We start from the raw sequence: 56,167 nt of genomic DNA on the forward strand, positions 1-56,167 counted from the left end.
CCCCCGCACCGACCGCCCCCGCCGGTCCCTCCTCCGCACCGCCCTGATCGGGACGACGACCGCTCTGCTGGCCGTCCTGGTCGCGGCGGCGCTCCTGTTCCACGCGTCCGGCGGACGCTGGTTCATCGTGCAGACGCCCTCCATGGGTACGGCCGCCCCGGTCGGCACCCTCGTCCTCACCGAGCCGACGGCCCTCGAGGACGTCCGGGTCGGCGACGCGGTCAGCTTCCACCCCACCACCACGCCCGACGAGACCTACACCCACCGGGTCGTCGAGATCGCCGACGACGGCACGCTCCGCACCCAGGGCGACATCAACGGCGCCGTCGATCCGTGGGCCACCGGCCAGGACCAGCTCATCGGAGTCGTCACCACGGCGCTGCCGGTGCTCGGCTGGCTCGTGCGCGGCCTGCCGCTGCTGATCATCGGCGCCGTCCTCGTGCAGCTGCTCACCCGCTTCATCGCCTCGCCCACCCAGCGGGCGTCGATGCGGATCCTCGGCCTCTCGCTCGTCGCGTCCGTCACCGTCTTCGTGCTCCGCCCGCTGGTCGGCATCGTCGTCCTCGAGGCCACCGTGGACAGCGGCACGACGAACGCCACGCTCGTCTCGACAGGCGTCCTCCCCATCCGCGTGAGCGCCGAGGGTGCCGACCCCGTGGACCTGGTCTCCGGACAGGTCGGCCGCCTGCAGATCCCGGCGCACGACGGAGACGCCTACGCCCTCTCCTCCGCTCTGCACCTGCCGTTCTGGGGCTGGGTCCTCTTCGTCCTGCTCTGCGCGATCCCGGTGCTCTACACGGTCTTCGTCGGCCTCCCCGGCGAGCCGGAGCGGACCGCCGAGCGAGGCCGCCGCGCCGCCCGCGAGGAGGAGACGGCATGAGCCGGCACCGCCTCTCCGCCGCCTCGCCGGCCGCGCGGCTGCGCACCCTCCTCGCCCGCCCGAGGTCTGTCGTCGCCGCCCTCGCCGCCGCCGCCCTGGCCGCCGTGCTGCTCACCGCCCCTGCCACCTCCGGCGCGTACACCGCCTCGATCCTGAACTCGACCAACACGGTCGGCAGCGCCGCCGCGTTCTTCACCTGCGACGGCGCCCTCGCCGCCGACCGCGGGGCCGCGCTCTTCGCCTACACGCTCGCGCAGCCGAGCGGATCGACGACCGCGCCCGACACGGACTCCGGCCAGTACCCGGGCACCTACCGCTCCACCAGCCTCTTCCCGACCGCGATGGTCAGCTCCGCCGCGACGCCCAAGGCCTGCCCGCGCGACGCGGGCGGCTCGTGGACGCCGAACGGCACCAACCAGTACCTGAGCACGCCGCTGGAGATCAGGAACCCCGGCACCTTCAGCACCGAGATCTGGTTCAAGACCACGAACGCCGGCGGCAAGCTCTTCAGCTTCAGCGCGGGCGCCACCGCTCCCGGCGGCCAGTACGACCGCCACACCTACATCGGTGCCGACGGCAAGCTCGTCTTCGGCGTCTACAACGGCGCCGCGCAGACCATCACGAGCACCCGAGCCGTCAACGACGGGCTCTGGCACCACGTCGTCTCCACGCTCTCGCCGACGGCGGGCATCGCGCTCTGGGTCGACGGCGTGAAGGTCGCCTCGAACAGCACGTACCGCACGGCCGAGAACACGACGGGCACCTGGAAGATCGGATACGACAGCCTGGGCGGCCAGTGGCCGAACGTCGGCTCCTCGTACTTCGGCGGGAGCCTGCGCTACGCCGCGGTGTACTCGACGGTCCTCACGCCGGAGCAGATCCAGACGCACTACGCGGCAGGACGCTGAGCGAACGGCCCGGTCGGCGGCGCCTCCGCAGCCCTAGGGTGAGCGGATGACCGCCCCCGCCCTCTCGCGCCGCGCCCGCTTCCACCAGCGGTTCCTCGTGGAGGAGCGCGTGATGGCCCCGGAGGCGCGCCGCGGCCTCGACCGGGCCGGCTTCGGCCTCATCGGCGTCGGCGTCGTCCTCTTCGCGGCCTTCACCGCGCAGGTCGCGAGCGGCACCGGCCTCACCGTCCTCGATCCGGTCGTCGCCGAGTGGTTCCGCGAGAAGCGCTCCGCCGAGGGCACGGTCGTGATGGACGCGCTCGCCACCGTCTTCGGGCCGGTCTACCTGCCGGTCATCATCCTGGCGGTGCTCGTGCTCTGGTTCGTCCTCGCGCGGCACCTCTGGCGGCCGATCCTCCTGGCCGGCGGCATGCTCGTCGGGATGCTCAGCGTGCAGCTGGCCGCGCACCTCGTGATGCGGATGCGCCCGCCTGTCGAGTACATGCTGCTCGGGCCCGACGGGACCTTCTCGTTCCCCTCCGGCCACGTCACCGGCGTGAGCGACTTCTTCCTGATCACCACGTTCCTCCTCGCCTCCCGCCGCTCCTCCCGGAGCTGGATGATCGGGGGCTTCGCGCTCTCGCTCGGGATGATCGCCGGCCAGATCGTCGCCCGGCTCTACCTCGGCTACCACTGGCTGACCGACACGCTCGCCTCGGTGTCGCTCGCCCTGATCGTGCTCGGCTCGGTGATCGTGATCGACACCCGCCGGACCGCGGTCGTGCGGGGCCACGCGGACTGACCGGCGCGCCCACCCCTGCGGCGAGGAGCCGGCCGCGGGAGCAGGCCCTGTCGTCAGCCCCGGTCGGCCGGATCCTCCTCGGTGACGATCGGCACCGGCTCCGTCACGCCGATCGTGCTGACGATCGGGACGATCCCGGTGCGGGTGAACGGCTCCTCGGCGGCCGGCGCCGGCTCGTCGGGCAGCGGTGCGGGGTCGACCGCGGCCGGCGCCGACGGGTCGGACGCCGTGAGGCCGGATCCGCTGCCCGACGCTGTGGCGTCCTGTGCGGTGTCCGCCTGCCCGGCCTCGGCGCCGTCGGGGTAGAGGACGTCGGCGGCGAGGGCCTGCTCGATCCCGCGGTCCCGGCGGGTCCGGGCGCGGACCGGCGCCACCGCCCGCACGATCGGGGTGCGCAGGCGGCGGTAGGCGATCCGGCCGAGCGTGACTCCGCCGGCGAGGCCCAGCGCGATCATGCCCGCCTGGAGCAGGAGCTCGATCCCGGCGCTCGGGCCGGCGTTCGAGGTGAGGCCGAGGACGCCGCGGTAGAGGGTGAGGCCGGGCAGGAGGGGGACGATCGCGCACGCGGTCGTCACCACGGCGGGCACCCGCATCCGCTCGGCCAGCATCTCGCCGAGCAGGCCGATCGCCAGCGCCGGGAGGGCGTTGGCCATGAGCGGCGCGAAGCCCGAGGTGGTCAGCGAGTCGGAGACGAGGAACGCGCCGGCTCCGGTGAGGGCGGCGATGAGCGCGGGCCGCGGCGGGGTGTGCGACGAGAGCGCCCAGGCGCCGGCCGCGACCCCGGCGCCGAGCACCTGCACGGCCGCCGGCCAGGGGCGGGCGTAGGAGTCGACCAGCACCAGCTCGACCCCGAGCGAGCGCGCGCCGTCGAGCACCACGGCGATGCCGACGACGATGCCCAGCGTCAGCAGCCCGACCTCGAGCAGCCGGCCGCCCGCGGTGATCGGGAACCCGTTGATCGCGTCGTCCGCCGCTCCCACGAACGAGAGCCCGGCGAGGAGCACGACCACCCCCGACGCGACGACGAGCGCGGGCGGCAGAACCGCCAGCTCCACGGGCAGCCGCGGCACGACCGCGAGCAGCACCACCGCCACTCCGGTCGCCAGCGCGGCGCCGGCGATCTGCTGGAAGAAGGCGGGCAGGCCCCAGCGGGCGAGCAGCTGGTTGACCAGGTCGATCGCGGCGGCCGTCGCGGCGGCGAGGAGCACGACGAGCGGGCCGCCCCCGAGCAGGAGCGCGACGCCCGCGGCCATCAGTGCGAGCGTGAGGGTGACGACTCCGCGGCGGTAGCGGTGCGGCTGGACGAGGATCGCGTCGAGCCGGTCGTGCGCGGCCTCGAACTGGTGCCGCGCCTCCTCGCGGGCCTCGGCGGAGTCGACGGCGTCGGCGACCCGCACCTCCGGCGAGCCCTCGGTGATGGCGGTGACGAGCGCCGTCACGCGGGCGAGCCGCTCGTAGTCGGCGCTGCGGGAGGGGACGACGCGCAGCACGCTCACGCTGGGGGAGTCGTCGCCTCCGTCGTGCACGACCAGGATCGATGTGAAGGTGAGGTCGACCTGGCACTCGATGCCGTAGGCGCGGCACACCCGCTGGATCGTCTCGGTCACCTCGGCGGCCGCGGACCCCAGCGAGAGCAGCGTCTCGCCCAGCCGCACGGCCAGCTCGAGCACCCCGCGGACCGTCTGCTCGGCGAGGAGCGCCCGCTGCGCTCGACGGCTCACCGGGGCCGCGGGCCGCTGCCCGCCGAGCTTGCCGACGACCTGCTGCAGAAGACGAGGAGAGCGCACCGTCCAGGGTAGGCACGCGGGGGCCGGTCCGGGGACGGGTTGCGCCGGCGGCTTCTGCGCGGATGCCCGGGCAGCAGCCCTCAGCAGCAGGCGAGCACCCGGGTCGTCAGCCAGAGGGCGGCCTCGAGCTCGGTGTGCAGCTCCCGGCCGAGGGCGAGCCAGCGCTCCTCCGCCTCGGCGCTCCTCCAGCCCTCGAACACGTCGCATCCGGCGGCCCAGAGCTCCTGCCAGCGGAGCAGCGGTCCGTGCAGGGCCTCCGGGACGCCGATCGCGCCCGGGTCGTCGACCGGGCCGTCGAGCGCCCAGAGAGGATACTCCGCGCCGTGGTCCGGGTACAGGCGGAGGTCGGCGAGCCGCCCCTCCCGATCGGCCCGCGCGCGGGCGAGGGTGTCCTCCTCCGTCGCGAACGGCGGGACGATCCACTCGATCTGCGTGACGGGATCGACGACTCGGTGTTCCACGGCTCCTGCTCCGCTCCTCGATGCGCGCACGACGGTAGCAGGGCCGTTCCGCGCAGCATCGGAGGGGGCCTGCCTACACTGGCGAGCGACTGCGTCCGCGAACGGGCGGGCGGGGCGAGGGGTGGGAGCGCATGAGGGTTCACGAGCGCGCGGTGCGGCACGGGCGGCTCCGGCGGCGGTCCGGGGTGCGGACAGTGGTGGTCGGGATCGCGGCGGTGGTCGGCGTCCTCGCCGTCAGCGCCACCTCGCTCGTGGCGATCGCGACGGTGAGCATCAGCCGGAACGTCGCCGACAACGCGGTCGACCTGGGCGTCGCTCCTCCCACCGCCGGGAACGTGCAGATGGGCGCGGTCGAGGGCGGCTTCGACGTCCTGGTGGTCGGCACCGACAACGACGCCACGCAGGGCGACTCCTTCGGCGTCCGCGACGACACGCTCAACGACGTCAACATCCTGCTCCACGTCTCGGCCGACCACCGCAGCGCGACGGTGATCAGCTTCCCGCGCGACCTGATCCTGGACCGTCCCGCGTGCACCGACCCCGAGACGGGCGTCGTCACCGAGGCCGCCGCCGGCGTCCCGCTCAACTCCGCGTTCCAGTACGGCGGGCTCGCCTGCGTCAACGACACCCTGCAGCAGTTCACCGGCCTGACGGTGCCCTACGCCGGCTGGGTGTCCTTCAACGGCGTCATCGAGATGAGCAACGCCGTCGGCGGCGTCCCGATCTGCCTCACGGGTCCGATCCTCGACACCGACTCGGGACTCGACCTGCCCGCCGGCACCTCCACCGTCTCCGGGTCGATGGCCCTCTCGTTCCTCCGCAGCCGCCACGGCGTCGGCGACCAGAGCGACCTCAGCCGCATCTCGTCGCAGCAGCAGTACCTGGCCTCGCTGATGCGCACCGTCCGCTCGGCCGACACCCTCTCGAACATCCCCGCCCTCTACGGACTCGCGCAGGCGACCTCGTCGAACGTGCACCTGTCGACGTCGCTCACGAGCCCGGCGACGATGATCTCGCTCGCCCTCGCGCTGAAGGACGTCGACCTCTCGAAGATGGTGTTCGTGCAGTACCCGGCGCTCGACGACCCGGACTACCCGGGCAAGGTCGTGCCCAACGCCGAGGTCGGGGCCGAGCTCATGAACCGCGTCCTCAACGACCAGCCGGTGACCCTCGCATCCGACGCTCCGGCGGAGGAGGCGCCCGCGGCGGAGGCGCCCGCGGACGGCGGCGCGGCTCCGACGGATCCCGCTCCCGTCGCCGTCGACGCTCCGGGCCAGACCGCGGCGGAGGAGACCTGCGCGGTGCCGTCCGACTGACCCGACGGGTCTCGCGACGGCGAAGGCGCCCGGGCGGTGTGCCCGGGCGCCTTCGTCGTCCGCGGTGCGTGGCCGTCTACGCGCGGCGGCGGCGCACCGTCAGGGCGAGACCGCCGAGGATGCCGAAGGCGGCCAGGGCGAGCGGCGCGGTCGTCGAGACGCCGGTCGAGGCGAGGACGGGGCGGTGGCCGCCCGTCTGCGCCGCGGGTCCGGAGCCGGCCGGGTGCCCTGCGGGCCCGGCGCCGACAGGGTGCGCCGTGACCGCGGCGACCGCGGCGGAGCAGTCGGCCTCTCCGGCGATCGGGTCCTCCTCCGTCAGCGTGTAGTCGTAGGAGGTGCTCGCCACGAGACCGCTCGACGTGCCGCGGGCGATGACGCAGTAGATCTCGCTCGCCGGGTCCTGCAGCGGGTACTCGCCGAGGGAGATCAGGCTCCAGCCCAGCGCGTCGACGCCGACCTCGCGGCTCGAGCCGCCGCCCGTGAGCGTCTGGCGCGCACCCGAGGTCGAGAAGACGCCGATCGAGACGGTCTCGTCCGCGCCGAAGCCGAGGAGAGCGCCACCGCTGGTGGGCTGTCCGTCCGCCGGGGCGGGCTCGGGCGAAGCCCCCTGGGGCCAGATCCGGATCGCGGTGCGTGAGGGGACCTGCTCCAGCGACGACGTCACGGAGCGTCCGCTGGTCTCTCCCGTGGCGGTGACGGTGAAGGTGCCCAGCTGGTCCGCCATGGTGTCGGCGTCGAGCAGGACGAAGGCCTCGCCCGAGAGCGGGGTCGGCGCGGGGGGCACGAGGGCGGAGGTGCTGCCGTCGGGCGCGGTGAGCGTGACGGACACGTCCTCGCCGCGGTCGAATCCGCGGAACGAGGCGACGACGCCGTAGATCCGGAACTCTCCGACCTGGATGTCCGCACCGGCCGGGAGCACCCCGCCGTCCTCCCGGTTCTGGAAGACGACGCTCGTGTCGGGCTGCGTCACGGTCAACTCGACGGCATCGGAGGCGACACGGGCGCCCGAGGCGTCGAGTCCCTCCGCGATGACGGAGATCGTCTCGCCGGGGAGCGGGAGATGGGGGTCCACCGCGACGCCGTCCGCGTCGGTGGGGAGCCAGTCCTGGAGGCGGAGCTCGCCGGAGGCGGTGATCACGCTGGTGGTGACGGCCTCCTCCGAGTCGCCGTCGCGGAGCACGACGACGGCGACGGTGCCGGGCTGGAAACCGGTGCCGGACACGTCCAGGCCGCCGGCCCAGCCCTCCGCCGAGGGGATCGCGGAGAACGCCGAGCCCGCTTCGTAGGTGGTGCGGTCGAGGGCGATCGCCAGGGGCGACTGCGCGCTCTCGACGGGCGCGATGGTCGGAGCCGGAGTGGGCGCCGGAGTCGAGGCCGGCTGCGGCGTCGCCGTGGGCTCCGGAGTCGCGGTCGGCTCCGCGGTGGGAACCGGCTCGGCCGGTGCAGGACTCGAGGCGGCGTCCGGGACGACCTCGGTGGCCAGAGCGACGGACGGGAACGCGAGCGCCCCCAGCAGTGCCGCAGTGGTGATGACGGTGACGCCGTGGCGTCGTCGCGCAGAGCGCACGATTCCTGCTTCCTCCGAGCCGCTGATCGCGGTCGGCTTCCCCATGAGCGGGGGACGCTCGCCCCCTGTCGCTGAGTGTGTCCTATGCGGAACCTCAGCCGGTGCCGGATCCTGCAACGATCCGATCACGCCGCGCGGCGCGAGGTGACGGTTCGGTCGCGGGCGCGCACGGCGACCCGGACAAGCCGGTGGGCGACGCTCCCCGGGGGGTCCTCAGACCGGCGGCACGACCAGCAGCACCACGCCGATCGCGGCGCTCATCGCGGCGACCACGCACCAGCGCTCCGCTCGGGTTCCCGCGGGTCCGCGCGTCCGCGCCACGGCGCCGAGACCGATCGCGAGCACGGCGATGCCGACCTGCAGCGCCACGGTGGTGCGGATCAGCGTCCAGGCCTCGAAGGCGCTCGCTCCGGTCGATCCCGTGGCGAGCAGCGGCACTCCGCCGACGCCCGCCGGCACCAGCAGCAGGCCGGATCCGATCGCGAGCGCCGCGACGAGGTGGGCGAGCACGTCGTCCAGCGCGGTCCGTGGGGGCGCGCCGACCGGCCCGAGCGCGGCGGCGCCGGGCCTCATCGCGACAGTGCGGAGATGCATGGGGCGAGCGTAGGACCGGACCGCACCGGAGCGGACCCCCTGTGGAGGCCCCTGTCCGGTGGGCATTCCGGAGGAGGATCGGCGCTGGGCGAGTAGTCGAGGGCCCCGCCCTCCGGTCGCTCGTCGACGCCGTCCGGGCGGCTCGCTTCACGCCCGTCAGTCGCTGCTCCCGGTCCAGGTCCCTTCGATCACCTGGATCAGGTCGTGCCGCTCATCGCGGCCCAGATCCGGTTCGAACTCGACGACGAGCCGGTCCGACCGGTAGACATCCCTCGTGTTGTACACCGTCGCCTGGCGCGCGAGATCGAGGGAGTGGTAGCGGTGGATCGACGCCCCGGGCCCGTCGACGCCCTCCACGCACCCACGACGATCTCCGCAGGCCTCCCTGCTCGGAGCGGCAGCGCGCTCGAGTCCGTCCAGCTCCGCGCGGGTGACGTCCCGGATCGTGATCCTCGATCTCGAGTCGTCGAGGAGGAGCCCCGCTCCGAAGACGGCGGCTCCGCCGACGACGGCCCCGACGACGAGACCCGCAGCCCCGAAGACGACGGCGGTCCGGCCGACCGTTCCCGTGGCTCTGCTCGTCGCTGTCATGGAGGTCCTCTCTTCGGCCGGCTGCTCGGGCGGACGGCGGAGTGCCATCGCATCCGGAGAACCTCCCAGCGCTCATCGGCGGAGTCAAGAGCGCACACCTCGATGGCAGGAGATGTGGCGCGATCGTCGACGCAGAGGGTGCAGCAGCAGGCTCCGCATCCGCCCGGCGCCTCCGCCTCAGGCGCCGTCTCCGGCAGGATCAGGGGATGCGCCTGCAGACCCTCACCACCGGATCCGGACCGCGACACGTCGGGCTGGTGCACGGGCTCGGTGCGTCGGCGGCGACCTGGGGGCCGTTCGTCGAGCGGCTCGTCGCGACCGGCCGCTACACGGTCACGGCCGTCGATCTGCGCGGGCACGGCGCGAGCGCCCGGGCGGAGTCCTACCGGATCGACGACATGGCCGCCGATCTGGTCGAGTCGCTGCCGGCGGGACTCGACAGCGTGGTCGGCCACTCGCTCGGCGGCGCGGTGCTGCAGCGTGCCGTCGCCGGACTCGCGCCCGGCCGGGCCGTCTACCTCGATCCCGGGTTCGCCCTGTCGCTCCCCACGAGCGGCCTGCGCGGACGGCTGTTCTGGGCGGCACCGCTGCTGTCGGTCGGCGTCGCCCAGCTCGGGCAGGCGCGGGCGAGCGCCGCGGTCCGCGCCGCCTACAGCCCGGAGATCCGCGCGCTGCTCGATGACGCGAAGAAGAGGTTCGACGCGCGGATGGCCGTCGGCGTGTTCCGGGACGTCGCCTTCCACCCGGTCCCGGTCGAGGCGCCGGCGGTCCCGTCGACGGTCGTGCTCTCCGACCAGTCGCCGGCGGTGCTGCCGGACGCCCTGGCCGCGCGGCTCGAGCAGCGGGGCTGGCAGGTGCGCCGGCTCCCGGGCGTGCACCACGACATGCAGTTCGAGGACCCGGACAGGACGTTCGCCGCGATCGCGGACGTGCTCTAGCCGCCCCCTCCGCGGGTCGGGCGCCGGTGAACGGGGATTCCGGGTGCATCCGTACCTCGCGGATCGAGACGGCGGGCTATCCCGGAGGCCCGCCCGCCGTCCTCCTGCGCCCGCCGTCAGCGGACGGTCGTCGCGGCGGTGTCGGCGTTGCTGCGCATCGACGGGTCCGGTGTCCTGACCGAGAACGCGGCGGCGAAGGCGGTCGCGGTGCCGGTGCGCGTGGCCGTGACGGTGATCCTCTCGGTGACGGTCCGCCCGTTCGCGAGACTCGAGCGCGGGAAGATCACGATGCTCCCGATGCGGCTGTACGAGCCCGTGGCGGAGACGAACTGCACGGTCGGGGGGAGGACCACCTTCGAGAAGACGGACGCCGACGTGGAGGGTCCGGCGTTCTTCGTGATGAGCGTGTACGTGAACGTCCTCCCCTTCACCGCGGTGGTCGGAGCGGAGACGTCGACGCGCAGGTCGGCCCTCGTGGTCGCCTTCTGCGGAGAGACGGTCAGCGTGCTCGCCGCCTCGACGGTGCCCGCCGGGTTCACCGCGCGGAGGGTGAAGCCGTACGTCCCCGCGGTGGTCGGGGTGCCGGTGAGGCGGCCTGAGCCGTCGAGGGCGAGCCCGGGAGGCAGAGTGCCCGACGCGACGGTGACGACCGGCGCCGGGGATCCGGTCGCCGTGTACGTGAAGTCGTAGGCGGAGCCGACCACGCCGGCCGCGGCCGTCCCCGAGAGGGTCGGAGCGGTCGCCGCCGGTCCGACGGTGAGGGTGTGGGGCGCGCCGGTGGTGGTGCCGAAGGTGGTGCGGGCGGACACACTGAAGGAGGACGCTCCCTCGACGGTCGGGGTGCCGGAGAGGACGCCCGCGGAGGTGAGGGTCAGGCCGGCCGGGAGGGACCCGGAGGCGAGCTCGATCGTCGACGCGCCGCCGGTGGCGAAGGTGTAGGAGAAGGGCGTTCCGAGAGGCGCCGTCGCCGGAGGGGCGTCGGCCGTGAAGACGGGCCGAGCGCCGAGGGCGAGGCTGTGGAAGCTGCCGCCGGACACGGCGGTGGCGCCGGTGAGTCCCGCCGGCACGGAAGCCTCGCCGAAGCCGTCGTAGCCCCAGGCGGTGACGGTGCCGTCGCGGCGCACAGCGAGGCTGTGGTACCCGCCGGCGGCGACGGCGGTGACGTCCGCGAGGCCGTCGGGGACGTCGGACTGGCCGCCGCTGTCGCTGCCCCAGGCGACGACGGTCCCGTCCGAGCGCAGCGCGAGGCTGTGGGAGGCTCCGGCGGAGACGGCGGTGACGCCGGTGAGCCCCGCGGGCACGTCGGTCTGCCCGAAGGCGTCGTATCCCCATGCGGTGACGGTGCCGTCGCGGTGCAGCGCGAGGTCGTGGAATCGGCCGGCGGCGATGGCGACGACTCCGCTGAGCCCGTCCGGCACGGTCGCCTGGCCGTAGAAGTCGTATCCCCAGGCGGTGACGGTCCCGTCGCCGTGCAGGGCGAGGTTGTGGTAGCCGCCGGCAGCGATGGCGGTGACGTCGGCGAGCCCGTCCGGCACTGTGGCCTGCCCGTCGCCGTCGTCGCCCCAGGCGGTGACGGTCCCGTCTCTCCGCAGGGCGAGGCTGTGGTTCACGCCGGCGTCGACGGCGACGACGTCGTCCAGACCGGTCGGCACGGTGGCCTGCCCGCTGCTGTCCTCGCCCCAGGCGGCGACGGTGCCGTCGCTGCGCAGGGCGAGGCTGTGGGAGCCGCCCGCGGCGATCGCCGTCGCGTCGGTGAGCCCAGCCGGCGCAGCGACCTGCCCGCTGGAGTCGTCACCCCAGCCGACGACACCGGTCGCAGCGGGAGCCGCGGCGACCGCGGACAGGGGAGCCGTGGTCCCGAGGAGGAGCGCGACGGTCGCCGTCAGCGCGAGCAGGCCGAGCGCCGGCCGAGGCCTCGTCCTCCGCTCAGGGGTCGAGCGGGCCGTACCGGCGTCCGGGTCGGTCGGGCGGGAGGCGGAGGGAGAGCGCATGCTGGAGCCTTCGATCGGGTCGACCGTGGGCGGCCGTCTCCGAACAGTGGCACCCGGTCCCACCGCCGACAACAGCCTCTAGCGGACATGTCCGCAACAGGGCAGGGGCCGGTGCGCGGAGGATGCGTCGGCCTCGGAACGGGCCCGCGGAGCATCCCCCACCGGTGCCGGGGCCGGTCCCGACGGATCGCGCGCAGGCGTCTCGCGCAGACCGATCGCGGCGAGACGTTCTCCTCCCGGCCACCCGTGCCGGACGCCCCGGCCCCTACCGTGGCCGCATGACAGCAGCGGAGTCAGGACGTCCCGGAGCCCGTGAGCGGGGCTCGAGCGGGATTATCGCGGCCGGCGCTCTGATGCTCGCCTCGGCCGGGCTGCAGCAGCTCGCCGCCGTTCAGCGCTGGGCCGTCGCCGGGCCGATCCTGGGCGAGCAGGCGATCGAGGACCACCGGTACGACTACTCGTGGCCCTCCGATCCGTGGGAGAACGTCGGATCGGCAGCGCAGCTGCTCGGGATCGGGCACCTCCTCGTCGCTCTCGCCGTCCTCGCCGCGGTCGGTCCGGGACGGCGGCGCCCGGTCGCGGTGCTGCGGACCGTGGTCGCCGCGGCGTTCGGCTGCCTCGGCCTGCACGCGGTCCTGTCCGGGATCCTCGGCGCACCGACGATCCTGCAGGCGATGCTCCCGGCGGTCCTGCTGGGTCTGGCCGCACCCGCCGGCCTGCTCGTCCTCGCGGTCCTCGTGGCGAGGACGTCGCCCCTCCGCGCCGCGTCCTTCGTCCTCCTGATCGGATCGACGCTGCCCGGCTACCTCGTCGCGACGTTCGCGATCGCTCCCGCGCTCGTCGGCTCCCAGTCGTACGACACCACGCCCTGGACGGAGTCGGTCGTCGCCGCCTCGGTGGCGCTCGCCGGGGCGCCGCTCCTGCTCGAAGCGCTGATCCGCTCGATCGTGCATCGCGCGGGGGCCGTGCCGCGTCGCGAGTCGCCGGGAGCCGACGCGTCCTGATCGAACGGCGGGCTCACCCGGCCCGCTCGGTCGTGCCGATCCCCCCGGACGCGAGGAAGGGCCGCCCCGAGGGACGGCCCTTCCCGCGACTCCGTCGGCCCGCGCTCCTCCAGAGGAGCCGGGCCGACGAGTGCTCAGTGCTGGCGGATCTTGTCGATCAGCTTCCCGCCGAGGTCCTTGACCTTGTCGGTGATGGGGGTGCTCGACTTCGGGCGCTCGGTGACGGTGAACGGCAGGGTGATCGCCTTGCCGGTCTGGTCGCCGGTCACCGTGACGCTGTAGTCGCCGGGCGTGGTGGGCGCCTTCGCCGTGACGGTGAGGCCGCCGCCGGCGAGGTCGCGGGTCGCGGTGCGGTCCGTGAAGAGGGGCGCGGAGCCGATCAGCTGCGTGTCCCCGTTGAAGCCCTTCGCGGTGAGGGTGACGTCGGCTCCGGGGGTGAACGACGAGCCGGAGAGCTCGGCGGTGGCTCCGAAGCTCATCGAGCGGATGTCGCGGTCCACTCCGAGCGCGTTCGTGATGGTGAAGAACGTGTCGGTCTGGTCGGTGAGCCCGGCGACGTTCGCCGCGCCCGGCCCGTAGGCGGCGATGCGCAGCTGCGTTCCGGTGTGCTGCTGCGATCCGCCCTCGGCGGCCGTGCCGTACGACACCTTCATGGTGCTGCCGTCGGCGGTCTTCAGCGCGGTGCTGAGCGAGGTCGGCGGGGTCGAGTCGACGATCTGGCTGGAGTGGGCGTGGTCGGCGGTGACGATGACGAGGGTGTTCCCGTCCGCCTCGGCGAACGCGAGCGCGGCCTGGACGGCCTCGTCGAGGTCGACGGTCTCGCCGATCTGGCCGCACGCGTTCGCGGCGTGGTCCTGCTTGTCGATGCTGGCGCCCTCCACCTGGAGGAAGAAGCCCTTGTCGCCGGTGTCGAGGAGGTCGATCGCCTTCTCGGTCATGGAGCGGAGCGTGGGCTGCTCGGCCGGACGGGCGGGGTTCGCGACGCAGGTCTGCGGGGCGGCGTCCGCTCCGCCGACCGTTGCCGGAGTGGGCGCGTAGCGGACGGGCAGGTTGCCGGCGTTGAACAGTCCGAGCACGGGCGCGTCCTGGTCGGCGACGGTCAGCGCGTCGAGCTGCGCGGCGGTGGCGGGAGTCGTGGCGTCTCCGAGCACCTGGAAGCCGCGCTCCGCGGCCTGCTGGAACAGCGGCTCGCCGCTCCAGTCGCCGGCGCGCGCGACCTGCGCGAAGCTGGCCGACCCTCCGCCGAGGGTCAGGTCGGCGCGGGTGTCGAGGATCTGCTCGCTGATCGAGCCGAGTCCGCCGTTCTCCAGCGCGTCGTCGCCGCAGCTCGCGCTGTCGGGTCCGTAGCAGCTGCGGGCGTCGACGTGGGCGGCCTGCACGGCCGGGGTGGCGTCCTGGATCTCGGCGGTGGTGACGTTGCCGGTCTTCAGGCCGTTCGCCTTCGCGATCTCGAGGAGGGTGTCCTTGCGCTGCTGGTCGATGTCGACCGAGATGGCGTTGTCGTAGGTCTTGGTGCCGGTGGCCCAGGCGCTGCCGGTGGCGGCGGAGTCGGGCACGTAGTCCGGGGCGCCCTTGACGGCGCCCGTCGCCGGGTCGTCCGCGCGGTAGAGCGAGTAGGTCGTGTACTGGCCGGTGATCGGCAGGGCGTCGATCCCGGGGAAGCGGCCGGCCGCTCCGTACTGGTAGTTGCGGGCGACGGTGATCTCCGAATCGCCCATGCCGTCCCCGATGAGGAGGATGACGTTCTTCGCGTCCTGCTCCTTCACCGCTGCGCGCAGCGAGTCGGAGAGGTCGGCGTCGACCGGGGAGATGCGGGCGGCTCCGCCGGTGGCGGAGAGGTCGGCGGCACCGACAGCAGTGGCGGCGCCGGGTGCGGCCAGTGCGGCGGCGCAGACCAGAGCAGCGGCCGAGAGGGCCAGAGCGGAGCGTCCGCGGTTCGCGGAGCGGAACAGTCGTGTCACGTCGTGGACTCCTTGAGAGGTGAGACCCCGGAAAGGGGCACGCTCATCTCACTCCGGATCGCCCCGTCGGTGGGTGAACGGTGATGCATAGCTGAGTGAACTTTCCGACGAGGGCTCTCGGCCCCGGCGGCCCGCCGGAGCGTCCTGCCGACCGGCGTCCTGCCGACCGGCGCTCACCGGGAGCGTCGGTCGGCAGGGGCGCGGTCGCCGGGAGCCTATCGGGTCAGCGCTGGACGAGCGGGACGGCGATGTCCGTGACGTTCGCGCCGATGGCGCCGAGCGGAGTCGCCGTTCCGTTCAGCAGTCCGATCTCGTAGAGCGACCCGTTGACGGCGGCGAGGCCGACCGAGCCGATGGAGCTGCCGTTGCGGAGGACGGAGTAGATGTCGAAGCCGGTCGCACCCGCTGCGTCGAGGCCGAGCTTCCCGGTCGGCGCCAGGGTGCCGGCGTTGGCCGGGGACTGGATCGCGATCTGGTCGAGGGCCGTGTCGAGGACGAACAGGGTGGTCGCGCTGTTCGCGTCGAGGTCGTTGTTCGTGTACGCGGCCCCGGCGACACCGGTGGCCACGGCGGGCGCGGCGTAGCTGAGCGTGCCGTCGGCGACCGTCGCGGCGCCCGCGGTGGCGAACGGCTGACGGAGGTTCTGGCCCGTGTCGCTGACCACGCGGAGCGCGTTCGCGGCGGGGTTGAAGTCGACGCCGAAGGAGGTGCCGCTCAGCGCCACGGTGAGACGGGTCACCTGAGTGGCCACGCCGGTGGACGGGTTGATGGAGTAGACGCCGGCGCTCGCCGCGTTGTCGCCGACGCCGTAGAGGGCGCCGTCCTGGACCCGGTAGTCGATGCCGATGAGCGCGGTGTCGCCGCCGGTCAGGCCGCTGACGGCGACGCGGTTCGTGACCTTGCCGGGCTTCGTCGGGTTGAACTGCACGAGCTTCGTGCCGCCGTCGGAGAGTCCGACGACCCGCAGCTTCGCCGCCACGGAGCGGACCGCGTTGATCAGGTTCCTGTCCGACGCGCTGCTGGAGTCGCTGGTCGCCGCGGCGGGAGCGACGCTGCTCGCACCGGCGAGCACGGGTGCCACCGCCATCACGCCCGCGACGGCGACAGCTGCGATACCGACTCTGATGTTCCTGGTCATCGTGCACTCCTCGAGACTTGCGGTCGCCGGAGATCGGCGGCTCGGAAGGGGATACCGTCCGGAGCGCGCGAGCGTTCATCCGATCCGGAGATCCGTGCCCCGTCACTCCCGAGAGCCGTCGGCGAACCGGCGGAGCGCGGCCGCGTAGCGGTCCGGGTCCCGGTGGTCGCTGTCGGTCAGGAGGAGCACCGAGCCGGAGACGGCGCGCGTGTACTCGCCGCGGCAGGGGAGGGTGACCACCGTCGTCAGTCCGGCCTCCCAGGCGGGGACGAGGGAGCCGAGGCAGCGCCGCTCGGGGGCGGCGTCCAGAGGGACGTCCCGTGCGTCCATCCGGGCGGACCGCAGCTCGTCGTGCCAGGCGCGGAAAGGCGCTCCGAGGGAGTCGTCGCCGAAGCGCTCCCGCCAGCCGGGGCCGCGCGCGAGGTCGAGGAGGCGTGCGCGCTCGGGGGATCCGTCGGCGGCGCTGGAGAGCTGCCGGAGGAGCGGGCCGGTCTCGACCGCCAGATGCTCGACGCAGTCCTGCCACAGCTGAGGCCAGGCGCGCTGCTCGTCGGCGCCGGGCTCCGCCGACCCGACCCGTTCCGGGGACCGCTCGAGCGGCGGCGGCCCGTCGCCCGCCGGAGTGAAGCCCCACGCTTCGCGGATCCAGAGGAGCTCGAGCAGCGCCGCGGGGTTGTCCTCGACCGTGATGACCATCTCCGACGGCCAGGGGTCGCCGGGAAGAGGACGGGATGCGCGCATGAGAGGAGCTCCTTCCGAGGGGATGAGGTCGGATCGTGCCGGAGAAGGCTCCAGGGAGGCTGGGCTCGCGTCGGCCGACGCGCCACTCCTCCGGGCGCCCAGCGGCGTCCCCGGTGATCGTCCCCGCGAGCGGTCGAGGACGGCGCCGAGCGCCTCCCGAATGTCGGTGCCCCCGACCTACACTCGGACGCGTTCGAACACACGTTCGATGCGATGAGGAGGGAGCCGACCATGGGCGTGACCGTCGTGGAGCGCATCGCGACTCCGGCCTCGGACGCCGTCGCCGTCACCTTCCTCGTCACCAGCGAGGCCGTGGCGGCGGGATTCCCGTCGCCGGCGCAGGACTACTTCGACGGGTCCCTCGACCTCAACGACCACCTGATCCGCGACAGGACGTCGACGTTCATCGTCCGCGTCTCGGGCGAGAGCATGGTCGGCGCGGGCATCAGCGACGGCGACGAGCTCGTGGTCGACCGGTCGATCACGCCGACGCACGGGAGCGTGGTCATCGCGATCCTCGACGGCGAGCTGACCGTGAAGCGCCTCGAGCTGCACCCCGGGGGAGTGGTGCTGCGGGCCGAGAACCCGGAGTACCCGCCGATCCACGTCGCCGAGCTGAGCGACCTCCAGGTGTGGGGCGTCGTCACCGTCTGCCTCCACCGGCTGCACCGTGCGCTCTGAGCGGCGCATCGCCCTGGTCGACGTGAACTCGTTCTACGTCTCCTGCGAGCGGCTGTTCGATCCGAGGCTCGCGGGCCGGCCGGTCGTCGTCCTCTCTAACAACGACGGCTGCGTGGTCGCCCGCTCCGACGAGGTGAAGAGGCTCGGGATCGAGAACGGCACGCCCTGGTTCCAGATCGAGCCGCTCATCCGCTCCGGTCGCCTCCCGGAGGTGATCGCCCGATCGAGCAACTACGAGCTGTACGGCGAGCTGTCCGCGCGCGTGATGGAGCTGCTGGGCCGCTACTCCGCCTGGCAGGAGGTGTACTCGATCGACGAGTCCTTCCTCGGCGTCGACGGCGACGTGGCGGAGCGGGCGAAGATCGGCCGGGCGATGCGGGCGGCCGTCGCGAAGAACGTCGGCCTGCCCGTCTGCGTCGGATTCGGGCCGAGCAAGACTCTCGCGAAGTTCGTCAACAAGGGCGGAGCGAAGAAGCACCCGCGCCTGGGGGGCGTCTGCGACACCGACTGGTACACGCCCGAGCAGCTCGACGCGCTCATGGCCTCGCAGCACGTCACCGAGCTGTGGGGAGTCGCCGGCCGCACAGGGAAGCGCCTCGCGGAGCTGTCCATCCACACCGTCCGCGACCTCCGCGACGCGGACCCCGCGCTGATCCGCAAGAAGTTCTCGGTCGTCCTGCAGCGCTCCGTCTACGAGCTGCGCGGCGTCGACTGCATCCCCCTCGAGGCCGCTCGCACCGTCCGCGACCAGCTGATCTTCTCCCGGTCGTTCGCCACTCCCGTGACGACGATCGCGGACATGGAGCAGGTGCTCTCCGTCTACGCGCAGCGCGCCGCCCACCGCCTCCGCGCGCAGGAGTCGGTCACCAGGACGATGAGCGTGTTCGCGTCGACGTCGCCGTTCGCGGACGCGCCCTACGAGTCCGCCGGCGGCCTGGCCGGCTTCCCCGTCCCCACGGACGACCCGGTGGCGATGGTGAGGGCCGCGATCGGCACCCTGCGCCCGCGGCTGCGGGAGGGCGCGCGCTACGTGCGGGCCGGCGTCATCCTCACGAACCTGTCGCCCCGGAACTCCCACGCGCTGCTCGAGATCTTCGACACCGCCTTCGACACGAAGGGCCTCGGCGCCACCATCGACGCCGTGACCAAGCGCCACGGCCGGTCCGCGGTCGGCCTCGGGCTGGCAGGCATCCGCATGGGGCCGGTGTGGACGATGAAGCGCGACGCCCTCTCGCTCCGGGCGACGACGCACTGGGGCGAGCTGGCGACGGCCCACGCGCGGTGAGCCCGCCGGCGGGGAGATCGGGTCATCCGACGCGTAGGCGCCCGGGGCGCTCTCGGGCAGGCTCGTCGCCATCGACGAGTGTCGGTGCGGGGACAGCGGGAGGACCCATGGCCGAGAGCTGGCAGGACGCATCGGTGCGGGGCGTCGCGATGATCGAGAACGAGCTGGTCGTGCGCGACTTCCTCGAGGTGTGGAGCGCTCGCGACAGCCGCCAGCTCATCCCGTTCCTGCATCCGGAGGTCGTCTACAGCGCGTCGAGCTCGCAGGAGATCGCGGGGCGGGCGCGGGTCCTCGAGATGTGTGACGAGGTCCATCGGGCGTTCACCGAGATCCGGATCGCCCTCGTCACGATCGCCGTGGCCGGCAGCGTCGTCCTCACCGAGCACGCCCTGCATCTCCGCTCGGACACGGGGGAGGGCCACTGGCTCCGCTGCTTCGGGAGCTACGAGCTCCGCGGAGAGCAGATCGTCACCTGGCGGCAGCTCCATGGCTGAGGGCCTCGCGTGACGGCGGTGACCGGGCCCGCGCGCCTCAGGCTCGCCCTGGTGCTGCTGGCGATCGCCTCGGGCGCGACCGACGCGTTCGCGTTCCTCCTGCTCGGCGGTATCTTCACCGCGAACATGACGGGCAACCTGGTGCTGCTGGGGCTGTACCCCCGCTCCGCCTGGCTGACGACCGCGGCCGGAGCGGTCACGGCGATCGTCTTCTTCGCCGGAGCGGTCTACGCCGGGTTCCGCACGACCCGGGCGCGCACGCCGTCGACCGGCGACGGGAGACGTCCGCTCCGCGCGATCGCACTCGTGGGGGTCGTCCTGCAGCTCGCCGTCGCGGTCGCCTGGCCGACGGTGCAGGGCGGCACGTCGCTGCTCGTGGACTGCGCGTTCATCGCGACCAGCGCGGCGGCGCTGGGGCTGCAGACCGTGCTCGCGAAGCGGATCTCCGGCGCCGCCGGCCTGACGACCACGTTCGTCACGGGCACGCTCACGAGCCTGATGCAGGAGCTCGCCGAGCGCTCGTCCGGGTCGAGGACCCTCCAGGCGCTCATCGTCGCGAGCCTCGCGGTCGGGGCCGTCGTCGGAGCGGCGACCGTGACGCTCGCTCCGGACTGGGCCCCGACGCCGGCCCTCGTGCTCTCGGCGCTCGCCGTCGTGCTGCTCTTCGCGCACCGCGCGCGAGCCGTGCCCGCGGGAGCGGAGCCCGGGGCCCCGCGTCCCGCGTGACCGGGATCAGGCGTCGAGCGCCCACTTCGGCCGGACCCAGTGGCAGGTGTAGCCGCCGGGGTGCTTGCGCAGGTAGTCCTGGTGCTCCTCCTCGGCGTCCCAGAACTCGCCGGCGGGCTCGACCTCGGTGACGACCGGTCCGGGCCAGCGGCCCGACGCGTCGATCTCGGCGATCGTCTGGCGCGCGACCCTCTCCTGCTCAGGCGAGAGGAAGAGGATCACGGAGCGGTAGGCCGTGCCGATGTCGTTGCCCTGACGGTTCTTCGTCGTCGGGTCGTGCACCTGGAAGAAGAACTCGAGCAGGTCGCGGTAGGAGAGCTGCTCGGGATCGAACTCGATCTCGACCGCCTCCGCGTGGTCGCCGTGGTGGCGGTAGGTCGCGTTCGGCGTGCTGCCGCCGGCGTACCCGGCGCGGGTGCTGAAGACGCCCGGCATGTCGCGGATGAGCTCCTGGAGCCCCCAGAAGCATCCGCCCGCGAGGATCGCGCGCTCCTCGGCCATCAGACGCCTGCCTTCGTGTCGTGCGCGGACTCGCGCGGAGAGATCATCATGCGGGCAAGTCCATCACGACCGGGGACGTCGCGGCGAGCGTCGGACGACTCTCGGAGCAGACCGTCGGCGGGGGAGCCGAGCGTGTCCCGGCCGAGCGCTCCGTCACTGCGATCGGTACGCCGCCGGAGATGCACCGGTGGGAACGAGTCATCTGACCGGGTCGCTCCGGGTGCCCCCGTTCCTACGCTCGTCGGTACAACCGAGGAGAGAGCGGAGCGGACCATGGAGCAGCCGAACGTCGAGACGCGCAGTGCACGGCGGGTGATCGAGACCCTGACCGCCAACGGCGTGAAGTACGTCTTCGGGATCCCGGGAGCGAAGATCGATGCGGTCTTCGACGTCCTCGCCGACGAGGGGCCGGAGCTGATCGTCTGCCGGCACGAGCAGAACGCCGCCTTCATGGCCGCCGCGGTGGGACGGCTGACGGGCAGCCCGGGGGTCGTCCTCGTGACCTCCGGCCCCGGCACGACCAACCTCGCCACCGGCCTGCTCACGGCCAACACGGAGCAGGACCCGGTCGTCGCGCTCGCCGGGGCCGTGCAGCTCTCCGACCGCCTCAAGCGCACGCACCAGTCGATGGATGCGGCCGCCTTCCTCTCCACCGTGACGAAGTACACGGTCGAGTCGACGGATCCGGACGACGTCTCGGAGGCGGTCAGCAACGCCTTCCGCGCCGCCGTCACCGAGCCCCGAGGCGCCGCGGCGGTCGTCCTCTCGGCCAGCGTGATGGCCGCGCCGACCTCGCAGGTCATCACCCGGGCGGCCACGGGGCCGACGAGCGGTCCGGCGCGCGCCGAGGACCTCACCCACGCCGCCGACCTGATCAACACCGCGGAGCGGCCCGTCCTCCTCGTGGGACTCCGCGCGTCGGAGCCGGCGACCGTCGCGGCACTGCGGGTCCTGATCAGCGAGACGGAGCTGCCGGTGATCGAGACGTTCCAGGCGGCCGGCCTCGTCTCCCGCGAGCTCGAGGACCACTACCTCGGCCGCGTCGGCCTGTTCAAGAACCAGCCCGCCGACCTCGCCCTCGCCGAGTCCGATCTCGTCGTCGCGATCGGCTACGACGCCGTCGAGTACGACCCGGTGATCTGGAACAGCGACGTCGACCGCCGGATCGTCCACATCGACTCCGTCGACGCCCCGCTGGACAACCACTACCTGCCCGCGCTGGAGCTGAAGGGCGACCTCGCGCAGACCGTCGCGGCCCTCACGCCGCTCGTCTCCGGCCTGCAGCTCGACGAGGACGCGGCCGACCGGGTCGCCCGGCACCGGAGCGAGCTGGAGCGGATCGACGACGCGGCGCGGACGGCCGAGGCGGCTCCCGGGACCGTCGATCCCGCCCGCCTCGTGCTCCTGATGCGCGACCTGCTCTCGGACGACGCCACCGTGGCCTGCGACATCGGCTCGAACTACATCTTCATGGCCCGGCACTTCCGCGTGTACGAGCCCAAGCACCTGCTCTTCTCGAACGGGCAGCAGACCCTCGGCGTCTCCTTCCCGTGGGGCATGGCGGCGAGCCTCCTGCGCCCCGGGACCCCGGTGGTCTCCGTCTCGGGTGACGGAGGGTTCCTGTTCTCCGCGACGGAGATCGAGACGGCGACGCGGCTCGGCCTCTCGTTCACGCACGTGATCATGCGGGACGACACCTACGACATGGTCGGCTTCCAGCAGCTGCTGAAGTACGGCCGCAAGTCCGGGGTCCAGCTCGGCGACTACGACATCGAGAAGTTCGCCGCGGCGTTCGGCGCCACGGGCAGGCGGGTGAGCGGCCTCGCCGAGTTCGAGGAGGCCTTCCGCGCCTCCCTCGCCGAGCCGGGCGTCTCGATCATCGACGTCGCGGTGGACTACAGCCGCAACGTCGACATCGCCGCCCACCTGGTCGAGGACGCCTTCGAATGAGCACGCACACGGTCGACTCGACCGACGACTACGCGATCTACCAGAGCTCGACCATGGCCGCCCTGCTGGCCGGGGTCTACGACGGGGACCTGACGATCGGCGAGCTGCTCACCCACGGCGATCTCGGGCTGGGCACCTTCAACCACCTGGACGGCGAGATGGTGATCGTCGACGGCGTCTGCTACCACCTGCGCAGCGACGGCTCCGTCCAGGTCGCGGACGGCGACGACCGGACGCCCTTCGCCGCCGTGCTGCCCTTCCACGCGACCACGACGTTCACGGTCGAGGAGCCGACCGGTCTCGCCGGACTCACCCGGCTGATCGACGACGCGGTCGACGGCGGGAACATCCCCGTCGCCCTGCGGATCGACGGCCGGTTCACCGAGGTCCGCACCCGGACCGTCGGCGAGCAGACGGAGCCGTACCCGCCCCTGATCGAGGCGACCGCCCACCAGAGCGTCACCGGCATCGCCGACACCCGCGGCACGATCGCGGGCTTCCGCACTCCGCAGTTCGAGCAGGCCGTGTCGGTCCCCGGGTACCACCTGCACTACGTCGACGACGCCCGCGAGAAGGGCGGGCACGTCCTCGACGTGACCGTGGCCGAGGTGACGGTCTCGCTCACGACCGTCGCCGGACTGCACCTCGCGCTTCCGGAGACGGACCAGTTCCGCCGGGCGGACCTGGCGATGAAGGACATCGCGGCGCAGGAGGCGCGAGCGGAGGGGTGAGGCGGGCGGGACCTCCGGGGAGACGGGCCGGCCGCGACCCGTCTCCCCGGAGGCCGGTCAGGGCGCGAGCTCCTCGCGGACGATCGCTGCTCCCGCGCTCAGCGCGCTGAGCTTCCCCCAGGCGAGGTCGCGGGGCAGCGGTGCCATGCCGCAGTTCGTGCTCGGGAGGAGCAGATCCGCGTCGACGAACCGGAGGGCGCGGCGCAGGGTGTCGGCGACCTCCTCGGGCGTCTCGACGGTCCCGCTCGCCACGTCGATCGCTCCGAGCATGACCTTCTTGCCACGGACGAGCTCGATCAGCTCCATCGGCACGTGGGAGTGGTGGCTCTCCAGCGAGACGATGTCGAGCGAGGACTGCTGGAGGAGCGGCAACGACTCCTCGTACTGCCGCCACTCCGACCCGAGGGTCGCCTTCCAGTCGGTGTTCGCCTTGATCCCGTAGCCGTAGCAGATGTGCACCGCGGTCTCGATGCGGAGTCCCTCCGCCGCCCTCTCCAGCGCGGCCACACCCCAGTCGTGCACCTCGTCGAAGAAGACGGTGAAGGCGGGCTCGTCGAACTGGACGATGTCGACTCCGGCGTCCTGGAGAGCTCGCGCCTCCTCGTTGAGGATGGTCGCGAACTCCCACGCCAGCTTCTCGCGGCTACCGTAGTGCCGGTCGGAGAGGGTGTCGATCATCGTCATCGGGCCGGGCAGCGCCCACTTGATGGGCTGATCGGTCTGCTCGCGCAGGAACCGGGCGTCGTCGGCGAACACGGGCCTCTCGAGGCCCACGGCGCCGACGACGGTCGGCACGCTCGCGTCGTACCGGTCGCGGATGCGCACCGTCTCGCGCCGCTCGAAGTCGACGCCGGTGAGGTGCTCGATGAACGTCGTGACGAAGTGCTGGCGGGTCTGCTCCCCGTCGCTGACGATGTCCAGGCCCCGGTGGTGCTGCTCGTGGACGGCGGCGCGCAGGGCGTCCTGCTTGCCCTCGGCCAGGGCGTCGCCGGTCAGCCGCCACGGGGACCACAGGGTCTCCGGCTGCGCGAGCCACGACGGCTTCGGCAGGCTGCCGGCGATCGAGGTGGGCAGGAGCGGGAGGGACGTCGAGGATCCGCGGGCGCTCATCGGACCGCTCCCGCGTACCCGGCGGCCCACTGCCGCAGCCGCTCCCCGTGCGGCTTCATGAGGTGCTCCTCCGCGAACCGCCCCTGCTCGACCGCGAGCCGGCCGCGCTCCTCGCGGTCGTAGGAGACCGCGGGCCGCACGTAGTCCTGCTGCTCCAGGTCCGGCCGGTAGACGTCGGCGGCGGCCGAGCGCGCGCCGTAGATCTCGGGCCGGTAGATCCTCTGGAACGTCTCCATCGTGCTGATCGTGGCGATGAGCTGGAGGTCCGAGTAGTCCTCCAGCAGGTCGCCGCCGCAGTAGAACGCGAGCGGCGCCGTGCTGCCGGGCGGCATGAAGAAGCGGACCCCGAGGCCCATCTCCGCGAAGTACCGGTCGGTCAGCGAGAGCTCGTCCTGCCGGTACTCGACGCCGAGGATCGGATGGAGGGTCCCGGTGCGCCGGTAGGTCCTGCTCGTCGAGACGCTGATGCAGATGACGGGCGGCGTCGACGAGAGCTCCGCGTACTGCGCGGAGTCCTGGAAGTGCTGGAAGAGCGCGCCGTGCAGGACGCCGAAGTCGTCGGGGACGGTGAAGCCGGCCTGCGAGGCGTTGACCGCCGGCAGCCGCACGCTGAAGTCGTGGTCGCGGAGGTAGGAGGAGAAATTGTTCCCCAGTGTCCCCGGCTGACATCGGCCGGTGCGGCGGTCGAGGATCCGGGTGCGCAGGACCTCCAGCAGGGGGAACTCCCGGTCCTCGCCGTCCGTGGTGAGCCGCAGCCCGACGGAGACGATGTCGAGCCCGACCGTGTAGCGGCCGCGGCTCGGATCGTCGCCCGGCACGAGATCGTTCAACCGGTCGTCGATCATCCGCAGCGCGGTCCGGAGGTTCTCCCAGCGGCGCTCGCCGCGGGCCAGATTCGCGAAGTTGGTGGTGATCCGGGAGCTCCGGGCCGGCGAGTAGTCCTCGTCGAAGGGGGTGAGGGTGATGCTGAAGGCGGGTTCGTTCGTCATGATCGGCCGATCGGTAGGAGGGACAGGGGCGGGGGCGGGTCCCCTACGTCCCGAAGAGGTTGGCGCGGGTCCCGCCGGGAGCGAGCTCGTCGCGGAGGATCCCGCGGCGGCGCAGCACGGGGACGAGGTCGTCGAGCATCCGGTGCAGGGTGACCGGGTGCAGGTCCCCGGAGAGGAGGAGCCCGTCGCTGCCGCCGTCGTCGCCGAGCTCCTCGACGAAGTCGGCGAACTCCTCCGCGGTGCCGACGAAGCCGGCGCGCTCGGCGACGCGGCCCTTGCGCGCCTTCCTGGTGAGCAGCTCCCGCAGCGGAGCGTCCTCCGTGCCGCCGTAGAGGCCGGCGATGGTGCCGTGCGAGACGTGCTCGCCGAACACCGACCGCGGGACGGGGAGGTCCAGGTCCAGCCCGGTGAGGTCGGTCTCCAGGTCGCTCGACCAGCCGAGCGCGATCCGCCGCAGCGCGTCCTCGTCGGGGTGGCGCGACGCCTCGACGACGCGCGTGGCCTCCTCCGGGCTCGACACGATCTCGGGCTTCACGACGAAGAGCACGCGCAGGTCGTCCGCGGTCCGCCCGTGCTGCTCGGCCGCGGCGAGCACGCGCGCCCGGTAGTCGCGCACCGCCCGGGCCTCCAGAGGGGCGAGCGCGAGCTGCACGTCCGACTGCGTGCCGGCGAAGGCCAGGCCGCGGGGGGAGCCGCCTGGGGAGACGACGATCGGGTCGCCGTTCGCGAAGGGGACGGCGTTCAGGGGTCCGTCCACGCGGAAGTGCTCCCCGCGGTGGCGGAACGCGTCGATCCGGGTGCCGTCGGCGTAGCGGCCCGACTCGGGGTCGGCGACCAGCGCGCCCTCCCCCCAGCTGTGCCAGAGCCGGCGGACGACCGCCATCCACTCGTCGGCCCGGTCGTAGGCCGCGTCGTGCGACAGCGGCTCCAGGCCCACGTGGCGGGCGCTGCCGACGTCGGTGACCAGGTTGATCCCGAAGCGGTCGGAGCTGAGGTGCTGCAGCGTCGCCGCCTGCCGGGCGGCGAGGTACGGGGGCGTGATGCCGGCGTTGATCGTCGGCGCCAGCCCGATCCGCTCGGTCGCCGCGAACAGGTACGGCGCCAGGAGGAGCGGATCGTGCTTCGGCCCGCCGTACGCTCCCCGCACCCGCAGGTCGAGCGTCTCCGGGGAGCCGAGCGAGACGGCGTCCTCCATCACGATCAGCTCGAAGCCGGCCTGCTCCAGCTCGCGGGCCGACTGCTGGTAGAGGCCGGGCTTCGTCCAGTCGTGGTTCCACTCCCGGTAGGGGTGCCCCCATCCCTGCGGGCCGAAGCCGCGGGAGAAGAACCAGCCGAAGTGCTGACGGCGCGCCACGCTCACACCTCCGCGAGCGCGGGGAGGGCGCGTGCGCGCACCGCGGCGAGCCCGCGTTCGAGGTCGCGGAGGAGGTCGTCGACGTCCTCGATCCCGATCGACAGCCGGAGGAGCCCGGGGTGGATCCCGGCGGCGGCGCGCTCGGCGGGGGTGCGTCCGGCGTGGGTGGTCGACGCGGGATGCAGCACCAGCGAGCGCACGTCGCCGAGGTGGGTCATGTGGCTGAACAGCTCGACGGCGTCGATGAAGGCGGCCGCGCCCGCCTCGCCTCCGGCGACGGTGAAGGAGAAGACGGAGCCCTGCCCGCGGGGGAGCAGGCGCTGCGCGAGGGCGAACGACGGGCTCGACTCCAGGCCGGAGTAGTCGACCGACACGACCTCGGGCCGCCCCTCGAGGAAGCGGGCGACGGCGAGGGCGTTCGCCGAGTGCCGCTCGACCCGGAGCGACAGCGTCTCGACGCCCTGCCGCAGCAGGAAGGAGTTCAGCGGTGACGGCGTCGGTCCGAGGCGGGAGACCACGATGTCCCGCGTGTACGAGACGAAGGCGCGCCGGCCGTGCTGCTCGGTCCAGCTGCGGCCGCCGAACGACCGCTCCTCCTGGTTGAGGTGCGGGAAGAGCGCGGGGCGCGCCGCCCAGTCGAACGTGCCGGCGTCGACGATCACGCCGCCGAGGGCGGAGCCGTGCCCGGCGAGGAACTTGCTGGTCGAGTGCACGACCACGTCGGCCCCGTGCTCGATCGGGCGGAGGAGGTACGGGGTCGCGAGCGTGTTGTCGACCACGAACGGGAGCCCGTGCCGGTGCGCGATCGCGGCCAGCGCCGGGAGGTCCAGCAGATCGTTCTTCGGGTTCGGGATCGGCTCGCCGAAGAGGACCCGGGTGTCGGGCCCGATCCGCCGCTCCCACTCGCCGAGGTCCGACGCGTCGTCGACGAAGTCCACGCCGATCCCGAGCCGCCCGAAGTTCTGCACCAGCAGCCCGCGGTTGCCCTCGTAGAGGCGGCGCGAGGAGAGCACCCGGTCGCCGGCCTGCAGGATCCCCAGGAGAGCGGAGGCGGTGGCCGCCTGGCCGCTCGCCACCAGGATCGCCTCGGCGCCGCCCTCGAGATCGGCGAGCCGACGCTCGACCTCCTCGGTGGTCGGGTTCCCGTTGCGGGTGTAGAGGTAGCCCTCGTCCTCGCCGGCGAACCGCTCGCGAGCGTGCTCGAAGCTGTCGAACACGAAGCCGGCGCTGAGGTGCACGGGCGTGACGCGCGCTCCGTGGGCGCCGTCGGGCGCGGCACCGGCGTGCACCTGGCGCGTGGTGAAGCCGGCCGCCGCGGAGGCACGGGGTGCGGGCGCGGAGACCCTGGTCGCGGCGCTCGCCGCCGCAGTGGTCGCGGTGGTCGCCGGTGCAGTGATCGTCACGGTGTGCTCCTGTCCAGACGCCCGGAAGGCGGATGCCGGGAGCCTGTCAGGCCGAGGGGAGTGCGCGCCGGATCGTGACGGAGTGTGACTGCGAGGGTCGTGGACGTCGACCGCTCGGCGTCCGCGCGTCGCGCTTCAGCTGTGCGTCGTGTTCGCCCGGATCTCCTCGACGGACAGCTCCGGCGCACCGCCTGCCGCGGCCGCCGGGTCCATCCAGACGAAGTCCCAGTGGTGGCCGTCGAGGTCGTCGAAGCTCTTCGAGTACATGAACCCGTGGTCCTGCTCGCCGGCCGGGGTCGCGCCCGCGGCGAGGGCCTTCCCGTGGAGGGTGTCGACCTCCTCCCTGCTGTCGGCGCTGAGGGCGAGCTGCACCTCGGTCGAGGTGGTGGCGTCGATGATCGGCTTGCTGGTGAACTCGGCGAAGAACTCCCTCGTGAGCAGCATCGCGGTGATGGTGTCGCTGATCACCACGCTGACGGCGTTCTCGTCGCTGAAGCCCTCGTTGATCGAGTAGCCGAGCGACTCGTAGAAGGCCCTCGCGCGGGCGAGATCGGCGACGGCCAGGTTGACGAAGAGCATGGTGGGCATCGGTGCACCGTTCCTGTCGGGACGCCGGTGGCGCGCCGCCGCCGGTCGTGACTGCATGATGATGACCGGCCGGCGGCGGTGTCAAGGAAGCGCTGCCGAGTAGGCGGTGGATGCCCGGCGCGGGGCGTCCGGAGGAGGATGCGGCGCACGGATGCCGCGGATCTGCTGGACTGGCCTCGAGCACCGCAGCACGAGCAGGAGGGAGCGGACGTGATCCGGATCCTCGTCGCCACCGTCCTCGCGGCCGCCCTCCTCGCGGCCGGCTGGACCGCGATCGGACCCTCGCATCCGGTCTTCGCCGCGGTCGCGCAGATGGTCCTCACCAGCTGGGCGGCCCTGACTTTCGGTGCGCGCACGCGTCCGCTCGAGCAGTCCTGGTTCGACGTGGGTCGCCGCGAGCCGGCGCTGCTGCGAGCGCTCGGGGTCGGCGTCTTCGGCCGGCTGCTCGACGTCGTCGGGTGGAACCGCCTCGTCACCCGCGAGCGCGGCTTCGACGGCACGCGCGCGGGACTGACCGCTCTCGATCAGCACACCCGCCGCTCCGAGGCGGTGCACCTCGCGTGCACGGCCGTCGGAGTCGCGCTCGCCCTCGCCGCGACGGTCACGGGTGCGACGGGCGGCGCGGCCTGGCTGCTCGGGTCGACGATCGCCGTCCAGCTCTACCCCGCGCTGCTGCAGCGGCTGGTGCGAGCGCGCATCCAGCGGGCGGGGCGGGCGGCGCGCGGTGCACTTCACGTCGCGGACTCGGGAGACAGCGCCCCCGGCGGCGGACCGACCACGGCTCCCGAAGGGCGGTGATCACGGGGTCCCCGACGCGCCGCGATCGTCACCGGGATCGGCCAGGGGATGGCGGCGCGCGAGGACATCGCGAGCCACGTCGGGCGGATCGCGCCGGTCGTCCTCCGCCGCCGTCAGCAGGAGAGCGAGGGCCGTGTCGGCGGGGACCCGCTGCGCTGCGCTGATGAAGCCGACGGCCTGCAGCACGGCGATCGTCCCCGGCGTGAGCGGGGCGCGGGACGCCGCCCAGCGACGGACCTCGGCGTCGTCCGTGTCCCCGGTCAGAGCGTCGGCCAGGGGGCGTGGAGGGAGGGCATGGGCGGGCCGGTCAGTGTCCGAAGCCGTGCTCGTGCTCGAGCTCGACGTCGAAGGTGATGTCGTCCTCGCTCGGCTGCACGGGGAACACTCCCGTGAGCGTCCTGGTGCGTTCGCGGATGCGGGCGACCTCGGCCGTGTTGTCCGGCTCCGGGAGATCGGAGGGAGTGGTCTCGGCGACCAGGGCGGCGCCGGCGTTGAGCAGGAACACCGCCTGCACGGTGCCGCCGTCGCCGCCGATGCCGGTGTACTCCACGCGGTCCGCCGTGCTGCTCGCGGCGAGGGCGACGCCGTACTCGACCAGAGCGTCCGCCGCGTCGTCTCCGACCAGCATCGTCTTGTTCGCGAAGAGGAGATGCTTCATGCCCCCAGCGTGCGCAGCGCCGAGGCCGATGGGGGAGAGACTTGACAGCTCCTGGGGCGGTCGACAGACGCGACCGCGGCACCCGGTGACGCCCGGTCGTCCTCGGCGTCGCCGAGACGGCACCCGTGGCGTCGGCCGTCCTCTGAGCAGGTCCGCGTCACAGGGACGTGGATCGACGGACCCGTGCTGATGTCGGCCGCCGAGACACCCGGCCGAGAGCAGGGCGACGTGACAGGCGGTGTCAGCGGACCATTCGCCGACGCCCGCGCCGCTTCTCCCCTCTGAGGATCAGGGCCGCGAGGAACGCGGCGAGGAGTGCGCCGATGGTGTTCATGAACCAGTCGTTCGTGTCGCAGGAGCGGCCGATCGCCGGAACGCCCGCCTGGACCAGCTCGATCAGGGCGGACAGGCCGGAGACGGCGGCGGCGACGAGCAGGGGCCGGCCGACCGCGACCGCGAGCAGCAGGGCCCCGGGGAGCGGGAGCGCGATGTTCGCGAGGGTGTCGATGCCGTCGAACGGCACCGAGAACTGCACGGTGCAGAAGACCCGCGGCGTCCCGTCGGGCGGATACACGGTCAGCGCGATCCCCACGACGAAGGCGAGCGCGGAGAGGACGAGAAGAGACCTTTCCGCGCCGCGCCGGTGCAGCAGCCAGGCGATCGCCGTGACCACCGCGACCGCGATCCAGAAGGCGATCGGGACGAGCGCGGCGTGGTCGACGAGGAACGTGCTGATCACGGTGCTCCGCTTCGAGGTGTCGGGGTGGCGGGAGAGGAAGAGGTCTTCCGTTGACGGACGGCCCGCTCACTCCAGGTCGGCCTGTGCCGACGGCCGGCAGGCCTTCGGCGCGAGTCAGCTCCGGAGGGGAGAGCCTGCTGCGTCGAAGCGGTAGCCGCCGAAGGCGCCGCTGAGCAGCGGGCGCGCCGTCGCGATCGCGGCCTGGACCCGGGGGAGGGCGAGGGAGGCCCGATGCGCCTCGGCGCTCTCCCACAGCTCGACGACGAAGACGGTGTCGGGCTGCTCGTCGTCGACCCCGACCTCGTAGAGCAGGCAGCCGGCGTCGACGAGGTCGTCGTTGTGCTCGGTGAGGACGGCGACGAGCTCGTCGCGTCTGCCGGGGACGGCCCCGAGGGTGCCGACGTTCACGAAGGTCATGCCGCGAGGGTACCGCCGAGGACACCGGCGGCGGGTGGCCGTCTCGCCGGTCGGAGTGCGGTCGGGACGTCACGCTGGACGGAGTCGCCGTGCTCCCGCCTGCGAACCGCAGACCGGTCGCGGTCGGCCCGAGGCCACGCCGGCTCGGGAGGATCGCGTCGCGAGAGAGGATCCCCGGTGGTCTCCGCGATCCCCGTCGGGTCCCACCGGCCAGGCGTGAGCGTGCTCGGACCGACGGAGTGCGCCCGATCAGCCCGCGGGCCTGCTGAACAGATTGACGATGTTCCCGTCCGGGTCGCGGACGAGGGCGGAGCGGTTGCCCCACGGCATGGTGCTCGGCGGGAGCACCACGTCCTCGCTCCGGGGTCCGAGCTCGGCGAAGGCGCGGTCGACGTCGGCCACCTCGAACTCGAGCAGGACGGAGCGGTTCGCCGCAGGGACGACGGCGCCGTCGAGCATCGCGACCGTCGAGGTGTGGGCGATCGCGAGGGTCGCGCCCGCTCCGGTGAACTGCGCGAAGACCGGCGCCGGGCGCTCGGCCGGTCGGCCGACGACCTGCTCGTAGAAGGCGACGAGGCCGTCGAGGTCGTCGGTGACGATGCGGAGGGAGGTGAACGACATGGGGCTCCTTCAGGGGCGGGATGAGGTGATGGCACCAGGCTCGCCGGTCGTCGCGACACCGTCCTGTCGGTGTTTCCGCAGATCGTCCGCGACTCCGCGAGGTCCGCGGCGGCCGTCCCCGGAGCAGGTCAGTCGTCGACGACGGACCGCAGCCGTCCGTACTGGAGCGCGAGGTCCTCGGCTCGCAGGGTGCGCTGCGGAGGCCGCTCGTCGGTCACCTCGACCGACAGCATCCGGTCGCCGCGGAACGCCCTGACCCCCTCCCGCAGCCGGCACCACGCGATCAGGTACCAGTGCTCCTCCTTCCCGATCGAGCCGAGCGGTTCGACGTCGCGGACCGATTCCGCGCCGCTGCTGTCGCGGTAGCGGAGCCGGACGACACGATCCGCTCGGAGGGCCGTCGCGAACTCCGCCGGGACGACCGCCTCCTCCTCGCTCTCGAGGAAGTGCACCCGGGAGGCGACCGCGCCGGCGCGGGCGGCCACGTCGTCCGGCAGGACCGCGAGCGTCTTCCGGGCAGCGGTCCTGGCTGCCTGCCGGAACGGACTGCGCTGCAGCGCGCTGAGGCCGATCAGCACGGCGACGGCCTCCTCCACCGTGAATCCGGCCGGCCCGAGGGTCGCGGACGCGTCGATGACGTAGCCGCCCGTGCGGCCGGGCTCCGCCCAGATCGGCAGACCCGCCTGCTGCAGCGCGGACAGGTCCCGCTCGATGGTCCGCACCGACACCTCGAACCGCTCGGCGAGACGGCGCGCGCTCCGCGGCCGGGGCGAGACCGCCCGCAGCTCCTCGACGAGCCCGTACAGACGATCGGTGCGGTTCACCCGACCATCATCCGTCCGGGCCTTCGGGGTGGCGTCCGTCGCCGGACTCACTGCGGAGAGATCTCCGCGGCAGCGGCCGCCGCGGGGCGCCTGCGGGAGGAGCCGTCCTGACGGTGGGCCGCCCCTGGGAGTCGCCCGTCTACTCCGCGAGCGCGCGCAGGTGCACCGCCGCCCAGGAGCGGAACGGCGTCCACGTCTCGGAGATCTCGTCGATCGACCGGTCGTCGCCGTAGCGCTTCGCGACTTCGTCGCTCAGCCTGCCCTCGTTGCGCGGCAGGACGTCGGGGAAGTTCGCGCCGCGGATCACGACGAGCTCGGCCGAGAACGGCCCCATCCCCAGGATGCTCTGCACCTGGACGAAGGCCTCGGCCGGCTGGAGCGAGCGCAGGTGGGAGCCGGAGAGCTGTCCGTCGAGGGCGGCCTCGGCGATCGCCTGCAGGTACTCCGCCTTGCGGTCGGGCAGGTCGAGGGACGCCGCACGCAGGACGGCCGGGGACGGGAAGGCTCCGTCATCACCGAGCTGCTGCGCGAGACGCGTCCTGACCGCCGCCGCCTGCCGGATCTGCAGCCGACGCGACAGGACCGTCCAGACCGCCGCCTCGTAGGGCGAGAAGAAGGCGCACGGCCGGAACCCGGGGAGCCGAGCCTGCACGTCCGCGATGACCTCGTCGCGCGCCGCGACGTCGGGCCAGCTGCGCCGTCGATGTCGATGGACAGCAGCCGACGGACCTGCTCGGTCGCGGCGTCCAGGTCGCCCGGGCCCTCGACCACGATGCGGGCGGACGGCCCGTCCTGGGTGACCGCGACGTCCACTCGCTGCCAGTCGGCATCGCAGAGGAGGGCGGAGCGGATGCCCGCGGCCTGCGGCTGCGACGCGAGCCGGTTCGGGGTGAAGCCCTCCCAGAACCGCTGGGTGGTGGCCAACGACCAGGGCCCGAGGATCTCGTGAACGGTCTCGAGTCGAGTCACGGTCGGGCCTCGGGACTCTGAGCGGCGGCAGGACCGTCGGTCCCGGAGGGGGTGGACGAGCCGTCGGGCGGTTCATCGGCGGGTGCCGCATCGGTCGACCGTTCTCCGAAGAGGAAGGCCTCGCCGTCGGAGTAATGGCTGTTCACGCTCAAGTGCTCGGCGAAGCGCTCGTCCCCGAACGCCGCTGTCAGGTCGTCGGCCGAGCGCCACTGCACGTACTCGATGATCCGATCGCTCCGGAGGTCGCGGAAGAAGCTCGTCGAGACGAAGCCCTCGAGCGTTCTGATGTGACCGCGCGTCTCGCTCTCGTTGTACTCGGCCATCCATGCCTGCTTGCCCGCAACGGGCGCCAGTCGGATGATCTCGTGGGCCGCCGTCGGGGCAGCGCGCACCGGATCGACGGGAGTCGCGTCGTCCGGGCTCGCCGTCGCCGAGGTGGTGAACCGGTAGATCCCCTCGTCCACGACCCACGACGATTCAGTGCGGCTCAGTTCCGCCGCGAAATCCTCGGCGTCGCGGCGGCTGCGCCAGAAGAGCAGCCCTAAGAGGAGCTCGGTGCCGGGGGAGGAGGGCGGGCCGAGCACGCGGCCCTGCGCCAACCGGATCGCTCCGCCGTACCCCGTCCTCGGACGTGCGAGCGCTGCCGGCGAGGTGGCCGGATCGGACCGTTCCGACGCCGCGCCGCTCGGCTGCGCTTCTGCGCTGACCACGACGACGAAGGGGGACGCGTCACCGTCGACGGTGGTGCTTCGTGAGGACACTGACATGGGAGGACCTCCGGGCTTCGAGGACGCCGGAGGTTTTCAGCCCCGGATCGACACCGCCGGTGAGACGGGTCGACCACTCCGATGAGAATCGGTCAGGCGATGACGGTACACCACTTCCCTCCCGCCGCCCCGATCCCGGACGCCCGATTCGCATCCCTCGGGTGAAGCGGTCGGTCCCGCTCGGCGGTGACGGGGACAGCCGCCCGACCGGCGACCGCGGCTCAGTACTGCGCCTGCTCGTGCACCTCGACCGAGCCGTAGAGGGGGGCGCGTCGGGCGTACCGCACGGCGTCGTCCCGGGTCGGGCAGTCGAGCAGGTAGTAGCCGACGAGGGCTGACCGCTCCTCCGCTCGGGACGGGGCCGGAGTGCCGCCTTCTCTTCGCGCCGCGGTCAGATCCGTCTCGACGGAGACGTCCCCGGAGGCGTCGGCGAAGCGTCCGGAGTCGACGAGGACGCCGTCCGCCTTCAGCGACGCGTCGTAGTCCGCCCAGGCCGCGTAGTCCTCGGGCGCATCGCCCCCGGCGTAGCTGCCGTCCGACCGCATCACGAGCATGATCTTCATCGCGCCTCCTGGTTCATCCGACCACCGTTCCCCCGGCGGCCGCCTCCGCGGTCGGATCGCCCCCGGGAACCGGCACGCCGAGCCTCCGACCATTCTGGGTCGAGGTGACCGTGCAGGGAAGGGATCGCTACGGAGCGGGATCGTCCGCGTCGAGGGCCTGCTGGAGGAGCCGGAGCGCCTTCGGCCCGACTCCGTGGAGGGTTGCGAGACGGTCGAGGCCCACCCGCCTCACGTCGTCCACATCGTGCACGCCCGCGTCCTCGAGCGCACGGGTGGCCGGGGCGCCGACGGCGGGAAGCGGTCGCGGATCCATACGTCCGACACTACGAACCGGACGACCGTGCCGACAGCCGATCATTCGGCGACTTCTGGCGGCGGGTGATTCCGGCGGCTGTCGTCACGGCAGCAGCGGCGGCGAAGGCGACCGTCGTGCCCTCGTGGTCGTGGTCCCGGGTGGATGGAGGGCCCTCCCGGGCGAGGTCGTCCGCTCAGGCCGCGGGAGTCGGACGCGGAGGCGCCGTACTGCCGCGTTCGACGATCTCAGGGCCGAGGAGGCGCACGACGTACGCCTCCTCGGTGTCGGTCGCGCCTTCGATCCGGCGGACGAGCTGACGCACCGCCATGCTCCCGAGCCGGTCGGGTGCGCTCTCCACGAAGGAGTAGGGGAGCGAGAAGGTGCGCGCGAACTCCTCCGAGAACCGGCCGAGCACCGAGACGTCCTCCGGGCTCCTCGTGCTCCGCGCTCCCAGAACGCTCGGAAGTGCCGCTGCGGCCGCCTCGTTGTTGACGAGCAGGCCCGTCGCCCGCGGGTGCGCGTCGAGCAGATCTCCGAGCGCCCGGCCGACGTCCGGCTGGGTGGAGGGCGCGAACGACGTGTGCAGTCGGATGCCGTGGGCGTCGGCGGCCTCGAGAGCGGCGTCCTGCAGGCGCCAGACGTAGGCGCCGCCGCGATCGACGACGTGCTGGGGCGGGGACACGAGCACGAGCTCCCGATGCCCGAGGGCGTGGAAGTGCTCGATCATCGCGCGACCGGTCTCCTCGAAGTCGAGGTCGAAGACGTCGACGCCGGAGCAGTCCCTCGGCAGGCCGACGAGGGCGCCCGGCTGCCGGGCGTTGCGCAGGATGTCCAGCCGCGGATCGTCCACGGCGACGTTGAGCAGGACGATCCCGTCGACCATGCGGGAGTCGCTGATGCGTCGCAGGGCGCTCGTGCCGTCGGCGTCGGTGACCAGCAGGATGTCGTATCCGAGCTCGCGGGCCATGTTCGAGACGCCGAGGGTGTACTGCAGCATCGCGGGGGCGAACTCGTCCTCGAGGAACTGCGCCAGCAGGCCGATGACCCGGGTCTGCGAGGTCGCCAGCGATCGCGCGCCCGCGTTGGGCGTGAACTCCAGGCGACGAGCCGCAGCGAGCACTCGTCGGCGCACTTCGGCCGAGATCGGGCGGTTGCCCGAGAACGCGTAGGACGCGGTGCTGCGGGAGACGCCCGCTTCGCGGGCGACGTCTGCGATGGTGGCCACTGTCGTTCTCCTCGGAGGCTGTCGGACGGCGAGGACCGGTCGGACTGCTGCCGGCTCTCCGCTCAGGTGCAGGAGAGCACGCGGCGGTCGCACCTCATGCTCCTGCATCCAGGGGTCGCTGCCGGTCCGGGTGGGGGGCGCCCCAGCTGCGCCCAGCCTGCCGTGGCATGCCCCGCACACGCTCGAGGCGCCCCGTACGGATACGGGGCGCCTCGAGGTCCGGGTCAGTTCAGGGTGAACTGGACGGTGGTGGTGTTCCCGGCGACGTCGTGGACGACCATGGTGTTGGCACCCTTGACCGCGCCGAAGACGCCCGGCTTGATGAAGTTCACGTCGGACCACGCGTTGTCGGTGAGATCCTTCACGCGACCGTTGATGACCGCCCTGTCGATCCTGCCCGCGTCGTACAGCTTGAAGCTCACCTGGTCGTAGACGCCCTTCTCACCGGTGGTGAAGGAGGGCTCGGTCTTGACCGTGGCCGTCGGCGCCGTGCTGTCCAGCGTCACCGCGAAGGTCTTCGTGGGCGCGATGTTGCCCGCGAGATCCTCCGCGTTGTACTTGACGGTGTAGTTCCCGTCGGGCAGCTGCACCGTGGCCGAGTGCGATCCGGTCCTCGCTCCACCGGCGACCGGGGACTGCGTGCTCGTGACGAGCTTGCCGTCCTTGTAGATGTTGGCCACGATGCGCTTCAGTCCGCGGTCGTCCGTCGCGTCGACCTGGACGGCCAGTGCGGAGAAGGGGCCCGCCGTGGTGGGCGACCCCAGCGTGACCGCCGGCTTGGTCGTGTCGGCGACGGCGACCGGCGTGAGCGTCCAGAACCGGTCGGCGGTCTGGGCGTCGGTCGCGGTGCTGGTGGTGGCTCCGTCGGTTCCGAGCACGATGGTCCCGTTCCGGTTGTTCCCCGAGGAGTCCTGGAGCGCGGCTCCGGACGCCTCGTCGAACGCGTACTGCGCGACGGTGCCCGCCGCCGCCCGGCCGCCGGCCAGAGCGGCCACGTCGGCCGCGGACAGCGCCCGGTCGTAGACGGCGAAGTCGTCGATCGCGCCGTCGTAGGCCGGGTCCCCGTACTGCGACTTGCCCAGGTAGTTCCGGTTGGTGTTCCCGAGAGCCGACGGCTTCACCGTCATGTTCGGGTTCGTGGCGACGACCGTGCCGTTGAGGTACATCGTGCCCTGCGTGCCCGAGACGGTGACGACCACGTTCGACCACTGGTTGAGCGGGAAGTTCTGACCGCCGTAGGTCAGTCGCTGCTCGCCCCCGGCGCCGGTGTTCGTGATGGCGAACCGCGGTCCGGCGCCCCCGGCGTTGAGGGTGAGGAACATGTTGACGTTCTGGCCCGTGCCGAAGTCGAAGACGCGGGAGTAGTTCGTCAGCGACGCCGGCTTGATCCAGGTCGAGACCGACCAGTCGCCGGTGAGTCCGCTGACGATTCCGCTGGGGAGCGACCCGTACGACGCCGTCTTGCAGAAGTCCAGTGCCGTGCCGAACCTGCCCGGCTGGCGGGCTCCGCTGACCTGGCAGTTGGAGGTCGGTGCGCCGTCGGACCACTGGATGACCGCAGCGCCCGCGTCCTTGCTCAGGTTGAGGACCCCGAGCGTCTTGCCCGTCGCGTAGTTCGCGAGGCGGACCTTCCCCTTCCCGTCGGGGATGAGCTGCCAGAGCTGCTCGTCTCCGCCGTTCGCGTCGGCGATCACCGCGGCTGCTCCGTTGGACGTCGCGGCGCCGGCGATGGTCAGGGCGCGTCCGCTGGGCGTGTGGATGACGCGGTAGAGGCCCTGGCCCGCTGCCGTGATCCTCCACGCTTGTCCGGTCGAGGTCGCGGAGTCGGCCTGGACGACCGGCGTCCCGTTCGCGGTCGCGCCGCCCTGCGTGGCGAGCTGCAGACCGGAGTTCGCGTTGCCCACGGTGTAGTCGCCCGCCAGGCTGGTCGGGCTCTTCTCCGGGGTGACGATCACCTGGTAGCCGTAGGTCGGGTTCATCACGATGGGCACCGTGATCGATCCGTCGCTGGCGACCTCGTAGGTCGTGTTCGAGATGGTGACCGGGCCGTCGGTCTTCACCGTGCGGCCGTAGGAGGCGGTGAAGTCCACCTGGACGTCGACCTTCGAGCCGAGCGACAGCTCGTCGAGCCCGTTGACCTTGATGGACGTGGCTCCGGTGTTGCCGCCGGCGATGACGCGCACTTCGTCGCCCTCGTCGCTGACGGAGGCGGCGCCGTCGAGCGGGCTCTCGTTCGACGGCGGCGTGGTGGTCACCATCTGGCCGCTCATCTGGGCGTACCAGGTGTAGAGCCAGTACGCGCCGTTGGGGTCGCCGTTCCGTCCGGTGAGGAGGTCGCCCAGGGCGCCCGACTGGTTCCAGAACGGGAGCTCGGCGCGGGTGATCCCGTAGCGCTCGAGCTTCGCGATGTAGCCGACCAGCGGGCCGGACAGGCCGACCTCGGCGGGTGCCGCGTACTCGGTGATGTCGATGGGCGGCTCGGGGAGGTCGAGGTCGTCGAGGATGGCCCGGACCTTCTCGACGTCGCCCTTGATCTTCGAGGAGCGGATCAGCTCGTGCCACTCGAGGACGTCCGGGAGGGTGTCGGTCGCCTTCGCGTGCTCGTAGAACGCGCGCATGTTCGTGATGTTGTCGGAGTAGGCGGGGCCCTGGATCGGCATCTCGGGGTCGAGGGTGCGGATCAGACGGTAGGTCTCGGTCCAGAGATCGAAGAAGGAGCCGTTCGACGCCTGCCAGGTGATATCGGGCTCGTTCCAGATGGCATAGGCGACGATATTCGTCTTGCCGGACGCCTGGGTGTCCTGGACCATCTTCTCGACGGCCGGGAGCCAGGAGGCCTTGTCGTATCGATAGGGCCAGCCGGGCAGGTAGTCCACCAGGCGGACGACGACGCCCGCACCGGCCGCCTTCGCGGTGTCGGCGACCGACAGAGCGTCACCGGTCGGCTGCTGGGTGCCCCCCTCGGGCTTCTGCACGAAGGTGTGCGGCTTGATGGGGAGGATCTTGTCGAGGGACGGGACGCCGGCGCTCGCCAGTCCGTACAGGGACCCGCTGGCCATGTGAGTGACGGGACGGAAGGGCTGGTCGGCTTCTACGACGAGCGTGGCTGCGGCTCCGGGTGCCGCTTCCGCGGGAGCGCCCACGGCGAGGACGCTCCCCGCTGCGACGACCGCGGCTGAGACGACTGCTGCGAGGACACGACGCCCGCGGATCCGACGGCGCTGTCGCCGGTCGGCATCCGTGGGAGGCGTCTCGCGTAGAGCGATGGATCTGTTCATCTGCTGTATCTCCATTGATCGAGCGATTGGTCGAACCTGTCCGCACAGTGCTGCATAGATCATCGAACCGGTTCGATGTGGATTAAAGCATTAACTGGCCGAGGCCTCAATACCTCTGAGCTCTTCGAGCCTTTCGCGCCTGATGCGACATGATGCGTTCGTATCTTTCCGACACCTCTGCACCAGAAGTTGCGAAAGCTTATGAGGACCGTCGAGTGACGCAGGAAAGAGCTGTCGACGGCGTCTCGTCCTGGGCGCGTCTCACGGGGAGGACCGTGCGGGAGCGGATCCCGGCTGGGCCGCATCGTCCAAGGTCTCGGCCCGGACCGTTCACCGGGGCGGGGTCGAGGGAGAAGCCCCTCCGCCGCGACGAGCGGCAGAGCAGCGACCCTCAAGCGGTTCGGACCTCTACCGTTGCACCCGTGCCCCTCCTTCTCGCCGGCCAGCTGTCGTGAGAGCGCTCGTCGCCTGGCTCGAGCACCGCCAGATCCCGCTCTACCTCGCCGCGATCGCCGCCGGCGCCGCTCTCGGACTGCTGCTGCCCGCCGCGCACCACCTCGAGGTCGCGATCGAACCGGTGCTCGCGCTGCTGCTGTTCGCCACGTTCCTCGGGGTCCCGTTCGCCGCGATCGGACGGTCTCTGCGCGACGGCCGCTTCCTCGCCGCGGTCGGGGTGCTGAACTTCGTCGTCGTGCCGCTCGTCGCCTACGGGCTGTCCCGATTCGTCGCCGACACTCCGGTGCTGCTGTTCGGGGTCCTCCTGGTGCTCCTGACGCCGTGCATCGACTACGTGATCGTGTTCGCCGGGCTCGCCGGAGGGGCGTCCGACCGGCTGCTCGCCGCCGCACCGCTGCTGATGCTCGCGCAGATCCTCCTCCTCCCCGTGTATCTGCTGCTCTTCATCGGTCCTGCGGGGGTGGCGGTGGTCGACGCCGGTCCGTTCGCGCGGGCGTTCCTGCTGCTGATCGTGGTGCCGTTGTCTGCGGCCGGGCTGGTGCAGGCCCTGGCGCGCCGACACAGAGCCGGCCGAATCGTCGAGTTCACGATGCTCGGGCTCATGGTGCCGCTCATGACGGCCACGCTCTTCACCGTCGTCGCCTCCCAGGCCGGCGCCGTGGGCGCCTCGGCCGGCCGGCTTCTCGTCCTCGTCCCGCTCTACGCGGGATTCCTCGTGGTCATGACCGCTCTGGGGCTGGGTGCTGGACGCGTCTTCCGGCTCGACGTGCCCGCGACGCGCGCCCTCGTGTACAGCGGCGCGACCCGCAACTCGCTCGTCGTGCTGCCCCTCGCACTCGCGCTCCCGGCACCGCTGTCGCTCGCGCCCGTCGTCGTCGTCACGCAGACTCTCGTGGAACTCGTCGGCATGGTCGTCCTCGTCCGACTGCTCCCTCGGCTCGCCCGAGACCGAGCAGCGCGGGCCGGCCCGGTCTGAGGCGGACTCACCAGCGCCCGAGACGACTCGGGCCTGCAGAAGGGCCGCCCGGGGAGTCGCCCGGGAGGTGCTCGCCGGTCAGTCCTTCTCCGGTCTGCCCGCAGTCCCCGCGTCAGCGGGCTCATCGGCCGGGGCGACAGGAGCTGCGGACTCGACCGCGGTGGGCTGGACCTCGGCTGATCTCGCATTCCTGGCGGCGAGGCGCTTCTTCTGGGACTTGCCGGTGCTGAACGGGCTCACCCACAGCCAGGAGAAGCGCCGCAGCGACTGGAAGATGAACAGCGACGCCCAGAGGGAGAACACCGTCAGGGCGACCGGGAAGACCGTCGCCGGAAGGGGCGGGACATTCGTCTCGCCGAGCAGGGGGACGAATGCGACGACGACCGCGATCACGAAGAGGTGCAGGAGATAGATCTGGAAGCTCTGCTGCCCCATGGTGACGAAGATCTTCAGTGCGCGGACCTTGACGAGGTACTGGGAGCCGGCGATGCCCGCGATGATCGCGACCGAACTGGCGATCAGGATGACACCCGGAATGCGGTTGGCGTCGAAGGCGACGATCACCGCGATGATGCCGAGGTAGGCCACCGCGAGCGCGAGCGCCTGCCAGAGCTTCACGCGAGCGGCGAAGCGGTAGAACGTGCGGGGGATGAACATCGCCACGAGGAAGAAGATGAAGTTCTGGAGCACCCGGTCCCAGCCGATGTTGTCGGTGTCGAGCAGGCCGGTGGTCGTCGCCGCGACGGCCAGCAGCCCGGCCACCGAGAGCTGGATCCATCGGGGCACCTTGCGGATCAGCCAGGCGAGGATGCTGAAGATCGCGAGAGCCCAGATGAACCAGTAGCTGCTCGACGGCAGGATGGGGAGCACCAGCACGTTGAGCGGGTCCGTCGGCGAGGTCGCCTCCGACCGTGAGAACGGGACGATGAGGTAGAAGACGACCCGGATGAACGACCACAGCAGGTAGAGGTACACCAGCGCGAGCACTCGGCGGCGCCACAGTTCGGCGAACGTCCACGTCAGCATCCGGGCGGCCGTGAGGCCCGCGATGAAGAAGAACACGGGCATGGGGAAGTAGAGGAGCACGGTCCGGAGCTTCGGGACGTACCCCGCGAGGTCGAAGAATCCGAGGAACAACGACGAGTGGTAGAGCACGACGAGGCTGATCGCGACGCCCTTGGCGAAGTCGATCCACTCCCGCGACTCGGGGCGCTTCACCACGGCGCCGGTCGCACTCGACCCGGTCATCCGCCGCTCCTCGCGTGGGCGCACACTGCGCGATCACTGTTCACCGATTGCTGCGGATCCATTGCGCCCCCAAGATGTCGAATTCGAACCGGATGCGAATGAGCCCCCGGTTCATTCCCCGTACGAGTCCTGAGAGTACGGGAAAGTTTCCGATCACGGACGAGTCGATGGAGTATCGAGGCGGCAAGGGAAGTCCGGACGCCTCGCCGCCGCCTGTCCGCGGAGATCGCCCGTCCGATCCCGGAGTCGCTCGGTCGATCGGGACGGGCGGCGGAGGATCGCAGACGAATGGACCGTCGAGAGACCCGCAGACGGCGCTTTCGTCCAGCCCCGGGGGTCGCGGACCCGAAGAACGAGACGAAACCGGCGTGCGGCCAGGACACCTCGACCTCTCCGGCATACTCCATGACGTGAACGACGCCACCACCGCCCCCAGTCTCGACGGCCGCGAGTTCGTGATGACCTCCTCGACCAACAGTGCGGTCGACCCGGAGTCGCCGTCGCGGTTCCACTACTCCGAGCGCGACGGAGTGGTCTGGGGCGACTACGTCGGCGACACCGTGACCTTCGGCCGGTTCGTGGGCACGCGCACCGGCGACGCCCTGCAGGTCTCGTTCGTGCACCAGCTGATCGACGGCGGGACCGTGGTCAGCGGCACCGGCGGCAGCCGCGTCGAGCTCGACGGGGAGGGCCTGCTGCGGCTCGTCGAGGAGTTCGAGATCGACGGCGACGACCACGTCAGCATCTGCGTCGAGGTCTGACGCTCAACGCGCCGCGTCGCGGCCGTTCCCCGCGGTGGTGAACCGCGTCATGCCGAGCCGGTTCGTCGATCCGGAGCGGTCGGGGATGTCGGAGGGCAGCAGGTAGGCCTTGCGCACCACCTCGTCGAGCACGACGACCGAGACCACCGACTTCACCTCGGGCCGGGCCGCGACCACGCCGGTGACGAAGTCGTGCACGCCGCCGATGTCGAGCGAGCGGACCAGGAGCATCGCGTCGTGCTCGCCGGTCGTGATGCAGCAGTACTCCACGTCGGGCATCTGGAGGATGCCCTCGCGGAACCGGTGCCACGACTGCGGATGCACCGTCACGAACACCAGGGCGCAGACGTCGAGCCCCACCTTTCCCGGATCGACCAGGGCCGAGAATCCGGTGATGACGCCGGATGCGGTCAGCTGCTCGACCCGGTTGTAGACGCTCGCCCGCGAGACGTTCACCCGCTCGGCCAGGGCGGACATCGAGATGCGCCCGTTCTCGCGCAGGACGGCGAGGATGCGCAGATTGAGGTCGTCGAGCCCGCCCGCGCTTTGTCCAGCGACCGCACCGGCGGCCGGATCGGTGATCGACATAATCCACTCCTTCGTCGCTGCGGGCGGCAGTTCGTCCACGATAGCGGCCCTCTGGAAACGGAGTGCGTCGCGATGTGCCATCGTTTCGCAACACGTCCAGCCGAACCCTCGCCAGGAGGCCTCCATGGTTGTCCGCTCCACCCGCACCCCGCGCTCCGCCCCGACGCGAGTGGTGATCGCCGCTGCGGCGGTCTCCCTCGCCCTTCTGGTGGCGGGCTGCTCCTCGGGCCGCGTCGACACCGCCGACGGCAGCAGCGCGACGCTCACCATCAACAAGGCGTTCGACCTCAAGACCGCCGACCCGGGCCGCATGTACGAGCCGACCGGCCAGATGGTCGACAAGGCGCTCTACGAGACCCTCCTCACCTTCGAGGGCGGCGACGTCTCGCAGGTCGTCGACGGCCTCGCGAGCCTCGAGCAGTCCGACGACGCGAAGACCTTCACCCTCACCCTGAACGGCGAGCACACCTTCTCGGACGGCACCGCGATGACCGCCGACGACGTGGTGTTCTCGCTGCAGCGCGTGATCGGCCTCAAGGGCAACCCCTCGTTCCTCCTCGACGGCGTCACCGTCACGAAGAAGGACGACACGACGGTGGTGCTGACCACCGAGAACCCCACGCCCGCCCTGCCGGCGATCCTGGCGAACCCGGCGCTCGGCATCCTGAACTCGAAGGTCGTGAAGGAGAACGGCGGCACCACCGACGAGACCGACACCGCCGAGACGTTCCTCAACACCACCTCCGCCGGCTCCGGCCCGTACGTGCTCGACACGCTCGACCTCGCCTCGCAGGTCGTGCTGACCGCGAACGAGAACTACGACGGCGACGCCCCGGGCTACGGCCGCGTGGTCATCCAGAACGTCGAGGGTGCGACCCAGAAGATCAACGTCGAGGGCGGCAGCGCCGATGTGGCGCTGGACCTCTCGGGCACTCAGGCGGAGGCGCTCGGCGACTCGGTCGCGGTGACCAGCGACCCGTCGGCGAACGTGATCTTCCTGCTGCTCAACCAGAACCCGAGCGTCTCGGCGATCACGTCGAACCCCGACTTCGTGAAGGCTGTGAAGGAGGCCGTCGACTACGACGACCTCGTCTCGATCGCAGGCAACGGCACCGCCCAGGCGTCCGGCGTCATCCCGAGCATGCTGCTCGGCGCCCTGCCCGAGAGCGGCGCGCTCACCCAGGACCTCGACGCCGCGAAGGCTGACCTCGCGAAGAGCGGCTACGCCGGCGAGTCCGTGACGCTCAACTTCCCGAGCGACATCAGCCTGAACGGCATCGACTTCCCGACCATCGCGCAGCGCATCCAGTCGCAGCTGAAGGACGCCGGCATCACCGTCGAGCTCGCCCCGGCCCCCGTCGCCACCGAGCTCGACGCCTACCGCAACGGCACCGAGACCATGGGCCTCTGGTACTGGGGCCCGGACTACCCGGACCCGAGCGACTACCTCGTCTTCACCCCGGGCGACGTCGTGGGTCTCCGCTCCGGCTGGACCGACGGTGCGGCCCCCGCGATCTCGGCGCTGGCCGACGCCGCGGCCACCGGCGGCAGCGACGACGAGCGCCAGTCGCGCTTCGAGGAGCTGCAGACCGCGCTGAACGCCGACGGCCCCTTCATCCCGCTGCTCCAGCCCGGCAACAACATCGCCGCGGCGAAGGACGTCTCGGGTGTCGTCTACAACGCGGTGTGGACCATCGACATCGCGGCCCTCACCGCGCAGTAGCCCGTGTCCACCACCACGACGGCCGCCCGGACCCCGCGTCAGCGCGGGGGCCGGGCGGCCCACCCGTTCCTCCGCTACGCGCTCCGCCGCGTGCTCACCTCGCTGCTGCTGGTGGTGGGCGTGACCCTCGTCACCTTCATCCTGACCAACCTCGTGCCGGGCGACCCCGTGGCGGCCGCTCTCGGCCAGCGCGCTGCGGAGGATCCGGAGATCGTCGCGCAGTTCCGCGCCCAGTACGGTCTCGACCAGCCGCTCGTCGTGCAGTATTTCACCTATCTCGGCAACCTGCTGCACGGCGACCTCGGCGTCTCCACCACCACGCACAACCCGGTGGTCGCCGACCTGGCGAAGGCGCTGCCGGCCACCCTCGAGATCGCCTTCGGCGCCATCGTGCTCAGCGTGATCGTCGGCGTGCTGTTCGGCACCGTCGCCGCCTACCGGCGCGGCAGGGCCTCCGACCACGTTCTGCGCGTCGTGTCGCTGGCCGGCCTCAGCGTGCCGACCTTCTGGCTCGCGCTGGTCCTCTACTACGTCCTCTACTTCCAGCTCCGGATCGCGCCGGGATCCGGCCGGCTGAGCAGCGACTTCACCACGCCGCCGACGGTGACGGGCCTCTACACGGTCGACGCCCTGCTCGCCGGCCAGCTCGACACCTTCCTCGACGCGGCGTCGCACCTCTTCCTCCCCGTCCTCGTCCTGACGCTCTACACGGTGGGCCTGCTGACCCGGTTCGTGCGCACCGCGGTGCTCGAGATCCTCGACCAGGACTACGTGCGGGCCGCCCGCGCGAAGGGGCTGCCGAACCGCGCGGTCACCTTCTCCTACGTGCTGCGCGGGGCGAGCATCCCGATCCTCACCGTCGTGGGCCTCGCCTTCGGCAGCCTGCTCAGCGGCACCGTGCTCGTCGAGGCGGTCTTCGGCTGGCCCGGGATCGGCTCCTACGCCTACCAGGCCGCGTCGCACCTCGACCTGCGCGGCATCATGGGCGTCGGCCTGCTCATCGGCGTGATGTACCTGCTCGTGAACCTGATCGTCGACCTGCTGTACGGCGTGCTCGACCCGAGAGTGAGGCTGGCCTCGTGACGGATCCGCGAACCACCCGGTCCGACCCGCGCGACGGCGCTCCTGCCGGTCCGCGCGACGGCGTCGGTGCCGGAGTGCTCGACCCGGTCGCCGCCCCCGGCCTCCGCCTGCGCCGCCCCCGCCTGCGCCTGGGCCGCTGGTCGGCGCCGCTCGGACTCCTCGGCGCCGCCGTCGGCGTGCTCTGGATCCTCATCGCCGTGCTCGCCCCCGTCATCGCCCCGCACGATCCGCTCGCGCAGGACCTGCCCCTCCTCCAGGCACCCGGCGAGGGCACGCTGATGGGGACCGACGCGCTCGGCCGGGACGTGTTCTCGCGCGTGATCTGGGGTGCCCGGGTCACGATCCCGCTCGCCCTGCTGCTCGTCGTGATGTCGGTGCTGATCGGCGCGATCGTCGGATCCGTCGCCGGATTCCTCGGCCGTGCGGTCGACGAGGTCGCGATGCGCATCACCGACCTCGTGATGGCGTTCCCCACGGTCATCCTGGCGATGGTGATCGCGGCCGCGCTCGGAGCGTCGCTCCTGAACGCGGTGCTCGCGGCGCTGATCGTGTCGTGGCCGTCCTACGCCCGGCTGACCCGCGGTCTCGTGCTCGGCCTCCGCTCGTCGAACTACGTCGTGTCCGGACAGCTGCTCGGCTTCTCGCCGCTGCGCTCCCTCGTCCGCGACATCGCGCCCAACATCGTCGGCCCGGTGCTCGTCCTGGCGAGCCTCGACATCGGCACGGCCATCCTCCTGCTGTCGGGCCTGTCGTTCCTCGGGCTCGGCGCGAAGCCGCCGACCGCCGAGTGGGGCTCGATGGTGTCGGACGCCATCCAGAACTTCGACGCGTGGTGGATCGGCGTCTTCCCGGGCCTGGCCATCCTCACCGTCGTCATCGCGTTCAACTTCGTCGGCGACGCCCTGCGCGACGCCCTGGACCCGCGGTCGCAGACGATCCGCGGAGGAGGCGCCACGCTGTGAGCGACGCACTGACCATCAGCGGGCTGCGCATCCGCACCCGCAGCCACGCCATCGTGGACGGCATCGATCTGGCGTTGCGCCGCGGCGGAATCCACGGTCTCGCCGGCGAGTCGGGCTCGGGCAAGACCATGACCGCCCTGGCGGTGCTCGGACTGCTGCCCGGAGCGATGACGGCCAGCGGGAGCATCCGCCTCGCCGACGACACCGGCGACGGCACGACGGAGCTCGTCGGCGCGTCCCGGCAGGTGCTCGGCACGGTGCGCGGACGCCGGGTCGCCATGGTCTTCCAGGACCCGTCGACGAGCCTGCACCCGCAGCTCACCGTGGGCCGCCAGCTCACCGACCACCTGCGCCACCACCTCGGTCTCGGCAAGGAGGCCGCGCGGTCCAGGGCCGAGGCCCTGCTCGAGCGGGTGCGGGTCCCGGACGCCCGGGCCTCCCTCGGGCGCTACCCCCACCAGTTCTCCGGGGGTCAGCGGCAGCGCATCGCGATCGCGGTGGCGCTCGCGTGCGAGCCCTCGGTGCTGCTGGCCGACGAGCCGACGACCGCGCTCGACGTGACCGTGCAGGCCGGAGTGCTGCAGCTGCTGCGGGAGCTGGTCGACGACGGCGGGCTGAGCATCCTGCTCGTCACCCACGATCTCGGCGTGATGAGCGCCGTGGCCGACGAGGTGACGGTGATGCGCCAGGGGCTCGTCGTGGAGTCGGCTCCGCGGGAGAGTCTGTTCACCGCGCCCGAGGACGAGTACACGCGGGCGCTGCTCGCGGCTCTGCCCGGCTCGAGCTTCGAGGAGAGCCCGGAGGAGCTGGTCGCCGAGCTCGTCGAGGGGCACGAGAGGGCCGCCGCCGCGGACGATCCGGGCGCGGCCACGGCAGGCGACGTCGAGAGGGGTGCGCGATGAGCGCGGGAGCGGTTCTCGAGGCCGATGGCATCGTGGTCGAGTACGGGCGGCGACCGCCGCTGCGTGCCGTCGACGGGGTCGGCTTCCGGGTGGCGGCGGGCGAGGTCGTGGCGCTGGTCGGCGAGAGCGGCTGCGGCAAGTCGAGCCTCGCGCGCGCGGTGGTCGGCATCGAGAAGCGCCGCGGCGGCGATGTTCGCCTGAACGGCGTCGACGTGCCCGCGCTCGGACTCCGTCGGCGCAGTCCGGCGATGACCGGCGTGCAGATGGTCTTCCAGGACCCGAACTCCTCGCTGAACCCCCGTCGCCGCATCGGCGAGCAGATCGGCGACGGCGTCCGGGCGGCTCTCGCCCGGGGCGCCGAGGGCTCGGACCCGGCCGACTGGCTGCGCCGCGTCGGGCTGGATCCGGCGATGGCGAGCCGGTTCCCGCACGAGTTCTCCGGCGGGCAGAAGCAGCGCATCGCCATCGCGCGGGCACTGGCGGCGAGGCCGCGGATGCTCGTGGCCGACGAGCCGATCTCGGCCCTCGACGCCTCGACCCAGACGAGCGTCGCCGCGCTGATGCGCTCGCTCAGCGTCGAGGCCGGCGCGGGCATGCTGTTCATCTCGCACGACCTCTCGGTGGTCCGGCGCATCGCCGACCGGGTGCTCGTGATGTACCGCGGCCGGGTCGTGGAGTCGGGGGAGACCGAGACGGTGTGGCAGAGCCCGCTGCATCCGTACACCCGGGCGCTGCTCGCGGCAATCCCGCTGCCGGACGGCCTGGGGCGGCTGCCGCTGGCTCCGCTCGACTCCGACCGGGCGGCCTGGCTCGAGGAGCTGCCCGACGCGCTGGAGCGGGCGGGCGCGTGAGCGCTGTGGAGGAGGCCCGGGCAGAGGAGTCCGCACTCTGGAGCATGCCGAGGGCCGTGAACCGCAGCCCGCTCCCCGGGGACGGCGCGTTCATGACCGCCGGCTGGGCCGATCCGGAGCCGGTGATCGACCCCGACGAGCCGGTGCTCGCCTACACCGCGGAGCGCCGGTCGCGACTGGCGCAGGCGCTGCCCGCCGAGCTGCTGATCATCCCCGCCGGCCTGCCGCGGGTGCGCTCGAACGACAGCGACCACCGCTTCCGCCCGGGCACCGACCACGTGTGGCTGACGGGCAACGGAGTCGCCGAGAGCGTGCTCGTCGTCGACACGACGGGAGGGGAGGCCGGCTCGATCCTGTACCTGCGTGCTCCCTCCGGCCGCGACGGAGACGAGTTCTGGCAGAACGACGCGCTCGGCGACCTCTGGGTCGGGCCGCGGCCGTCGCTCGCCGAGACGCAGGCGGCGCTGGGCATCGAGACCCGGCCGCTGGCCGACTTCACCCGCGACGTGGAGCGGGCCGCGCGGCGGGCCCGGCGCATCCGGGTCCTGCCCACCCTCGACGAGAGCGTCGACGAGCTGGTGCGGAGCATCTGCGGGCCGGAGCTCGGACCGCACCTCGTGCTCAAGGCGACGCTCGACGAGCTGCGCCTGATCAAGAACGACTGGGAGATCGGACGGCTGCAGCTCGCCGTCGACGGCACGGCGCGGGGCTTCGACGACTGCCTCGAGGCGTGGCCGGTCGCCCGCGCGATGCCCCGCGGCGAGCGCTACCTCGAGGGCACCTTCGCCCGCCGCGCCCTGGTCGAGGGACAGGGGCCGGCCTGCGGATCGGTCGTCGCCTCGGGAGCGCACGCCACGACCCTGCACTACACGCGGAACACCGGGCCCCTCGCCGAGGGCGATCTCGTCCTGATGGACATGGGGGTCGAGCTGCACTCGCTCTACGCCGCCGACATCACCCGGACCTTCCCGGTCAGCGGGGAGTTCACCCCGCTGCAGCGGGACGTGTACTCGATCGTGCTGCGCGCGCAGCAGGCCGGCATCGACTCCCTGCGCGCGGGAGTGCGCTTCCAGGACTACCAGGACGCGTGCGGGCGAGCCCTCACCGAGGGGCTGATCGACCTCGGCCTGATCCGCTGCTCCGTCGACGAGGCCATGGCCCCGTCGGCGTCGTACCACCGCCGGTGGAGCATCTCCCGCGCCGGGCACATGCTCGGGATGGACGTGCACGACTGCAACCACGCTCCGCACGAGACGTACCTCGGCGGAGTGCTCGCGGCCGGCCACACGCTCACCGTGGAACCGGGCCTCTACTTCCAGCCGGGCGACCTGACGGTCCCCGCCGAGCTGCGGGGGCTGGGCATCCGGATCGAGGACGACCTCGTGGTCACGGAGACGTCGTCGATCCTGCTCTCGGCGGCGATGCCGCGCACGCCCGACGCGGTGGAGGAGTGGATGGCGAGGTTGGCGGGCTGAGAGATCGGGCCCTCGACGCGATCGGCCGACGCGGCCTACGGGAGCTGCGGGGGCGCGATCAGTTCGAGGAATCCGCCGAGGGCACCTTCGAGGTAGATGATGCGCGTGCCGGCTCGGGCGCCAGCGGTCATCCGGTGAGGTGTCCCGACCGGTCTCCAACCGTGTCCAGCGCAGAGCTCGAGGACACGATCGAGGTCCGAGACCGTGAGCGCGATGTGCACCGTGCCGACCTGTGCGGGCGAGCCGGCGGACTCGAGCTGTCGGGGCGGGTCGTACTGCAGCAGCTCCACACGGTGGGGGCCGAGGGTCACCGTCGCTGCGCGGATCACGGCTCCACGGACGCCGGTGGTCGCCGCCGTGACCTCCACGTCGAGCGTGAAGGTGCGCTCGAGCACGAACCCGAGACCGGAGCACCACAGCACCAGCGCGTCGTCGAGGTCGGCCACGGTGAGACCGGAGTGAGCGACGTCGGAGACGAGCGGTGATGCCATGACATCAGTATCGAGCTCCGACACTCCTGCCTGCGGATGTGCGGCGATCCTCACCCTCCCTGGGTGAGGCCGGTGATGAGGTTGATGGCGACGGCGACGACGAAGGTGCCGAAGAAGTAGGACAGCAGGGCGTGGGCCAGGGCTACGCGGCGTGAGGGGGTGGAGGACTGGGTGATGCTGCTCGCGCTGTAGGCCATCCCGATCGAGAACGCGGTGTAGGCGAAGTCGCTGTAGGACGGGTCCTCGTCCTGGTCGACGTCGAAGCGGTGGCGGTCGTCGAGGTAGTACATGAGCGCGTACTTGAAGGCGTAGACGGTGTTGACGAGCGCCCAGGCCGCGACGACCCCGACGACCGCGAGGATCGCGGCCGCGGATCCGACGGGGTCCTTCTGCTGGCTGCGGAGGAGTGCGACGACCACGAGGACGAGGCTGAAGAAGGTGGCGGCGATGATGAGCGAGTCGACCAGCTTCCGGGACCGGTCCTCGTGGCGGGCGAGGTCGCGGGTGCGTTCCGGGCCGGCCGGCCACGCCGTCGACCAGGCCCAGACGAGGAACACCGCCGCGGCGATCGCCCAGCGGAGCAGAGGCGACAGATCGGGGACCGCAGTGGACCCTGAGCGCTCGGGCCGGAGATCCTTCAGACGGGCACGATCGGCCCCAGCACATTGAGCGCGACGACGGCCACCAGCTGGACGACGCCCGCGGTGACCAGTCGACCACCGAGGTGCGACGTGTCAGCGGGCCGCTCGGTCACCGAGCCGATCCGTACTGCTCCCGACGTCGTCCGGCACGTGAGTCAGGATGTCGCCCACCTGGCAGCCGAGGACCTTGCAGATGGCGTCGAGTGCTGAGGAACTCACACCATCCTCCTGCGAAGAGGGGGCGGTGTCAGCCGGAGAGGGCAGTGCCCGAGAGCGGGTGGGTCAGTCGTCGTCGCTGTCGGGCGCGGGTGCCTGATCGGTGCTGGTGCTCGAGGTGGAGTCGGACCAGACTGCTTGTGCGCCGGAGTCGCCGATGCGGATGACGTCGATGGTCGCTCCGACGGAGATGGCGATCGCTGCGACGGCGAGCACGATTCCGACGAGGGGGCGGCGGGTGGTGGCGGCTCGGTCCTCGGTTCGTCGCGTGCGGCGGAACCAGAGCCACTGGACCAGGGCGACGAGGAACAGGCCGGCAGCCCAGGGGAGCAGGTGGTCGCCGAGCTCGGTGTGCTTCTCGAGGATCGCGGACGGCTCCGTCTGTCGTTCGAGCGCTTCACCGGCCTGCGTGGTGAGCGGGACGGCGATCAGCGCGGCGAGGGCGATGATCGGGGTGAGGATCCCGAACTTGCGGCGGGCGGCCGGCCAGAGGCTGCCGAGGATGAGCATCAGTGCGGCGAGGGGGAGCAGAACCACGACGGCGTGCACGAGGAGCGGGTGGAGGGGGAGGCCGTTGATCTGCCAGTCGTTCATCGGGGGCGCCTTCGGTCGAGAGGGGGGCTGTCCTCGTGACGCTAACGCGCCCCGCCCTGCGCGCTCTGCCGTTGGACGTATTCGTGTGAGCCCTCGAACGATCACTCGCCCGTCCTCCGAGCCGACTCCCCGCTTCACCGCCGATATGCGAGGAGCCGACCGAGCGGAGTCAGGACGTGTGCCGGCTCGCCGGTGCGATCAGGCGGCGGAGCCGGTCGGTCACGAGAAGGGCACCGGCGGCGTCGATGGTGAGGACGTCGACGTCGAAGCGGTCGGTGACGGTGTCGAGCGTCCCGACGCCGCCGGCGAGGATCGCGGTCGCGAGGACGTCGGCGGTGACGATGTCCTCGGCGATCACGGACACCTGCACGAAGGGGACGTCACCGGGCTCGGCAGGTCGGCGCCAGACGTGCTCTCCGCGTTCGGCGGTCCCGGAGGTGGCGATCGCGCGGCGACCGTCGCCGAGGGGGACGATGCAGAGCAGCGCCTGCCGGTCGCCGGGATCCACGATCCCGATCGTCCAGCTGTCGGCGGGCGAGGTGAGGACGTCTCCCCCGACATCGAGGAGCCATTCGCCGTCGCCGAGCAGCCGGGCCGCGTGCGCCATGGTGGTCGCTTTGACGGTTCCGGCGAGGTCGATGACCCCGTCGGGCCGGTGCGGGGTGAAGGCGCCGTCCGTCGCCGTTCGCCAGTGCAGCGATTCGGTGTAGGCGGTCCGCATCTGCTCGGACGCGGCCGTCAGCGCGAGCTCGCCGCGGGCGATCCGGGACGCCTCCGACTCCGGCCGGTACAGGCTGAAGCGGGCGTCGGCGTCGGCGAAGACGGCTTCGACGTCGCCGACCGGGGTGTCGTCGGCGGCGCGCAGGCTGACGACGGTGCCCATCGTCGTGAACGTGTGCACGGTCAGAGTCCGGCCTGGTCGATCGCCGATTGCAGGGAGGTGAGGTACCCGTCGCGGGTGTAGGTCGCTCCGCTGACCGCCTGCACGTTCGCGGACTGGGCGGCGAGGACTTCTTGACGCATGATCGGCGCGGCCCGGTGCGAGATCGACACGGACCGGCCGTCCTTGTCCGTGAGGTGCACGGCCGTGACGTCGGTGATCTGCCCGCCGGCGACGGTGATCGCGACCTGCACAGCGCCGAAGCGAGTCGGAACAGATGAGCCGGTCCACGTGCCGTCGGCCGAGGCGGACGGGCTAGCAGTGGCCGTCGAGCTCGTACCGGTCGACGGGTCGGTGGGCGCGCCGGCGGAGGGCGTCGTCGAGGCGGGGGCGCCGGCCGGGGTCGGCGTGGTCACCGCGGGAGCCGCTCCTTCCGTGGCTGTGGTGTCGCTCGTCCCGGTGGCGAGCGGGGACCCGGTGGCGCCGGCGGATCCCATCTGCCAGCCGACGACGAGGACGGCGAGGGAGGCGAGGACGCTGGCGACTGCTGCTCGTGTTCTCACCAGTCGAACCTCTCCACGTGGATCTGCCGGTCGGGCAGGCCTGCCGCTCGCGCGTCGCGGACGACGAGGTCGGCCCAGGCGGTCGGACCGCAGACGAACAGGTCGGATTCGAGCAGGCCCGGCAGTGCCGAGGTGATCGTCACACCTCGGGCGACGGACTCGGCGGACATCCACGTCGCCAGCCCTGCGGGCCGCCGGCCGATCATCCCGAACAGCGCGCCGCGGCTGCTGCGGACCAGTGTCCGAGTCTCGTCCCAGAGGTAGGTCTGGGAGTCGTCGGTGGCGCGCAGCAGGACGGTGGCCTCGCCGGGTCGGAGGCCGCCGTGCTCGAGGAGCGCTCGGGCGGGGGTGATGCCGATGCCGGCGGCGATGATCGCGAGCCGCGGGGCGGTGCGGGCGACGTCGGTGAAGATCCCGTAGGGGCCCTCGATCGAGACCGCGGTCCCGGGGCGCAGTCGTGCGAGACGGTCGGTCCCGGCTCCGAGTGCGCGGACGGTGATCCGAGCGCGGGTGTCGGTCGGGACGGCGGAGAAGGAGATCGGGTGCGCATGCCACCAGGTGCCGCGGCTCCAGAACCGCCAGATCGCGTACTGCCCGCCGATCACGCCGAGGCGGGAGAGGTCGCGGCCGGAGAGGTGGATGGAGAAGACGCCGGGGGCGATCGTCTCGACGGCCTCGACCCGGATCCGGTGCCGCAGCGTCGTGAGGACCGGTATCGCGAACCGGAACCAGGCGATCGCTCCGAACGCCAGGACGTAGAGGGCGATCCAGTAGACGCGCTGCGGGGTGCTCCCGGCGAGGACCTGGCCGGCGGAGAGCTGGTGGGGGACGGCGACGAGGACGGCCGCGTAGCTGAGGAGGTGGATCGCGTGCCACGCCTCGTAGGCGAAGCGGCGGCGCACGGCGACGAGGGAGGTGACGACGACGAGAACCAGCAGGGTGCTGCCGAGCAGCGCCTGGAGCATGTCGGCGCCGGAGTACAGGGTGAGCGTCTCGTTCCACAGCGTCAGCCCGTCGGTGAGGGCGTAGCCGACGGTGAGCAGGGCACCGTGCCCGAGGATCAGGTACAGGGCGGGCTTGCCGAGGCGACGGTGCAGCGCCATCGCGGTGTCCTGGCCGAAGGTGCGGTCGATCCAGGGGATCCGGGCGGCGAGGACGAGCATGACCAGGATCAGGTCGGTGCCGACGAGGCCGGCGACGATCCCCGCGGCTGTGAGGGCTCCGGCGAGATCGGTGACCTGCGCGGGTCCGCCGGCTGCGAGGTAGAGCGCGATGGCGAGGGCGACCGAGACCCAGCCGGCGGTGACGAGCGTGTCCGCGGACCGGAGGCGCCGGCGCAGGGATCGCTCGCGGTCGGCCTGCGACCGCCGCAGCGTGGTCGGCGCCTGGGGTGCGGGTGCCCTGGTCGGTCGGATCGTGGTGCTCACGGCGGCGCCCTCCGGTCGGTGTCGCATGCGCCGACCTCGGGTTTCCGGGGGCGCGCTCCTACCGTCGCGGGGGAGTCTTGGTGTCGACTATGAGGGATGCGTGCCGATTCCCCGCCGGAGTCCGATTCGTGTTCGAGGTCTCACATGTCACCGCTCGGGCAGCACGACCGTCACCCTCACTCCGGCGGGTCGACAGTTCTCGATGGTGACCGATCCGTCCGCGGTGTCAACGAGAGCTGCGACGAGGGCGAGCCCGAGCCCGCTGCCGCCGTCGCGGCTGGTGCGCGCCTCGTCGGGTCGGGAGAAGCGCTCGAACGCGTGCGGCACGAACTCCTCCGGGATGCCGTGCCCAGTGTCCCGGACGCTCAGCTCGAGGGTGGAATCGTGCTGCTCGAGGAGGAGGGTGATGCGTCCGGCAGGAGGTGTTGCGGCGATCGCATTCGCGCCGAGATTGTCGAGGATCCGCGAGAACGCGCTCACCGAGAGCGGGTAGGGCGCGTCGGCGCGCTCGATCGCGGTATCGAGCTCGATGTCGGGGCCGGTGCCGCCGGTGATCGTCCTCAGCCGGTCGACGGAGTCCATCAGCTCGGTCTCCAGCTCGCTCGCCGTCGCGCGCGCGGTGACGGGCGGGGCGGCGTCCAGCCGGGAGAGCTCCAGGAGGTTCGTCGCCAGGCGGGACAGGCGGGCGAGGGACCCCTCGGCGGCG

58 protein-coding genes (1 of these 58 cut by a window edge) are annotated in these 56,167 nt (G+C 72.1%); 21 read left to right on the forward strand and 37 right to left on the reverse strand.

Annotated features, from left to right (window positions below):
• The 3 genes from C5C54_RS17965 to C5C54_RS11385 all read left to right on the forward strand — a co-directional run.
• A partial coding sequence (locus C5C54_RS17965) for a S26 family signal peptidase (protein ID WP_104288378.1) occupies positions 1-880 on the forward strand: 880 nt, incomplete at its 5' end.
• The gene (locus tag C5C54_RS11380; RefSeq protein ID WP_104247132.1) at positions 877-1,788 is read left to right on the forward strand and encodes a LamG domain-containing protein; all 912 of its coding nucleotides are present in this window, start codon (positions 877-879) and stop codon (positions 1,786-1,788) included. The genes C5C54_RS17965 and C5C54_RS11380, both read left to right, overlap by 4 nt.
• Before the next feature lie 46 nt (positions 1,789-1,834).
• Positions 1,835-2,569 carry a phosphatase PAP2 family protein gene (locus C5C54_RS11385; protein ID WP_104234004.1) on the forward strand — a complete coding sequence of 245 codons (735 nt, stop codon included), beginning with the start codon at positions 1,835-1,837 and terminating at the stop codon, positions 2,567-2,569.
• Positions 2,570-2,622: 53 nt separating this feature from the next.
• Here the strand turns inward: C5C54_RS11385 and C5C54_RS11390 are convergent, their stop codons facing one another.
• Together C5C54_RS11390 and C5C54_RS17970 are read right to left on the reverse strand one after the other, a co-directional pair.
• Positions 2,623-4,356, reverse strand: coding sequence for a threonine/serine exporter ThrE family protein (locus C5C54_RS11390; RefSeq protein ID WP_181127879.1), 1,734 nt, complete (start codon positions 4,354-4,356; stop codon positions 2,623-2,625).
• Positions 4,357-4,436: 80 nt separating this feature from the next.
• A complete protein-coding gene (locus C5C54_RS17970; RefSeq protein ID WP_181127880.1) occupies positions 4,437-4,817 on the reverse strand; it encodes a hypothetical protein in 381 nt (126 codons plus the stop codon).
• Positions 4,818-4,948: 131 nt separating this feature from the next.
• On the opposite strand from C5C54_RS17970, the gene C5C54_RS11395 reads away from it, so the two are divergent.
• Entirely contained in the window at positions 4,949-6,133 is a 1,185-nt protein-coding gene (locus tag C5C54_RS11395) for an LCP family protein (RefSeq protein ID WP_104234001.1), read from the forward strand.
• A gap of 76 nt (positions 6,134-6,209) precedes the next feature.
• On the opposite strand, the gene C5C54_RS11400 is transcribed toward C5C54_RS11395, so the two are convergent.
• The 3 genes from C5C54_RS11400 to C5C54_RS11410 form a co-directional block, all read right to left on the reverse strand.
• Positions 6,210-7,745, reverse strand: a complete 1,536-nt coding sequence (locus tag C5C54_RS11400; protein ID WP_104288380.1) for a hypothetical protein — start codon at positions 7,743-7,745, stop codon at positions 6,210-6,212.
• A 168-nt stretch (positions 7,746-7,913) separates the two neighbouring features.
• Positions 7,914-8,294, reverse strand: a complete 381-nt coding sequence (locus C5C54_RS11405) for a hypothetical protein (protein WP_104288381.1) — start codon at positions 8,292-8,294, stop codon at positions 7,914-7,916.
• Positions 8,295-8,450: 156 nt separating this feature from the next.
• Positions 8,451-8,885 carry a hypothetical protein gene (locus C5C54_RS11410; RefSeq protein WP_104288382.1) on the reverse strand — a complete coding sequence of 145 codons (435 nt, stop codon included), beginning with the start codon at positions 8,883-8,885 and terminating at the stop codon, positions 8,451-8,453.
• Between the two features lie 206 nt (positions 8,886-9,091).
• On the opposite strand from C5C54_RS11410, the gene C5C54_RS11415 reads away from it, so the two are divergent.
• Entirely contained in the window at positions 9,092-9,823 is a 732-nt protein-coding gene (locus C5C54_RS11415) for an alpha/beta fold hydrolase (RefSeq protein WP_104288383.1), read from the forward strand.
• Positions 9,824-9,939: 116 nt separating this feature from the next.
• Here C5C54_RS11415 and C5C54_RS11420 read toward each other — a convergent pair whose 3' ends face one another.
• A complete protein-coding gene (locus C5C54_RS11420) occupies positions 9,940-11,814 on the reverse strand; it encodes a DUF11 domain-containing protein (protein ID WP_104288384.1) in 1,875 nt (624 codons plus the stop codon).
• 278 nt (positions 11,815-12,092) lie between these two features.
• Here C5C54_RS11420 and C5C54_RS11425 point away from each other — a divergent pair, with 278 nt between their 5' ends.
• Positions 12,093-12,818 (forward strand): hypothetical protein, encoded by a 726-nt coding sequence (locus tag C5C54_RS11425; RefSeq protein WP_146078824.1) that lies wholly within the window; start codon positions 12,093-12,095, stop codon positions 12,816-12,818.
• A 134-nt stretch (positions 12,819-12,952) separates the two neighbouring features.
• On the opposite strand, the gene phoA is transcribed toward C5C54_RS11425, so the two are convergent.
• From phoA to C5C54_RS11440, 3 genes are all read right to left on the reverse strand, one after another.
• On the reverse strand, positions 12,953-14,779 hold the full coding sequence (phoA, locus tag C5C54_RS11430) for an alkaline phosphatase (protein WP_258063299.1): 1,827 nt from the start codon (positions 14,777-14,779) through the stop codon (positions 12,953-12,955).
• A 223-nt stretch (positions 14,780-15,002) separates the two neighbouring features.
• Positions 15,003-15,917, reverse strand: a complete 915-nt coding sequence (locus tag C5C54_RS11435; RefSeq protein ID WP_219812191.1) for a DUF4394 domain-containing protein — start codon at positions 15,915-15,917, stop codon at positions 15,003-15,005.
• Positions 15,918-16,019: 102 nt separating this feature from the next.
• Entirely contained in the window at positions 16,020-16,658 is a 639-nt protein-coding gene (locus C5C54_RS11440) for a hypothetical protein (RefSeq protein ID WP_104288386.1), read from the reverse strand.
• Positions 16,659-16,889: 231 nt separating this feature from the next.
• Between C5C54_RS11440 and C5C54_RS11445 the strand changes: the two genes are divergently transcribed.
• From C5C54_RS11445 to C5C54_RS11460, 4 genes are all read left to right on the forward strand, one after another.
• The gene (locus tag C5C54_RS11445; RefSeq protein ID WP_104238880.1) at positions 16,890-17,339 is read left to right on the forward strand and encodes a LexA family transcriptional regulator; all 450 of its coding nucleotides are present in this window, start codon (positions 16,890-16,892) and stop codon (positions 17,337-17,339) included.
• Positions 17,329-18,624 (forward strand): Y-family DNA polymerase, encoded by a 1,296-nt coding sequence (locus C5C54_RS11450; RefSeq protein WP_104288387.1) that lies wholly within the window; start codon positions 17,329-17,331, stop codon positions 18,622-18,624. Before C5C54_RS11445 ends, C5C54_RS11450 begins: the two co-directional genes overlap by 11 nt.
• Positions 18,625-18,731: 107 nt before the next feature.
• Positions 18,732-19,118, forward strand: coding sequence for a nuclear transport factor 2 family protein (locus tag C5C54_RS11455; RefSeq protein WP_104247117.1), 387 nt, complete (start codon positions 18,732-18,734; stop codon positions 19,116-19,118).
• 9 nt (positions 19,119-19,127) lie between these two features.
• Positions 19,128-19,844 carry a YoaK family protein gene (locus C5C54_RS11460; RefSeq protein ID WP_104288388.1) on the forward strand — a complete coding sequence of 239 codons (717 nt, stop codon included), beginning with the start codon at positions 19,128-19,130 and terminating at the stop codon, positions 19,842-19,844.
• A gap of 6 nt (positions 19,845-19,850) precedes the next feature.
• Here C5C54_RS11460 and msrA read toward each other — a convergent pair whose 3' ends face one another.
• Entirely contained in the window at positions 19,851-20,345 is a 495-nt protein-coding gene (msrA, locus tag C5C54_RS11465) for a peptide-methionine (S)-S-oxide reductase MsrA (protein ID WP_104288389.1), read from the reverse strand.
• A gap of 273 nt (positions 20,346-20,618) precedes the next feature.
• On the opposite strand from msrA, the gene alsS reads away from it, so the two are divergent.
• Positions 20,619-22,295 (forward strand): acetolactate synthase AlsS, encoded by a 1,677-nt coding sequence (alsS, locus tag C5C54_RS11470; RefSeq protein WP_104260759.1) that lies wholly within the window; start codon positions 20,619-20,621, stop codon positions 22,293-22,295.
• Complete coding sequence (budA, locus tag C5C54_RS11475) at positions 22,292-23,026, forward strand: acetolactate decarboxylase (RefSeq protein ID WP_104260760.1); 735 nt, start codon at positions 22,292-22,294, stop codon at positions 23,024-23,026. The genes alsS and budA overlap by 4 nt, the downstream gene beginning before the upstream one ends.
• 57 nt (positions 23,027-23,083) lie before the next feature.
• Here budA and C5C54_RS11480 read toward each other — a convergent pair whose 3' ends face one another.
• The 5 genes from C5C54_RS11480 to C5C54_RS11500 all read right to left on the reverse strand — a co-directional run bounded on the left by C5C54_RS11480 (position 23,084) and on the right by C5C54_RS11500 (position 28,470).
• Positions 23,084-24,136: a methionine synthase gene (locus C5C54_RS11480; protein WP_104226544.1), complete on the reverse strand. Its 1,053-nt coding sequence runs from the start codon at positions 24,134-24,136 to the stop codon at positions 23,084-23,086.
• Positions 24,133-25,125: a putative oxygenase MesX gene (locus C5C54_RS11485; RefSeq protein ID WP_104288390.1), complete on the reverse strand. Its 993-nt coding sequence runs from the start codon at positions 25,123-25,125 to the stop codon at positions 24,133-24,135. Before C5C54_RS11485 ends, C5C54_RS11480 begins: the two co-directional genes overlap by 4 nt.
• A 43-nt stretch (positions 25,126-25,168) precedes the next feature.
• Positions 25,169-26,479, reverse strand: coding sequence for an LLM class flavin-dependent oxidoreductase (locus tag C5C54_RS11490; protein ID WP_104288391.1), 1,311 nt, complete (start codon positions 26,477-26,479; stop codon positions 25,169-25,171).
• Positions 26,480-26,481: 2 nt separating this feature from the next.
• Positions 26,482-27,882, reverse strand: coding sequence for an O-acetylhomoserine aminocarboxypropyltransferase/cysteine synthase family protein (locus C5C54_RS11495; RefSeq protein WP_258063300.1), 1,401 nt, complete (start codon positions 27,880-27,882; stop codon positions 26,482-26,484).
• 135 nt (positions 27,883-28,017) lie between these two features.
• Positions 28,018-28,470: a VOC family protein gene (locus tag C5C54_RS11500; protein ID WP_104250854.1), complete on the reverse strand. Its 453-nt coding sequence runs from the start codon at positions 28,468-28,470 to the stop codon at positions 28,018-28,020.
• Between the two features lie 210 nt (positions 28,471-28,680).
• Between C5C54_RS11500 and C5C54_RS17975 the strand changes: the two genes are divergently transcribed.
• Entirely contained in the window at positions 28,681-29,268 is a 588-nt protein-coding gene (locus C5C54_RS17975; protein WP_181127881.1) for a hypothetical protein, read from the forward strand.
• On the opposite strand, the gene C5C54_RS11510 is transcribed toward C5C54_RS17975, so the two are convergent.
• From C5C54_RS11510 to C5C54_RS11570, 12 genes are all read right to left on the reverse strand, one after another.
• Positions 29,269-29,454, reverse strand: a complete 186-nt coding sequence (locus C5C54_RS11510; RefSeq protein WP_104233977.1) for a hypothetical protein — start codon at positions 29,452-29,454, stop codon at positions 29,269-29,271.
• Positions 29,455-29,575: 121 nt separating this feature from the next.
• Entirely contained in the window at positions 29,576-29,926 is a 351-nt protein-coding gene (locus tag C5C54_RS11515) for a hypothetical protein (protein ID WP_104247104.1), read from the reverse strand.
• Positions 29,927-30,167: 241 nt separating this feature from the next.
• A complete protein-coding gene (locus C5C54_RS11520) occupies positions 30,168-30,665 on the reverse strand; it encodes a VanZ family protein (protein ID WP_104288393.1) in 498 nt (165 codons plus the stop codon).
• A 114-nt stretch (positions 30,666-30,779) separates the two neighbouring features.
• On the reverse strand, positions 30,780-31,082 hold the full coding sequence (locus C5C54_RS11525) for a putative quinol monooxygenase (RefSeq protein WP_104226533.1): 303 nt from the start codon (positions 31,080-31,082) through the stop codon (positions 30,780-30,782).
• 249 nt (positions 31,083-31,331) lie between these two features.
• Positions 31,332-31,703, reverse strand: coding sequence for a VOC family protein (locus C5C54_RS11530; protein WP_104272993.1), 372 nt, complete (start codon positions 31,701-31,703; stop codon positions 31,332-31,334).
• A 128-nt stretch (positions 31,704-31,831) separates the two neighbouring features.
• A complete protein-coding gene (locus tag C5C54_RS11535; protein ID WP_104262256.1) occupies positions 31,832-32,527 on the reverse strand; it encodes a YafY family protein in 696 nt (231 codons plus the stop codon).
• Between the two features lie 139 nt (positions 32,528-32,666).
• Entirely contained in the window at positions 32,667-33,179 is a 513-nt protein-coding gene (locus tag C5C54_RS18150) for a DNA-3-methyladenine glycosylase (RefSeq protein ID WP_219812192.1), read from the reverse strand.
• Between the two features lie 313 nt (positions 33,180-33,492).
• The gene (locus C5C54_RS17980) at positions 33,493-34,257 is read right to left on the reverse strand and encodes a hypothetical protein (protein ID WP_181127882.1); all 765 of its coding nucleotides are present in this window, start codon (positions 34,255-34,257) and stop codon (positions 33,493-33,495) included.
• Between the two features lie 227 nt (positions 34,258-34,484).
• Entirely contained in the window at positions 34,485-34,826 is a 342-nt protein-coding gene (locus C5C54_RS11555; RefSeq protein ID WP_181069173.1) for a YciI family protein, read from the reverse strand.
• A 127-nt stretch (positions 34,827-34,953) separates the two neighbouring features.
• On the reverse strand, positions 34,954-35,139 hold the full coding sequence (locus C5C54_RS11560; protein ID WP_104223264.1) for a DNA-binding protein: 186 nt from the start codon (positions 35,137-35,139) through the stop codon (positions 34,954-34,956).
• A gap of 175 nt (positions 35,140-35,314) precedes the next feature.
• On the reverse strand, positions 35,315-36,346 hold the full coding sequence (locus C5C54_RS11565) for a LacI family DNA-binding transcriptional regulator (protein ID WP_104260243.1): 1,032 nt from the start codon (positions 36,344-36,346) through the stop codon (positions 35,315-35,317).
• Between the two features lie 224 nt (positions 36,347-36,570).
• Positions 36,571-39,405, reverse strand: coding sequence for a LamG-like jellyroll fold domain-containing protein (locus tag C5C54_RS11570; protein ID WP_219812193.1), 2,835 nt, complete (start codon positions 39,403-39,405; stop codon positions 36,571-36,573).
• Between the two features lie 670 nt (positions 39,406-40,075).
• Between C5C54_RS11570 and C5C54_RS11575 the strand changes: the two genes are divergently transcribed.
• A complete protein-coding gene (locus C5C54_RS11575; protein ID WP_104288398.1) occupies positions 40,076-41,056 on the forward strand; it encodes an arsenic resistance protein in 981 nt (326 codons plus the stop codon).
• A 78-nt stretch (positions 41,057-41,134) separates the two neighbouring features.
• Here C5C54_RS11575 and C5C54_RS11580 read toward each other — a convergent pair whose 3' ends face one another.
• Positions 41,135-42,304 (reverse strand): acyltransferase, encoded by a 1,170-nt coding sequence (locus C5C54_RS11580; protein WP_104260246.1) that lies wholly within the window; start codon positions 42,302-42,304, stop codon positions 41,135-41,137.
• Between the two features lie 410 nt (positions 42,305-42,714).
• On the opposite strand from C5C54_RS11580, the gene C5C54_RS11585 reads away from it, so the two are divergent.
• Entirely contained in the window at positions 42,715-43,065 is a 351-nt protein-coding gene (locus C5C54_RS11585; RefSeq protein WP_258060307.1) for a hypothetical protein, read from the forward strand.
• 3 nt (positions 43,066-43,068) lie between these two features.
• Here the strand turns inward: C5C54_RS11585 and C5C54_RS11590 are convergent, their stop codons facing one another.
• Positions 43,069-43,653 (reverse strand): Lrp/AsnC family transcriptional regulator, encoded by a 585-nt coding sequence (locus tag C5C54_RS11590; RefSeq protein ID WP_104223259.1) that lies wholly within the window; start codon positions 43,651-43,653, stop codon positions 43,069-43,071.
• Between the two features lie 124 nt (positions 43,654-43,777).
• On the opposite strand from C5C54_RS11590, the gene C5C54_RS11595 reads away from it, so the two are divergent.
• Genes C5C54_RS11595 through C5C54_RS11620 form a run of 6 tightly spaced genes read left to right on the forward strand, consistent with a single transcriptional unit; the run spans position 43,778 to position 50,649 of the window.
• The gene (locus tag C5C54_RS11595; protein WP_104223258.1) at positions 43,778-45,376 is read left to right on the forward strand and encodes an ABC transporter substrate-binding protein; all 1,599 of its coding nucleotides are present in this window, start codon (positions 43,778-43,780) and stop codon (positions 45,374-45,376) included.
• Positions 45,377-45,379: 3 nt separating this feature from the next.
• Positions 45,380-46,459 carry an ABC transporter permease gene (locus tag C5C54_RS11600; RefSeq protein WP_104288399.1) on the forward strand — a complete coding sequence of 360 codons (1,080 nt, stop codon included), beginning with the start codon at positions 45,380-45,382 and terminating at the stop codon, positions 46,457-46,459.
• On the forward strand, positions 46,456-47,421 hold the full coding sequence (locus tag C5C54_RS11605; RefSeq protein WP_258063303.1) for an ABC transporter permease: 966 nt from the start codon (positions 46,456-46,458) through the stop codon (positions 47,419-47,421). Before C5C54_RS11600 ends, C5C54_RS11605 begins: the two co-directional genes overlap by 4 nt.
• Complete coding sequence (locus tag C5C54_RS11610; RefSeq protein WP_104268961.1) at positions 47,418-48,323, forward strand: ABC transporter ATP-binding protein; 906 nt, start codon at positions 47,418-47,420, stop codon at positions 48,321-48,323. Before C5C54_RS11605 ends, C5C54_RS11610 begins: the two co-directional genes overlap by 4 nt.
• Positions 48,320-49,174, forward strand: a complete 855-nt coding sequence (locus tag C5C54_RS11615; RefSeq protein WP_104288400.1) for an ATP-binding cassette domain-containing protein — start codon at positions 48,320-48,322, stop codon at positions 49,172-49,174. Before C5C54_RS11610 ends, C5C54_RS11615 begins: the two co-directional genes overlap by 4 nt.
• Positions 49,175-49,230: 56 nt before the next feature.
• Positions 49,231-50,649, forward strand: coding sequence for an aminopeptidase P family protein (locus C5C54_RS11620; protein ID WP_219812194.1), 1,419 nt, complete (start codon positions 49,231-49,233; stop codon positions 50,647-50,649).
• A 35-nt stretch (positions 50,650-50,684) separates the two neighbouring features.
• On the opposite strand, the gene C5C54_RS11625 is transcribed toward C5C54_RS11620, so the two are convergent.
• From C5C54_RS11625 to C5C54_RS11660, 8 genes are all read right to left on the reverse strand, one after another.
• Positions 50,685-51,140, reverse strand: coding sequence for a VOC family protein (locus C5C54_RS11625; RefSeq protein ID WP_104223254.1), 456 nt, complete (start codon positions 51,138-51,140; stop codon positions 50,685-50,687).
• A 50-nt stretch (positions 51,141-51,190) separates the two neighbouring features.
• The gene (locus tag C5C54_RS11630; RefSeq protein ID WP_104288401.1) at positions 51,191-51,781 is read right to left on the reverse strand and encodes a DUF1345 domain-containing protein; all 591 of its coding nucleotides are present in this window, start codon (positions 51,779-51,781) and stop codon (positions 51,191-51,193) included.
• 93 nt (positions 51,782-51,874) lie between these two features.
• Positions 51,875-52,000, reverse strand: coding sequence for a helix-turn-helix transcriptional regulator (locus C5C54_RS18520; protein ID WP_181065672.1), 126 nt, complete (start codon positions 51,998-52,000; stop codon positions 51,875-51,877).
• A gap of 63 nt (positions 52,001-52,063) precedes the next feature.
• The gene (locus tag C5C54_RS11640) at positions 52,064-52,591 is read right to left on the reverse strand and encodes a DUF2231 domain-containing protein (protein ID WP_104226519.1); all 528 of its coding nucleotides are present in this window, start codon (positions 52,589-52,591) and stop codon (positions 52,064-52,066) included.
• 169 nt (positions 52,592-52,760) lie between these two features.
• On the reverse strand, positions 52,761-53,492 hold the full coding sequence (locus C5C54_RS11645; RefSeq protein WP_258059425.1) for an FAD:protein FMN transferase: 732 nt from the start codon (positions 53,490-53,492) through the stop codon (positions 52,761-52,763).
• 2 nt (positions 53,493-53,494) lie between these two features.
• On the reverse strand, positions 53,495-54,034 hold the full coding sequence (locus C5C54_RS11650) for an FMN-binding protein (protein WP_258063304.1): 540 nt from the start codon (positions 54,032-54,034) through the stop codon (positions 53,495-53,497).
• Complete coding sequence (locus tag C5C54_RS11655) at positions 54,031-55,461, reverse strand: ferredoxin reductase family protein (protein ID WP_258063305.1); 1,431 nt, start codon at positions 55,459-55,461, stop codon at positions 54,031-54,033. Before C5C54_RS11655 ends, C5C54_RS11650 begins: the two co-directional genes overlap by 4 nt.
• A 147-nt stretch (positions 55,462-55,608) precedes the next feature.
• Positions 55,609-56,167, reverse strand: partial view of a cell wall metabolism sensor histidine kinase WalK gene (locus C5C54_RS11660; RefSeq protein WP_104226517.1) — the 3' portion only. 803 nt of this gene lie beyond the right edge of the window; 559 of the gene's 1,362 nt are visible here — the last part of the coding sequence; its start codon lies beyond the right edge, outside the window — the gene reads right to left on this strand; its stop codon occupies positions 55,609-55,611.

The organism is Rathayibacter sp. AY1F2 (genome assembly GCF_002930885.1).
GTDB lineage: Bacteria > Actinomycetota > Actinomycetes > Actinomycetales > Microbacteriaceae > Rathayibacter.

Bases quoted from the DNA above. Each gene is read 5' to 3' on its own strand.
- C5C54_RS11380 (WP_104247132.1), top strand. From the start codon at position 877: ATGAGCCGGCACCGCCTCTCCGCCGCCTCGCCGGCCGCGCGGCTGCGC.
- C5C54_RS11385 (WP_104234004.1), top strand. From the start codon at position 1,835: ATGACCGCCCCCGCCCTCTCGCGCCGCGCCCGCTTCCACCAGCGGTTC.
- C5C54_RS11395 (WP_104234001.1), top strand. From the start codon at position 4,949: ATGAGGGTTCACGAGCGCGCGGTGCGGCACGGGCGGCTCCGGCGGCGG.
- C5C54_RS11400 (WP_104288380.1), bottom strand. From the start codon at position 7,745: ATGGGGAAGCCGACCGCGATCAGCGGCTCGGAGGAAGCAGGAATCGTG.
- C5C54_RS11405 (WP_104288381.1), bottom strand. From the start codon at position 8,294: ATGCATCTCCGCACTGTCGCGATGAGGCCCGGCGCCGCCGCGCTCGGG.
- C5C54_RS11410 (WP_104288382.1), bottom strand. From the start codon at position 8,885: ATGACAGCGACGAGCAGAGCCACGGGAACGGTCGGCCGGACCGCCGTC.
- C5C54_RS11415 (WP_104288383.1), top strand. From the start codon at position 9,092: ATGCGCCTGCAGACCCTCACCACCGGATCCGGACCGCGACACGTCGGG.
- C5C54_RS11420 (WP_104288384.1), bottom strand. From the start codon at position 11,814: ATGCGCTCTCCCTCCGCCTCCCGCCCGACCGACCCGGACGCCGGTACG.
- C5C54_RS11425 (WP_146078824.1), top strand. From the start codon at position 12,093: ATGACAGCAGCGGAGTCAGGACGTCCCGGAGCCCGTGAGCGGGGCTCG.
- C5C54_RS11435 (WP_219812191.1), bottom strand. From the start codon at position 15,917: ATGACCAGGAACATCAGAGTCGGTATCGCAGCTGTCGCCGTCGCGGGC.
- C5C54_RS11440 (WP_104288386.1), bottom strand. From the start codon at position 16,658: ATGCGCGCATCCCGTCCTCTTCCCGGCGACCCCTGGCCGTCGGAGATG.
- C5C54_RS11445 (WP_104238880.1), top strand. From the start codon at position 16,890: ATGGGCGTGACCGTCGTGGAGCGCATCGCGACTCCGGCCTCGGACGCC.
- C5C54_RS11455 (WP_104247117.1), top strand. From the start codon at position 18,732: ATGGCCGAGAGCTGGCAGGACGCATCGGTGCGGGGCGTCGCGATGATC.
- msrA (WP_104288389.1), bottom strand. From the start codon at position 20,345: ATGGCCGAGGAGCGCGCGATCCTCGCGGGCGGATGCTTCTGGGGGCTC.
- alsS (WP_104260759.1), top strand. From the start codon at position 20,619: ATGGAGCAGCCGAACGTCGAGACGCGCAGTGCACGGCGGGTGATCGAG.
- budA (WP_104260760.1), top strand. From the start codon at position 22,292: ATGAGCACGCACACGGTCGACTCGACCGACGACTACGCGATCTACCAG.
- C5C54_RS11480 (WP_104226544.1), bottom strand. From the start codon at position 24,136: ATGAGCGCCCGCGGATCCTCGACGTCCCTCCCGCTCCTGCCCACCTCG.
- C5C54_RS11485 (WP_104288390.1), bottom strand. From the start codon at position 25,125: ATGACGAACGAACCCGCCTTCAGCATCACCCTCACCCCCTTCGACGAG.
- C5C54_RS11500 (WP_104250854.1), bottom strand. From the start codon at position 28,470: ATGCCCACCATGCTCTTCGTCAACCTGGCCGTCGCCGATCTCGCCCGC.
- C5C54_RS11515 (WP_104247104.1), bottom strand. From the start codon at position 29,926: ATGAAGCATCTCCTCTTCGCGAACAAGACGATGCTGGTCGGAGACGAC.
- C5C54_RS11525 (WP_104226533.1), bottom strand. From the start codon at position 31,082: ATGACCTTCGTGAACGTCGGCACCCTCGGGGCCGTCCCCGGCAGACGC.
- C5C54_RS11530 (WP_104272993.1), bottom strand. From the start codon at position 31,703: ATGTCGTTCACCTCCCTCCGCATCGTCACCGACGACCTCGACGGCCTC.
- C5C54_RS11555 (WP_181069173.1), bottom strand. From the start codon at position 34,826: ATGAAGATCATGCTCGTGATGCGGTCGGACGGCAGCTACGCCGGGGGC.
- C5C54_RS11560 (WP_104223264.1), bottom strand. From the start codon at position 35,139: ATGGATCCGCGACCGCTTCCCGCCGTCGGCGCCCCGGCCACCCGTGCG.
- C5C54_RS11570 (WP_219812193.1), bottom strand. From the start codon at position 39,405: ATGGCCAGCGGGTCCCTGTACGGACTGGCGAGCGCCGGCGTCCCGTCC.
- C5C54_RS11580 (WP_104260246.1), bottom strand. From the start codon at position 42,304: ATGACCGGGTCGAGTGCGACCGGCGCCGTGGTGAAGCGCCCCGAGTCG.
- C5C54_RS11590 (WP_104223259.1), bottom strand. From the start codon at position 43,653: ATGTCGATCACCGATCCGGCCGCCGGTGCGGTCGCTGGACAAAGCGCG.
- C5C54_RS11595 (WP_104223258.1), top strand. From the start codon at position 43,778: ATGGTTGTCCGCTCCACCCGCACCCCGCGCTCCGCCCCGACGCGAGTG.
- C5C54_RS11615 (WP_104288400.1), top strand. From the start codon at position 48,320: ATGAGCGCGGGAGCGGTTCTCGAGGCCGATGGCATCGTGGTCGAGTAC.
- C5C54_RS11625 (WP_104223254.1), bottom strand. From the start codon at position 51,140: ATGGCATCACCGCTCGTCTCCGACGTCGCTCACTCCGGTCTCACCGTG.
- C5C54_RS11640 (WP_104226519.1), bottom strand. From the start codon at position 52,591: ATGAACGACTGGCAGATCAACGGCCTCCCCCTCCACCCGCTCCTCGTG.